This is a genomic window from Blautia massiliensis (ex Liu et al. 2021) (assembly GCF_052064225.1).
Taxonomy (GTDB): domain Bacteria; phylum Bacillota; class Clostridia; order Lachnospirales; family Lachnospiraceae; genus Blautia_A; species Blautia_A fusiformis.
The window spans coordinates 1-42,595 of sequence record NZ_JBQHWA010000028.1; the positions used below are offsets into that span (position 1 = coordinate 1).

Here is a 42,595-nt window from a genome sequence, read left to right on the forward strand (position 1 = left end):
AGCGCCAGAGATACTACGAATCTCTGGGACTGGCTGCATAGGCAGTGATATCTTTGAGATAAATGTGTCAACCAATATTGACAATATCATTAGCAATGTCAGAAGTCGCACACATTTTCATGTTCATTTGCCTTACTCCTTTCAAAAATTCTATAAACTCTCTCGTAATTAAGCACCATGCGGAATTCTGCTCCCCTTTCGGGTGGGGCAAATTTTGAACCCCTATCCGTCCTCATTACAAGGTCGGCATTCGCTTCCTCCGCAATCCTTTACCCGCATTCCCAACGGCTTCCCTTACGGTCCACTTGCCTTTGCAGGCGAGAATACGGGCTTGACACGTTCCACTTAATCAACAATCATTGATAGTTTAGGTTCCACCTCTACTCCGGCAGTCTTATGTCCGTGTATTCCTATCGTGGAGAAGAATATCCAACTGCACACCTTTTGGTTCAAGCCTGTCAGCTACTTTGGCTTGTTCAGCCTTAACGAAGCTTACGGTGATTCAGTTAATTAACCATGCTATCAGAAAGCCTGCACCCTAACCGCCTTGTAGCTGGCAGTTTTGCTTCTCCCTCACGGGATTTGCTCCAAATAGGGTTCCATTTTATATCCGCTTCCGAACAATGCCATTACTGGCAAAGCCGGGGATATTGGCTTCATCCAACGGAATGGATGGTTTGGTCGGAATTACCGCCAAACAGTTAAATTAAGCGACTTCGTGTCGCACCCACATATACGCATCAAAAGTGTTCTCCGTCACATACCGGAATATCTTTACTTTGTCATTCTGGTTTCCCTGTCTTAAGATACGTCCTTCCTGCTGTTCCAGATCAGACGGCTTCCACGGACAGTCGAGGTGATGGAGAGCAATGAGCCTGTCCTGTACGTTGGTACCAGCACCGAGTTTTGGAGTGGAACCCATGAGGATTCTCACCTGTCCGGCCCGTACCTTTGCAAACAGTTCCGCTTTCTTTGCCTCCGTGTTATATTCATGGATAAAAGCAATCTCTTCTTTCGGGATTCCTCTGGCAGCCAGTTTGTTTCGGACATCATCATATACATTGAATGTCCCGTCTCCTTTTGGTGTAGATAAATCACAGAAGATCAGCTGGGTTGTCCGGTCTGCTTTTCCTTCCTCCCATACCTGAAAAGCATTTTCCACACAGGTATTGACCTTGCTTTTTTCTGCATCCGGAAGAAGCTCATTCAATAATCTCTGGTCAAGGGCACATTTTCTTCCGTCATTGGTAATCTTGAGCATGTTATCCTCTGTCGGATTCACAAGACCGCCTCTTACACTTTCGGCACGTTCTGAAAAAGCACTGACCATTTCCTGCTGTTCTTCACTTGGCTTCAAGACCTCATTGATAAACTCTGCTTCCGGTACAGGAAGATTCAGCATATCCGAAGTCTGAATATCCGCAGCTTCCTTAAAAATGGATATCAGCTCCGGAAGATTGAAAAAACGGGCAAATCGTGTTTTCGCACGATAGCCCGTTCCTTCCGGTGATAATTCGATTGCGGTTACTGTCTCCCCGAACGTTGCCGCCCAGGAATCAAAGTGTCCCATACCCATACGCATGAGTGTGTCATACTGGAGATAACGCATGATAGTGTAAAGCTCCGTCATACTGTTCGATACGGGAGTACCTGTAGCAAAGGTGATCCCTCTGCCGCCGGTCAGTTCATCCATGTACCGGCATTTCATAAACATATCCGAACTTTTCTGTGCATCCGTCTGTGAGATACCCGCCACATTCCGCATTTTTGTATACAAAAAAAGGTTCTTAAAACTATGACTTTCATCCACAAACAGCCGGTCTACGCCCAACTGCTCAAAAGTTACTACATCATCCTTTCTGGTCTGGTCATTGAGTTTCTTCATCCTCGCCTGCAGACTCTTCTTTGTTTTTTCCAACTGCTTGATGGTATAATTCTGTCCTGCCTGATGTGCCGCTTCTTCAATGGAAAACGTAATATCTGCGATCTGATCTTCCAGCATGGCAATCTGCCGTTCCCTTGAAAGGGGGATTTTCTCAAACTGTGTATGTCCAATGATCACGGCATCATAATCTCCTGTCGCAATACGGGAACAGAAACGTTTTCGGTTTGCCGGCTCAAAGTCCTTCTTTGTTGCCACCAGGATATTTGCTCCCGGATAGAGACGTAGGAAATCACTGCCCCACTGTTCTGTCAGATGGTTTGGCACGACATAAAGATTCTTCTGTGAGAGTCCCAGCCGTTTTGATTCCATACCGGCTGCGATCATCTGGAACGTCTTCCCTGCTCCTACGCAATGAGCCAGAAGGGTGTTATTTCCATACAGCACATGAGCCACTGCGTTTTTCTGGTGCGGCATCAGGGTGATCTCCGGATTCATGCCGACAAACTGAATATGGCTTCCATCATATTCCCGTGGACGGATGCTGTTAAATCGTTCATTATAAATCTTACAGAGATCTTCCCGTCGGTGCAGGTCTTTAAATATCCACTCTTTAAATTCCTCTTTGATCAGCTCCTGCTTCTGCTGTGCCAGCATTGTTTCCTTCCGGTTTAATTCCCGGTGTTCCCCCTCGGCATCCTGTACCGTGTCATAAATCTTGGTATCTCTAAGGTTTAAGGCATCTTCCAAAAGACGGTAGGCATTGGCTCTCTGTGTTCCATAAGTGGAAGTGACAAGGGCATTTCCGTAGCTGTCCACATTCTTTCCCATAACATTCCATTGTCCGGTCACTTCGGCATACTGGACTTTGACCTTGCTCCCTACATAATATCTTGGTGTATGAAATGTCTCTGCCATGAACCTTGTAATGTAATCCTCGGAGATCCAGGTTGCCCCAAGTCTTGCCTCAATCTCTGACGCATCCAGATCTTTTGGCTGTACCTGCTCCAAATACTGCACGTTCACCTGATATTCCGGATGATCTTCTGCAAACTGTTTTGCGATCTGCAGTTTCTCCCTCACATTTCCAGAAAGATATTCGTCCGACGGCTCCCATTTTTCACTGATCGGATTCTTAAAGATCACCCCTGCCAGTTCTTCGGTAAGTTCTGCTTCTGTTTTCCCGGAAAGCTGTGCCATATAGGAAAGGTCAACGCCTGCCCTCTCACCAATGGAAACCGCAAGTGCTTCACTGGCAGTATCCACGGAAGTTACCGTTTCTGCCCTGCGGATTGTCCTTTTGGTAAAAATATCCGCTTTCCGTTTCAGTTCTCCCTTATCATCCAGAAATTCCAGAGAAGTCAAAAGACAATAGCTGCTGTCCTGGCTAAATGCCCTCTTATTGGCATTGCTGCTGATAAGACCATATTTTGCTGTAAAGGTATCGTATTCTTCATTGAGTTTTTCCTGCAGCTTTGTGATCTGCTCATCGCTTCCCTCTTCCATCTGACACTGGATCAGTTCATTCGTAACATCACGGATCTTCACCATCCCTTTGACACGTTCCGCTGTTATTGCTGGAAGCTCCATGCGGTTCATCACAGAATTTTCCCGGTAATAGACTTCCTCATTCACTACGGTAAAACTGAAATTCTTTACATCCGGGTCTGCCGGGATAGAGACAACATCCTCCTCCAGCTCTGTATCCGAAAGTTCCAGTTCCGTGATCATGCCATGGATATTCCTGATAGCTTCTTTTAACTGTTCTTCTAAGGTAACGCCTTCTTTTGGTTTTACAGTCACTTCCTGCTTTCCATACTGAGTGCTTTCTGTGGTAAATTCACCAAGCACCATTTCCGGATGCTCTGCAAAATAAGCATTGACTGAATAGCCTTCCGGCATTTCCTTTAAATTTAACCATTCCGGTTCCTCAATGGATGCCCTGTCTCTTTTCTGGAAAAACAGAATATCAGAAACAACGCTGGTATTGGCATTTCTCTGGAACGCATTATTCGGTAATCGGATGGCTCCAAGCAGTTCTGCCCGGTTTGCGATATACTGTCTCACTGCCGGATTCTGCTTATCCATCGTTCCACTGGAAGTTACCACAGCCACTACGCCACCGGGACGCACCAGATCAAGGGATTTTGCAATAAAATAATCATGGATCATAAAATGATGCCGGTCATATCTGCGGTCACTGACCTGATACGCTCCAAACGGAACATTGCCTATCACACAGTCAAAAAAGCTGTCCGGATAACTGGTTTCCTCAAATCCCTGCACGGCAATCTTGTTTTTCTGGTAAAGCTGTTTTGCGATCCTGCCCGAAACCGGGTCAAGTTCCACACCATACATATTGGCTTTGCTCATACTCTCCGGGATCAGTCCCATAAAGTTACCGACACCACAGGACGGCTCCAGGATATTTCCCTGTTTCAGTCCCATGTTTTCCAATGCTTCATACATACTTCGGATCACGATCGGGGATGTATAAAAAGCATTTAAGGTCGATGCCCTTGCTGCACTGTATTCTTCTGGCGATAAAGTATTCTTTAATTCCAGATACTCATTTGCCCAACTGCTGTTACTCTCCTCAAATGCCTGTGGGATACCACCCCAGCCAACATAACGGGATAAGATTTCCTGCTCTTCAGGTGTTGCCAGACGCTCTTCTTTCTCCAAAGTCTGTAACAAATGGATGGCTTCCATATTTGCCTTATACTTTGCTTTAGGTCCGCCTGCACCAAGGTCATTATCCCGGATATGGAAGTTGTGTGGTTTTGTTACAATCTTTTCTACTTCCGGTTTTAAATATGGCTGGAATTCTCCCTCATATCCAAACAGTTCATTTTCTCCGGGAATATAATTGCGTCCGGTTTCCAGACACCGGAACACATCGGCAGTTGGTGCATTGCTGACTGCATAAAAATCATCATAAGAATACTTTGGGAAATCTTCTGTATGATAGGTTGATAAATGCAGTTCTGTATTGGAACGGGTCTGTGCAACCAAATCTTTTCCTTCTATTCCTTCCGGCAATACCCCTACTGCTTCAAAATGATACCCCAGATATTCAAAAACACCTTCATCCCAGGACTCTGCCAGTTCTTCTGCTGTTTTAGCTGTTATCTTTTCTTCTGATTCAGTTGCTTCCCGCTCCCCAGAATCTTTCGTTGTTTCCTGTTTCTGATTTTCCAGAATATCTTCTCTGGCAGTAACCTCTTCCTCTTCTATTTCCTCCACATCTGACATATCTACTACGGTCGGTTCTGCCACTGCCTTCGTATCCAAGAAATCAAACATGGTCATCTGGTGTCCGGATGGTTCCGCAAAAGACGGTTCTGCTTCCGGTGTCGGGAAAATCGTATAGGTTCCTTCTGCATACTGGTGAAGTTCTGAAAGAAGTTCTGTTTTCTGCTGGTAATTTGTCCCATACGCTTCAAAATCCAATGGAAGAGCTGCCAATGCTGCATCCATCTTCTGTAACAGTTCTTCTGTCTGCTCTGGATTCTCTAAAACTGACACCATTTCTTTTCCTGGTTTTTCCCAGAAGAAATCATCCGTAAATGGTCTGTCTATCTCTTCCGGAAGACGGTCATAAAAGCGGAGTACCTTATTCGCCATCTGCTCCCGTTCATATTCCGGCATACGAGCATAATCTTCTGCCTGCAGGAACTGGTCATTCTTTATCAGATAATCTACTCTGTTTGCAACTTTATTCCAGGATAATAAAATTGACGTATATGGATTCCCATAAGCACCTCTTGCAAGAAACAATCCTTTTCCATCATAGTTTGCGTGTGAATCATCGGCACCAGACAGTGCGTGACTGCTTCCACCGATCCCATACTGTTCCTTGATAAAACCTGTCCTCGATCTTTCATCTTCATGCAGCAGATAAAAGGAATACGTCCTAAGCCTGCCCTGCGAATACGCTCCACCTCCTGCAAGATAAGCATCAATCTCATCCTGTGTAATGAACATCGGATGTTCTTTCCAGGCAAAGCCCTCCCTAGCCTGATAAGGAATCACCTCATCCGCAAACTTCTGAAACTGCTTTGAGATATTTATAGGATTATAATGATGGAAACGCATAATAAAATGATTTTCTTCATAGGCTTCTGCCAGTGCATCCAGTCTTTCATTCAGTTCCGAAAGCCACTGAAGATCCTCCAGCTTTTCTTCCAGATAATCCGTGATCTCCGGATAGATACTGCGAAGATGTGGTAAATCCTCCTCATCGAAAACAATCTCCGCTACTCCTTCTGCCATATCCCCTTTCATATAAGCAAGAGCCTGGGCGTGTTCTTTTACTGCATTACTTCTTGCCGCATCCAATACAGACTGCGGTGCATATTCACCCTGGTCTAAAAGCTGATGGATACGTCCGCTGACATCTTCCCATGATAAAAATGCCTTATCTAAGATATGGTCTGTAACTGTATGCCCTACTGCGATCTGCATCCCGGTTTCATCAAACCAGACCGAATATTCATTTCCATCAATCTGAAAACCTTTTCCCCCTTTGCGGTATTCACGCTTCACAAACTCCGTATATTCCTCCGGTGTCTGTTCACTCATGAAATTATAGATGATCCGGAGCTGGCTGGCTTTCCGGTTTCCTCCTGTCCGTAAAATCTCATCGACAACTTCCTCTGGAATCTGGATTTCTCCGGCATAAAGGGCAGCTGCTCTTTCCTCGATCTGCCGCCTTTGTTCATCTGCGGTGGGATATTCGGGCAAAGATAAAGCAGAGGCGATCTCTTCCTCTGCTTTACTCAATCCATCTTCTCTTGTATCTTCGACTAACTGTATACCAATTCCGTCAAGATGCTCTCTTCCGCTGTTGCCATCAGTGCGTTCATGTGTGCTGTCCATGCCATCGGATCTGCTTCCTTGTCCGGTGCCGGATTCTTCTCCAGCAGTTTCTCCATCTGGCTGTCCATTCTCTCCTGTGCTGCTTTCTCGATCTGTTCCAGATGGCTGTTCAGCTTCCCGGTCAGGAACAGGCTCTGATAAAGGCTGTTCTTGTGTTCTTTCAGAAATGTCCTCCGCAGCATCCCATATTTCCCGATCGTCACTTCTTCCTCTTCGACGGTCAGATTCGGAAACAGGTAATCTCCCTTGCGATGATATGTCAGTTCCATAATCGGTTCCTCCTTCATTTTCAATATTTTCTTCTTTTTTCGTTTCTGCATCCTGGTTTTTAATTTCGTGCATTAACGTGGTAAAGTTATTATAATTCCTTTCATTGGAATTTTCAACCTCTTTTCTCGCTTCTTCCAGAGAAATTTTATGTACGGTCTTTCCAATATCAATCAGAATACTCTCACTGAGCTGGCTTGCCGCATTTCCAAGGAAGGTGAGAACTGACAGACGGTTATAATCTGTGATATGCATGAAGTCCTCTTCTTCCAGAAGTTCCATCGGGTCAAGCCCGCATCGCCTGGAAAGCAGATAGTAAACACTGTCTGTTGCCAGCTGACGAAAATCACTGCGGATCGTCACCTCATCCAGATCTTCCAGATAAGTACCTTCTACAGCATATTCCAATCCATCCAGGTATTCCTCCAGATTGTCATTGACCATTTCCCTTGCGACCGCCATCAATGCGTCCTGCAAAGTTGCCGCATCCTTTTCTTCCAGAGCATAGACTTCTGCCAGATGGGTGAGGATCTCTTCTCTCTGGTGTTCCTGCATCTTCCAAAGATATGGGCTTCTGCCTCCGGCTACCATGTGGGTATCCGAAATATCAAACACATAACGAAGTTTGGTATTCTGCCAGGTTTCATCAAACAAGGCAATTCCTCTTGCACCACGATTTACCCAGCGTAACATCTTTTCATTCCATAGTTCCAGTGATGCACAGGCTGTTGCGTCTGGACGCTGTGCATGGATCAGAAGCTGATCTGAAAAAGAATAACGATATAACCTTGATGCTGTGTCCATATAATCCATCCAATCCCCTGGCGAACTGCTCACTGATACGGCATGTTCCTGCACCAAGTTTCGGATGTCCTGTAGTTTAGACATTAAACTTCCCTCCTATCAATAAAAAAACAGCCCACTCTTTTTTAGAATTGGCTGCATAAAATGTACTTTACTTTTCGGAGAGAAAATGCTATATTCTAATTGAAAAGAGTAACCGCCCACAAGGTGGATGCTCCTGGATTAGGTTTTAATTTATTTTGCTCTCAAAGAGAGCTGCCTATCCTGTTGGCAGACAGGGTAGGCTATTTTTTTCGCTTGTTGTCCCTATTATCCAAATAGGCAAGCAAAGCAATCAGAAACGTACCGCCTAAGAACAATAAGCTCAAGACTTCGTATGTATCCATTCGCTCCACCTCCCTTCTTCTGTATCCCTTAACGGAATCTGAAAATCCAGGAGGTTTTTACCAACCCTGTACACGGTTACTCCAGTAATATTCTAACAGGTAACTCTCCGCAAAGCAATTCCTTTTTACTTCATACGGTTTTATATTCTGTTTTTCTCTTATTCTCTGGCCAATGCAGTTTCCATTCCAGATATTCCTCTTCTGTGATTCTTCCATCGCCCAATTTCTGCTTTTTCCCCATCCATTCCTGCAGATAAGACATTGTTTTTTTATCCCTCATTGTGATTCCAACTATTTCACTTTCTGAATCATTTAGCAGGAACAGATGAAAAAGCCCTCTATTTTCTTCATCCATCCAGAATAAAGTTTCCATTAATTCGTCCATTGTCGCAATTCCAGGACTTAAAAAATTTCGGACATCAACTTCCAATATTTCTGCTATCCGGATAAGCGTTTCCTGCTTCGGTGTACGCTGTCCACTTTCATATTGGGCGATTCTCACATCCGCACTACTTTCCCCATATCCTAATCTGCGTCCCAATTCCTTTTGAGTTATGTTGCGAAACATACGGATTTTTCTTATTCTTGCTCCTAATTTCAATTTCTTCTCCTTTTCAAAATGGGGCTGTGCAGTAACCACAGCCCCAGAACACTATTTATATTATCATTTGCGTTTTCTCTTAACTGTCACTACAGTTCCCAGACATCCTGCTGATACTGCAAGTGCCAGCACAAAAATAGCAATATTTGTATTATCTCCTGTTTTTGGTGAATTGGATACAGAAGTCGCATCAGAACCATGGGAACCAGGAGTGCTGACTCCCTGGTTTTCTGATGTTTCCGGAGTGTCTTTTTCCGGAGCTTTCTTATTTGTCAGATCCAGAGTATATTCAATCACAGGAGTACGGTCATTGACATATTCAAACTGAATCTTATGCTCGGTTTCATCAAGCTGATAGCCATCCAGTGTTTTTGTTTCTTTCAGGATATATGTGATTGCTTTTTTATACTGCCCATTCTTAAAAGTCGCAATCGGATAATTCTTTGATTCTGCATGGCCAGCACTGTCTGTTACCAGAGTTTCCAGAACTTTACCTTTGCTGTCACAAAGGGCAAATTCTACACCTTTCATTGGCTTCTTGGTATCTTTATCCGTTTTATTTAAGATTACCTTGCCCATTGCCTGTTCATCTTCCATTTTGGCTCCCTGAACATCTCCGGTGTCCTTAACCTCAAATGTCACTTTATTTGCCACAATATAGCCTTTAGTCATACTCGAACCTATGAATGTTAACTGCATTACTTTATTAAACTTGTTTTGTCGACTGGCAGACAGACCAATCCTCCCACTAGAGGCTATTGCTCCACTCCCATTACAGGAGCTTCGTCGCTCGTGCCTCCGCTCTCACAACGATAAAGGTAAGTTATACAGTGTGCTTTCCTTACCAACAGGTCATAGCATGTGCAACTGCTCACTGTTCGTTGCTTTCGACGTTCCAATATGGTGCAATATACTGTACTTAGGTGCCTCCTTTGCGATTATTTTGCACATGATATAATTCTCCTGTTTTTCTACTATTTTTTATTTACATTACTTTTTTCAATTTCAGCATAAGCTCTATAATATTTGCTCGTCCCTTTATTGGAATAAAGTTCCGATAATTCCATAACTTCAATTTTAGGATGACGCTGCAGGATTTTCTGAAACCATGCAATATCATTTTTTGTTCCCATCAGTCTCACTTTCAGCATTAATCTAGATGTGCAAAATACTCCACTTCTTCACGCTTAGCAAACATATCCACGATGCTCCGGCTCTGTGTGCAACCGTTCTGTAACGATGTCATAGGGAAGTCCGGTCTGCTCGCCGGGGTAAACTGCCTCGGTCTCGGAAGTCATCTGCGGCTGTTCAAATGTTTCCTTGCCATTCAGCCTGTCGGCGTATTTCTGCGCCTCCTGCTCTGAACGAAACGTCTGATAGATGCCGCCCACATCATAATACTGGCCGTCCCGTCCCTCCGGCACGGAATTATCCCGGATGATGAACGGCTCTTCAAAAGCATCGGAAGTCAGCTCCACGGTAAAGCGAGGCTGTTCCAGTTCCTCAGGCAGCGCATCCAGCATATCCTGTACTTCCCGATAATGCTGGGAGGAAAAGCTGATGGTCCGTCTGTTGTACCCGGCATTGGCAACCAGGTAGTCAATCCCTGCCGCGTCCAGCTGCGGGCGCATCAGGGCAAGCTCTGCCTCGGTCAGTTCGGCTTCCAGATTCACCTGGGGCACCGTCGTCTTTTCCGGGAAGAGAATCCCGCGCACGGTCTCAACCGGTTCATTGCGGAAAATGGGAAAACCGGTTCCGTTCTGGAATGTAATGTCCCGCAGGGAGGCGCGGCCATCCCTGACCTCATCCACCGCAAAGCGCCTGCCGTCCAGTGTCAGTTCCGCGCCGATCAGGTCGTTATCGTCCTGAAAATGGGGTACAGACTCCATTTCCGCAGGTTCAGTTTTCTCCGGCGAAGCGATACCCGCCTGCATATCCGCCGCATCGTTTTCCTCGGTCTGCGCCTCATATTTGGATTGCTCCACATACTCCCATTCGGCAGCTTCCCGCTGGGCAATTTTCTCTTTTAGTTCGATCAGATAGTTCTCTGCCACCCACTCGGAATCGAAGTCGGCAGTCACACCTTCCTCATCCACATAGAGGCCGTCGTGCAGATCGTCCCAGATGCCGTAGCCATCGTCCGTTTCAATGACAGCGAAGCGTTCATAAGATTCGACCTCACTCTGGGCAGCAATCTGTTCCGCCTGCGCTAGCATCCGGTCGGCCTCGGTAAAGAAGCGTCCGTCATTCACCAGAATCCCCAACTGACGCTGCACTTTCGCCCACGGCAATTCCAGCATTCCATGGTTGGTAACAACGGAAAAGCTATCCGCACCGCCGAACTCATCTTTCAGCCATGCGGCAGCTCCGCGCTCCCTCCCATGCACCTGCATATAGTCGTTGACACGGGCCTTGCTTTCAAAACTGCCGTTCCAGCGGATGAGTGCATCGCTGATTTCATCGGCTGTGACAGGCTCCGGCGCAGCAGTCGGTTCAGAAACAGGCTGCTTAATCGGCTCGGACGCGGATTCTTCTATGACAGGAGGTTCCTCCTGCGCAGGTTCTTCAGGTTCAGAGATTTCCGGTTCATCGTGCATCCGCGCATAGGTATCCTTCTGCTCCTGGGTGAAGTACCTGTCCTTCCGGATGAGGGAGGAGATACGCTCGGCAACCTTCGTCCAGTTCAGCTCTACAGAGGCACATCCGCCTTTGGTCAGCCGGATGCCCTTGGCACTGTGATCTTCGGAGGAATGGTCTGCTCCGGACAGCGCGTGGGAGCGTCCGCCGATGCCGTACTCCTGTTTCAGAAAATCCGCTTTTTCCTTCATGGTGTGGTCTGCGGTAAAATAGGCGTAGATTCTGCCCTTTCCGCCCGCCACAGAGCTGCCGCCGGCAAGGACTTCGCTGATTTCATCCTCGGTGATAAAGCTTTGCGGTTCCGCAAATTCGGCAGGCCCGTCCGGATATCCCCGGCGCTCAGCGGAGATGTCCCTGACTCCCTGCCACAGCTCATCCATCCGGTGATAATGAAAGCGCAGAAGTTCTCTGTTTTCCGCATAGTCATTTAGGAATGTCAGGAATTCGCCGCGAAGCGTATCGACATAAGTGTTGTCCGCCATTTTCTCCGCAAGCGCTGCGGTGGCGTCCGGATAACCGGCAGGAAGATCGTCCATGGAGGAGAAGTAGCCCACCCGGTTTGCTTCCTCACTCAGGTCATGCTTCAGATAGAGCAGGCTCTGCGCCAGCTCGGAACGGACACGCCCACCAGCCTCGGCAAGCTCCACATTGGAAGCAAAGCTGCCTTCTTCCAGCAGTTGGCCGATTCTTTCCGCCGCAGCCTCCCATGTAATGACATGAGAATCAGCGGCGTATCTGGCCTCACGGCCTTTGTGCAGATGAATGCCGTCCCCGTCATACCACGCGGCATAATCGCCGTGTTCGCCCCGGATGCCGTAGCCACCATGGAATTCCCTTTGCAGCAGCACCGCGATTTCCTCAATCGGCTTCTGCTTCTGGAACGCATCCGCGATATGCTCTCTGGCATGGCTTGTGTTGCTGCCAAAACGGAGCATATCGTCGATTTCCGTCTGGGAAAAAGAAAAAGCGGACAGCACTTCGGTTGTGCGATCCGCTTCATCAATTTGGGATATCTGCTCCTGTTCCGAGAGGAAAAGGTTCAGGGAGAGCTGTTCAAACTCTGCCCCGGCAGTATATCCGCTATTCAGTTCTTCCGGAGGCTCCGGCTCACCGGCTGTTAATTGTACACCAGCTCGTTCAGAATGATCTCCTCGGCCTGTGCCTTCAGCGTATTCATCATGCCCGCCCATTTCATCGGGTCTCTGCGCTTCAGTTCCTCCGTCACGCCGGTCTGCTTCGCCATCTGCGGCATCAGCTCGTCCAGCCTCCGGTGCGCCGTCCCGTCGATCTCCCGAAGGTGCGGATACAGCTGCTCCGACAGCACCAGACGGTTCCAGAGAATCGGGCGATGCTCCTTCAGATACTGTTTCCGCATCTGACCGTACTTCCCGATGGGTGTCTCCTCCTGTTCGCTCAGTCTGATGTCCGGGATCAGATAATCCCCGTTCTGCCTGTACGTCATTTCCATGTTCTGTGCTCCTTTCCGCGATCTGTTCGCGTTCATAGTTTCGGATGGTCGCTCCGATTTCCCGCAGCACCTGCTGATTGATGCCGCTCACCGCCGTTCCCAGCGCGCCCGCCGTTTCCGGGGTGTTGAAATCGAAAACGCTCATAAAGTCTTCGTGTTCAAAGTAGTTTTCCGGCTCCAAACCGCAGCGCAGCATCAGGGAATAACTGATACTGACCTCGGCGGCATTCCGGAAGGCCACTCCGACGTTGAATTCATCATACTCTTCCAGAAAAGAATCCTCAAGGATGCCGAGAATGTCCCTGCGGTTGTCCTCCCAGTATTCCCGCGCCAGCTGAGAAGCCACGGTCTCCAGCTGATCGGCAAGGTTTTCGCCTGCCGGAACGCCGTAGTTTTTCTCCAGCATAGAAGACACGGCTGGAATATGCTCCTCCCGCAGTTCCCACAGGTTCAGGCTTCTGGAATTGGGCCGGGTGCCGGTATCCGAAACATCGAACACATAGCGCAGTCGCTCGCGGTCTCCGCTGGTATCGATGAGCGCGATACCCTTGGAACCGCGCCGCACATACCGGCGCATCGTATTGTTCCAGACGTCGAACTCCGCACAGGCGGTGGCGTCCGGGCGCTGGGCATGGATCATGACCTGTTCGTGATACGGGTATTTGTACAGCCTCGACGCGGTGGCGAGGAAGGACTGCCAGCGCTCCAGGCTTCCGGTCAACTGCCGCTGCGCCTCTTCCGACATTCTTCGGTACTCCTGCAATTTACTTACCATAGATCACGTCTCCTTTCAAAAGAAAAGAGCGCCCGTATCACACGAACGCTTTCTTCCTCCACATATTTTGATTTAGAACTATCCTGTTTCAGATTTCTGCGGTTTCCCGCAAAAATCTGAAATAGGAATCAAGCCGTATTCCGAAATCGGGTGCGTCTGCACCTTTTTTCGGAATAGAATCAGATATCGAAATCAGGGTAGAGCTCCAGCTGCCCGAACTCCTCATCGGTCATTGTTCCCAGTTTTGCAAGCGTCCCCTCGGTCAGCGACAACAGCTGTACCTCATCGCGCTCCAGGTACTTCTTCATTTCCGTGAGTTTCTGCATCAGGTCGGTACGGCTGCTGCCGGCGCTGTAGATGCACATCAGATTCATCTCGTCATTGGTGAAATTCGTCATATCAGATCCCTTTCTGCGCTTTTTGTCTGCGCGGTCTTTTCGCTTCTGGACGGCGCGGGTGCATGGAGCATGGCCAGAACGGAAGGCTTTTTGCCCGATTCAGAAACCTGCTTATCTTCCTGAACGACCTGTCTGGCCGCTTCAAACAGTGCCGAAAGATCGGGAGCCTTTGGCTTGACCTCCGGCTGTTCCTTTGGACCGTTGTTGATGATGCCGTCGATCATCCCGTAATCGTCCTCCATGGACATCTCCGCATTTTTCAGGTAATTGTCTGGCAGGAACGCCGGAAGCTGAACAAAGCCCACGCTGTCCACATAATGAGAGCTTACCGCACCCTGCTGCCTTAAGACAACAATGTCGCTGACGGACAGGCTGTGGCCGGTATAATCCTGCGGGTGGGCGGTGTTGAATTTCATGTACAGATCATCCAGACGGGCTTCTGTACTGCCGTCAGACGGGAGCGCCCCAGAATAGACTGCCTCGTAATGGTCAAATGCAGGCTCAAGCCCATGTTCCCGGAGATAATGAGAATTCATAAAGCGAAGCTCTGCCAGTTCCGGATCTCTGCGGAGCTGATAAATGCAGTAACTGTCTGCCGGATTCTGTTGGAAGGCTTTCTGCCATCTGTTTTCCGTGATGACGGGAAACTGCTCCTTTACCGCCTCCCAGTCTGCGCGGTCAATGCCGAAGATGCCGTCGTGGTTCAGAATCTCTGTCTGTTCAAAAGCCATTGCCTCGGTATTGTCCCCATAAAGAAGATATACCGGCACATCGCGTTCAAACAGCTCCATGGCGCGCTCTTTTGTCAGCGGGAGCATCGCATCATCCGTATAGCCGTAGGCATTCCGCGCCTCCACGGAAATCGCCGGGTCAGGCGGAATATCCGTTTCCGGCTCCGGGTTCTCCTGCACAGGCGGCTCGATGGCAATCGCTGCATCCTGCGCAGCCTGCAACTCATCCAGTATTCCGATATCCGCAACCTGAAGCGGGGCGTTCTGCCCGATTCCGTGGGAGTTGCAGATTTCCAGCGCCGATTCAGCCAGCGTGCTGATCTCCATATCCAGCTGACCGCCGTCGATTTCCTTCATGGATGCCTTATCGTAAATCGTGTAATCCACACCGGTGTCCGTGCGCTGAACGTGAAGATACCGCTCATCCACGACATAAAGGCGCTCCATCGCCATGGCAGGTTCAGCAGCAATCAGCTCCGCCTCGCGCTCTTTCAGGATTTCCGCATAGTGGCGGTCAATATCGTTGATAAGGCCGTCTGCGGTTTTGCTGATTACCTCCAGACTTTCCCGCAGCTCCGGCAGGGTTTTATCCTTTGACCAGGACGCGATATAGCCAAAGCTGTTGTCGCCGGTAGCGATGCCGTAATAAGCGCACACCGCATAGGAGATGCTTTCTGCCTGCACTTCTTCGGTACTGCGGGAAAGTTCCGGTGTTTTCTCCTCAGTATCTTTGGCTCGATTGTGAAGCAGCGCGTGCGCCATCTCATGTATGACCGCAGATACCGTCTGCACCTCGCTCATGCCTTCGCGGATGGCGATGTCCTGATGCTCCAGATCAAAGTAACCGTCCATACCGCCGCCCATCACCTCAACGGAAATGGGAACCGGAGAGGAGCGGCGCAGCGCCTCCATGAACACATCGTAATTCGCCACATTGCCCGACAGATCATGAGCCAGCTGGGGCAAAGGCTTGCCCTCGGTCTGTGAAACGTCGAACACCGTCACCGGCTTGTACATGGGAATCTGGATGGTCTTTTCCTCCGTAATGATTTTCCCGTCCGCATCCAGCATGGGAAGCTGCGTATCCGGGTCGAGCTTTTCCTGCTCGATTTTCTTCTTGAAAGGAGTCGGAGCAATGATTTTTATGCCGTGTTCTCCCTTGATGACATTTCTGCCGAACTGATTCTTCCATTTGTTGAAGCCCGCCACCAGCGTGGCGTCCGGCTTCTGCATGTGGATCAGCACCTGATTGTTTACGCTGTAATGGTGAAACCGGCTCATGGTCTGAAGATACTGCGCATAGCTCTCCGACTGGAACAGCTCCTTGATACCGTCCTCAATACTCGCCGTGATCTCCTTCAGCCTGTCCCGGCTGCTCTGTTTTTCTGCCATATACCATCCTTTCCGGGAAACAGGGCGCAGAGCCGAAGCCCCGCGCCCATCTCCCTGCATTATTCATCCGAATTGCTGCCTTTGCTTCTGTCCGGCGGGACAGTGCCGGCCTCCTTTGCGCGTCTGCTTGCCGCCTCGCGCCGCGCTCTGGAAAACGGCTCGCGGACGGAAACACAGCTTTTCGGCACAATATAGCTTTTCGCACCGGCAGAGGAGCGCTTTTTCTCCTCATACACTTCTTCCGGACATTTTCTGCAAAGGGCGTCCAGCTTTTTAATCAGCCTCCTGTCATAGGTGTAGACGCTGGCGGTATCGTCTGCATCGGAAAACAGGATAATTGTTTCGCGTTCTGCGGGGCTCAGCTTCATGCGCCGGTTTTCTCCCTGTCAAACTCCAGAGCATAGCTGGATTTCTGCCCGTCGTCCGTCAGTACGAGGTAGGCGGAATAGCTTTTTCCGGTCTTTTCGGAGTACATGCCGCTGACAAATGTTCTGCCGTCCTTCAGAAGCGCCTCCGCCATCTTTTTTGTCAGAATGATGTGCTTTGCGGACAGGTAGCGGTTGTCCTTCCAGAGCCCGAAGCGGCAGTCGCGGCGCTCACAGAAAAAGCCGGTCTTGCTCTCTGTAACCGGACCGCCGCAGCGGGGGCATTTTCCGACCACCGGTCGTCCGGACGGAAACAGCACCTCCGCACCGCTCACAGGCTCGTAATCGCACACCAATTCGGAAACCATGCGGCTGATCTGCGCCATAAACGCCTCCGAAGAGAGCTCGCCGCGCTCGATCTCCTTCAGCATGTTCTCCCATTCCGCAGTCAGAAGCGGAGACTGGAGCTGTTCCGGAAGCACCGTAATCAGGGAGATACCGATGTCCTGAGGAACCAGGCTGACCGCCTTTTTGTTCTTCTTTCTCTCCACAAAGCCGGAGGAAACCAGTTTTTCCAGAATCCCGGCGCGGGTGGCGGGTGTGCCCAGCCCCTTGCGCTCGGCATCATCCGGCATCTCTTTCGCCCCGGCAGTCTCCATAGCAGAAAGCAGCGTATCCTCGGTGTATCGGGCAGGCGGTTTTGTCTTTCCTTCTTCCAGCGAAACGGCAAAACTGTCAATGGACTGTCCTTCCGTCATCGGAGGGAGCACCTTTTCCTTCTGTTCGCCTGCCGCATAGCTTTTCCAGCCGGCGGTCAGCACGGTTTTACCCTTTGCGGTGAATACCTGTCCGCCGCATTCGACGGTTGCTACCGTTTCCAGATAGGAGTACAGGGACAGATGATCCTGATCCATCAGATAGACCGGCAGATGGGACAGATTGAAGTTTTCCAACGTCACCGTACAGATGTAATAATCGTAGGGAACCTGCACTTCATATTCGTATTCCTCGATGCTGGTCGCGCCGGTCTCCGGGTCTGTAACCGTGTAATAGCCGGTGCGGGTCTCTGTTCTGTAACGGGTTTCAACCTGCACATCCTCCGTCAGCGTGTACTGGCGGTCGAAGATGGTCTGAAGCAGACCGCCTACCTCATCAATCGTCCATTCTCCCTCCCAGAGTGCGGTCAGCATGGAAATCAGCACATAGGGGTCATGTTCGATCTCATCCAGGTCAAAATGGTATTCGTCGTAATCATGGGTGCTTTCGTAATTGTCCAGATACTCCTGAAGCTCTGCCTCAAGCGCCAGATACTGCGCCTCCGCCGCCAGCATATCCGCATCGGCGCTGGGATAGGTGGTCAGCACGCCGGAGGATGTGAGCGAGCTCATCATCACGGAACAGCTGGACATCACAGCGGAGACAAACAGAAACATCATTCCGATGACGCCGAGAATCACAAAGCCCTTTTTGTGCCGGGCGACAAACTGAACGGCTTTGGATGTTTCCTCACCGGTTTTCTTCACAGCTTTGGCCGCAGCCTCGGACGCTTTGACCGTGTTGTCCGCAGCCTTTCCGGCCTTGGCCTCGGCGTAGGCTTTCTTGATGGCGCGCTTCTGCTGGAACCGGGAGACCGGGCTTGCGCCCCATTCCGGATTCTGAAGTTCTGCCTCCTTGTACAGTGCCTTCAGATTGGCCCGGTCAGCGGCGCGTTCTGCTTTCAGCGCTCTGGCATAGGGTTTATCCTGCAATGTGCGGTGGGCGGTATCCAATGTGCGGATGCCGCCCTCGGCGCTGCTGATGGCTTCATGGGAGACCGATGCGGAAACGCTGCCGTCCGAATCCTCGTGCAGTTCCCGGTGGGATACTGCCGAAACCGCATTGAGCGGAGTGACCGCTGCGGCATGGGTGAGCTTGGACGGGCGCTTTTTCTCGGTTCCCTCAAAAACAAGGCGCGTCACGACCTGATTCTCCTTCGGGTCATAGACGCGCTGTTTCTGAACGATCTTCTTTTTGGGGATTTTCGACTCAGCTTTTGTGAGTTTTTTCTGCGCTTTCTCCGCCTTTTTAATGGGCTTCTGAAGCTCCGACGCTTCCAGCTCCTCCTCTGTAAACAGAAGACGGGGCGAGCGTTTTGCCATGTGCATCACCTCGATTCGTATGGTTGTGGTATTGTTCAGCCGATGATCTCCGCGCGTTCGGCCAGAAATACCTGTTTGCCCTTGGGCGTAACCAGCATCTGCGTGCCGCGATGCCCGTTGGGCGCGATAAATTCGCGGACAACGAACAGACCGTTGCGGTACGGAAGGGCGTGAGGATGCATGATGCCTTTGCTGTCATAGTAGGCATATTTCTTCCTGACGAGATAGGCCGTGAACATGCTCTGGGGAACACCCAGTTCCTTGGCGGTGAGCCGGATGCCGGTGCAGTCTGGGCAGTCTACCAGCGCATCGAAATACGCTGCCTTTGGAAGTGCCACGGTCAGCTGCGCCTCTGCCTGTTTCAGCTGTCCGGCCAGCTTTTTGTTGAGGTTCCGTTCCTCCGACAGCGCCCGCACGACCTGCGCCGCCACATCGGCATTGCCTGCCGCCTGTTCCAGCAGCGCATCGGTCATATAGGCTCCGTGCCTGCGGATAGAGGGAAGAACTTCGCTCGTCACCCAGTGCTTGAAGCGCTTGGCGCTTTCCAGCTTACTGGAGAGGATCAGGCTGTAAAGCCCGGATTCATTGATAAGAATGGTCTCTTTCCGTTGATTTCCGTCAAAGACCATTCCTTTTGTCCGGTCTTCCGGTGCTACATGGCGGTTAATATCTCGACTACCGTTTTGGTACCCGAGGTTGTCCGCCACATCTTTTCCAACAAACCAGGGAATTCCGTCCTCCGTGACAAAGGTACGGATACGCCCGAACTCCTCATTCTGAAATATCTGCATCCTGTTTTCCATATCTTTTCGTCCTTTCTTATCCAGCCTGCTCCTGCGGCTTGGTGGTGATGATCCGGTACAGCTCCGTATCCTTCGGGAAGTGATCTACAAACGGAAGAATCGTGCTGCCGTAAAAAAGAAGCCCTTCGCCTTCACCGCTGTGGGTGACATACGAGAGCTGATGGGGAGAAATATTCAGCTGTTTGGCGAGAATCTGCCGGTCGCCGGACGCCTGGTTCAGCATGAACACATAGTCGGAGTTTTCAAAGATGTTCTCAACCTCGCGGGAGGAAAGCAGGTCTTTGACGTTCTGTGTGATGCCGGTGGGAATGCCGCCCCATTTACGGAAGCGCTTCCAGATTTCCACCGTGTACGCCGCCGTCTGCTCCTCGCGGAGCAAAAGGTGCATCTCGTCGATGTAATAGCGGGTGGATTTGTGCGCCTCGCGGTTGATGGTGACGCGGTTCCACACCGCGTCCTGCACGATCAGCATACCGATTTTCTTCAGCTGTTTGCCCAGCTCCTTGATATCGAAGGACACGATGCGGTTTTCGATGTTGATGCTGGTGCGGTGGTTGAACACATTCAGAGAGCCGTGAACGTAGATTTCCAAAGCTGTTGCGATGTACTGTGCCTCCTTTTCCTCCTGCGTCAGCAGCGCATTGTACAGATCCTCCAGAATCGGCATGTTTTCCGGCACGGGGTCGGCCAGATAATCCCGGTAGACCATGCGGACACAGCGGTCGATGATGGTCTTTTCCACCGGCTGCAACTTAATTAATCTTCTAATATCTTTAAAATGCAGTGCTAAAATCTTTCTTCACTTTAATCATTTAACTGCATTACATGAACATCCATATCCAATATTATAGGAACATGCATAATAAAATACATTCAGTGATTTCTCCGTTATTTCGGATAAAAAATGCTGATACAGAAACCGGATGGAATGTGCAGATTCTAAGGTCAGTATGGATAATATCAGCAGAAATAAGGTATCTGCTGTCGGAACAGAAAAAGTTTCAAAATAAATCAAAAAATATTGATGAAGTCTACCAATCAGTGTTTTTTCGTTGTATAATGTTTTTGTCGTACAGGGTCACTTTCCTTTGTAATGTTTTGGGTCAAATTCATTATACATCAGAAAGTCCTGTACGATATTTTTTTATGAAAAAGTTGGAAAGTGGTGATCATTATGAAAAAAATAGAGAAAATTGGAAAAATCCCTTCAAATCCGTAAAGTTGTTGTATCCTCCAGTGCAATCGTTCAATCCTTTTGCAGAACGGACGAGAAATCCCTTAGAGTTCATCATGTCGAAATCTATGGGGTGGTTCCTGCATTCATGGAATGAAAAATATGCATACTTTTTTGTTTCGTTGTCCTTAAAATATCCGCACATATCGTAATGCCCCGTCTCAAAGGTAATAAGCCTTAATCCATATTTTGCGGCATTAATTTTCATGCTCTTTTTCATGTCATTTGCAAAATCTATAAATTCCTTGGAATTTTTCCCATAGTCATCTTTTATTGTTTTTCCCTGATATTTTCTGTATAGTTCTTCCAAAACGTTTTCCTTTCATATTCTGAACTTTTGAAATGATGTCGCCATTGATAACATTTTTATTATACAGAAATGAGGCGGTAATCGCAAACACAATCCACAATACAAAATGATATTCTTTTTTTCTGGATGTTTCTGTGATATACTTATACGCGGTCGTATCAGACCGGAAAGGAAATATTATGTTACAAAAATTATATGTTTTTTTCAGGAAAGAAACCGTTTTGTCAATTGCAGTGATCCTGGCGCTTCTTTCTATGTTCTGGGTCAGACCGGATAAGGCTTATTTTACTTATATCGATTTCAGGACTCTCGGGCTCCTCTTCTGTTTGATGGCAATTGTAGCTGGTTTGAAGGCTGTTGGTGTTTTTGATATACTTGCCCAAAAATTGCTTATGGGAACATCGGGAACTGTGGGTGTGATCAGGCTGTTGGTACTCTTATGTTTCTTCCTGTCAATGGTGATCACCAATGATGTGGCATTGATTACTTTTGTTCCTCTTGCACTGATCATTGTGCATAAACTGCCAAAGGAACTGGGCAATTACTGGCTTCTTAAAATAGTAGCCATACAGACAATCGCTGCTAATCTCGGAAGCATGCTCACACCAATCGGAAATCCGCAGAACCTTTATCTATATGCCAGAGCAGGGATGTCCGCGGCAGAATTAATAACCCTGATGCTTCCCTATTCCGCCACAGCACTTATCCTTCTTCTGATATGGATACAGGTAGCCGCTGCCAAAGCACCTCACGTATGCGGTTCCGAAAAAGATAAAACTCTTTTGGGATTCTCTGACAGAAAAGAACTTAACATGGAATACCTGGCCGCTTACCTGATCTTATTTACAATCTGCCTGCTCACTGTTGCACGTATCATTCCATACCAGATTCCTCTTGTATTGGTTCTTATATATATGCTGCTAAGAAACAGGGAAAATATAAGCAGGGTGGATTACTCCCTGCTTGCCACCTTTATCGCATTATTTATTTTTATCGGCAACCTTGGAAGGATTCCGCAATTCAGCAGTTTTCTGGAAAGAATCATGGCAGGAAGGGAAACACTTACTGCTGTTCTTGCCAGTCAGATTATGAGCAATGTTCCCGCTGCGCTTCTTTTATCCGGCTTTACAGATAATTACCGGGCTTTAATTGTCGGAACCAATATTGGAGGTCTCGGCACTCTGATTGCATCCATGGCAAGCCTGATAAGTTTCAAATATATTGCAAAAGAAAACAGGAATCTGAGAGGGAAATATTTGGGAATATTCACAGCCTCCAATATTATATTCATGATATTCATGTTAATATTGTATTTTTTTCTTAGATAAAGGTTTTCCCGGAATTACAAAAGCTATAGCAATTCTTTCTTCGCAAAAAATTCTCCGCGGCACTCTCACATCCTGGAAGAAAAGCCGCGGAGAAATAAATATATTTTCGGTGCCAATACAAAGATCATTAATCTTTACACCACTTTACAACTTTTTCATAAAAAAATATCGTACAGGGCTTTCTGATGTATAATGAGTTTGCTCCAACAGCAGATATTTTGTTTTTACTCGTTTTATCAATACTAACATTGGAATCTGTACATTCCATTCGATTTTTATATCCGCACTTTTTGTCTGGGATTACCACAAAATCCCTCAATACCTTTTACCACGCATGTTCCTATGCAAAAGTTGATTATTCCCACTTTATGAATATCACAGCTAAAGTTGCTTTGAGAATGATACCGGATTCACTGGCAACACAGCCGATATTTCTTTGTGTGGATGATACCATGGTAGCAAAGGCCGGAACTCGGTTTGAGAATGTTTCAAAACTCTTTGACCATGCCGCACATAATGGTTCCAATTATCTGAATGGACACTGCTTTGTAAGTATTATGCTTTGCATACCTGTATGGAAGAATGACAGGATATCTTATCTTTCACTTCCTCTTGGCTATCGTATGTGGCAGAAAAAAGAATCTAAACTGGAACTGGCAGCCTCCATGATCCGGCAGGTTATGCCTGAATTTCACAGCAAAGATCATATCATCATCCTTTGTGACAGCTGGTACACAAAGCAAAATCTGGTTTCAATCGTTGATGAATACCAGAATCTGGATCTTATCGGCAATGCCAGGATTGATTCTATCATGTATGATCCTGCTCCTGCACATACCGACCGCAGAGGACGTCCCGCCAAACATGGGAAGAGACTTTCTGTTGAAACAGATTTTGCTTTTTCCAATGAAAAGATCGGAGATTACTATATCGGAGCACACCGTGTGATCACCAACCTTTTTGGATGTCGGGAAATTCAGGCTTATGTGACCGCTACTGAAAAAGAACACGGTACAAAACGCCTGTTTTTCAGCACCATTTTCCCGGAAGACTTGCAGATTTTCTGTGCCTGGCAGGAAAAAGAACCATTAAACCAGACAGGAAGTGACAGGATGAAATATATTCCGCTGTTTTTGTACTCGTTCCGGTGGAATATTGAAACAAGCTACTATGAGCAGAAAACCTTCTGGTCACTTTGCAGTTATATGGTACGAAGCTGCAAGGGTATTGAAATGCTGATAAATCTGATCAATATCTGTTATTGTGCAATGAAGATCTTACCCTATCAGGATGAGCAGTTTTCCGAATACCGTACAAAAAGTGTACAGGAGAGTCTCAATTTCTCATTTTAACTTGTACTAAATCTTGACATAGGACCAGTTCCCAGAACCAGAAGTCGAACACCATTATTTTCTTTTCCGTAAATTTCAGGAATATCATCCACTTTTGGATTGACTTTATAAAAAGTATTACTTTTATCTGCACCTGTTCTCTCCTCGATCAACCTTCTCATTTTACTGATAGGCGTAATACTCTCCAGTTCTTCCTCTGAAAAACCCAGTGCAAGTCCAAGATTTGCATCTGGATCCACATCTACAGCAAATACTTTTTTCCCTTCTTCTGCATACAGCCGTGATAATACTGCAGATATCGTAGTTTTCCCTACTCCGCCTTTTCCAGTTACAGCAATTTTCATCTGTTATCTCCTTAAATGCTTCTTACTCCACTTCCTCCAGTTCTGTTCCTTCTGGAAGAATATATCCGCAGTTATCACATACTCCATCCTCTGCAAGTATCCCGTCTTTCACAAAGGCTTCAATGCCTCCCGGTTCATGACAGCGTGGACAATCTAATTCCCGTATCTTTTTCTGATTTCTTACATCCTGGCAATTGGCAAATCCAATTTTACCCATAGTGATTCCTCCATTTTCATTCCATATCAATTTGTCTTCGCAAAAAAGTTCCTACCATACGGGAAAAATTACTGATATTACGAATATAGGCAAAGTCTTTTCCATAGATTCTCTTTTCCACGGAGAGTTCTTCTTCATTCCCTACAAAAATACCAATTACGAAAATTCCCTGATTTCTGGCCCGACGCACCTCATATGCAGTATCTTTCACAGCTCCTTCTCCGTCATAGATCTTGGGCTGGCGGGTTCCTGGTCGTTGTATGCTCATATCACAGGGTTTTCCATCACTTAATACGATTAAAATCTTATTTTTTTCCGGTCGCTCCATGAGAGAGGAACAGACGGTTTTCAGTGCAAGCCCATCTCTGTTATTGGCATATGCCCGAAATTGAAAAATTCTTTCATTTGTTTCCCTTGGATCTTCATAATCCCGAAATCTCTGAAGTACTGTATATCCCCAGAAAGCACAGTATCCTGTCACCCGATGAGGAATTCCTGCCTGGCTTAATGCTTCACTGATAATATATCCCTGCGCCGCTACCTGAGCCTGTCTGCCAGCTTGAGAACCACTGGAATCAATCAGGACATCTATTACAAACTCAGAATCTTCTGATCTCTTTTTTCTATTAAATAACTTGTCATCGTCTGTTCTTCCAATTTTCCATAACCTTTCAGCAACAAGCTGCCCTGCATCAGATCTGCTGACAAAATCATCCTTTCGGATTATAAATGCCCGTTTCAGTGACTCTGCCAACTCAGAAATATTTCTTTTGATGATCCAGTGATTATTTCCATAATAGGCTTTATTTTTTTCAAACTGCAGCTGAGAAAAACGGTATTGATTATTTTTTATCACAGGGTTCTGTAAAATTCCATCTGTAAGATACAGGATACAGTTTTTGTGGATTCCTGTACAAAATTTCCGGTTGACTCTGGCCTGCTCCGATTCACTTAGATACGATTTTCCGTAATTCAGTTCCACATATTCCCGTATCCGTCGCACTGCCTGTGGATTTATATTCTCCGAGCTTTCCGGAACTTCTTCATTTTCCGGAGAGAAATAAAATCTTTTTTTCTTTTTGTTTCTGATATCCAGACTCATCATCTTTTTTTTGAGATTAGAAAGATATTTTTGAATGATGTCTTCCATCTGTTCATCCGTCATGCATTCCTGCCACGCGTCATTGGCCAATGCCATATCCGGTAAATTCAGAATCTTTTCCAGATTTCCATTCCTTTTTTCAAAAGAGGGATCCAGAACATGATTATAAATCTCATCTATCACGTTTATGACCTCTTCCGTATTTTCCGCATCCTTCAAAGAAAGAATCCTGTACAATGCAAGCTCTGCCTGTGGATCCATTCCCTCATCGTCTGTGTTCTCCAGAACATGCCTTATATACAGAAGCCTAATCCTGTGAATCAGGTCTGTTCCAGCTTTGTCTGATACCTGCTCTTCCTCGGCCTTTTCCAATTCTCTGAACGCCTGTTCTCTGATTTCCTTTGTTCCCAAACGTTCTCGAATGATAAAACGATTCACTGTAGCATCCATGCATAATCCGGCAAGAGGCAAAAGCATATCTTCTCCAGCAGAAAAATGTAATTTTTTCATCAAATACATGCCAAGTTTCTTCTGATCAAAATATCGTGCAAAGGCACCCTGCTTCACTGCCTCATACAGAACCGTTTGTTTTGAATAAACATATTTTTCTGTATCCGGTTCAAATTCCATATCATAATCACCACTGACTGTCCAAAAAAGATTTCTGATACGATTGCTGATCTCCAGACGATGTTCTTCCAGTTGTTCCGCCGGCCATCTGACATCCTCCATACAAGCTTACCCCCTTATATCTTTTCCGGTCCAGGAAGATGGGATTCTGGTAGAAACCACATCTTCTACGATCTCTTTTTCAAATACATCAAAACTTTTATTTATGATCCCCATCTGGATTGCATCAATTGGAGAAAGTCCGCTTCTTGTTGCTTTTACAGCAGAAACCAATCCTCTCAGGTCAAGAGATTTTGTTGAGATTTCTCCATGATAAGCTTTGATCTGCAAATCCAGAAACAGTCCTGCAAAGGCTTTCAGTGCACTTTTTTTCCCATCTGGAAAATGTTGTCTTAATACAAAAAGGACACTATCCTCATCCATTTCAGGCATATCAATTACCATAAACCTTGAAACCAGTGCTTCATTTAGCTCTCTGGTACCTGCGTAACCATAATTCATCGTGCCGATAAATCGTGTTGCCGGATGAAGTAAAATTCTGTTATATCCTGGAATATCGATTCTGCGCCGATGATCCAGTGTGGCATGCAATACAGAAACCGCATCATTTTTTGCCATATTGATTTCGTCCAGGATTCCAAATCCTCCAAATTCCGCGCATTGGCAGATGGGGCCTTTCCGAAGGCGAACCTCATTATTTATAAAGGTATCCGTTCCGATCAGATCGGCACTGTCTGTATTTACATGAAAAGAAATGTCGTATTCCGGTCTTCCGAATATCCATGCCAGTGTCTCGCATAGTACATTTTTTCCTGTAGCTTTCGCACCGGAAAGTAACAGGTTATCTCCCTTAAGAAGCGCTGCTATTGACATTTCCAGAATCTTTTTCCCATAAAATAGGATATCCGGTTTTTCTACCCGTTCCTTTATCTGATCCTTTACCTCATAACGCATGTGAAAATCTCTCAGTTCTCCAATCAGTTCCTGCGCTATCTTCTGGTCTTCTAAATATTTTTCTATTTCTGTCCAATGATTTCTCATGAGAATTTTCCTTTCTTTGCAATTGGTTATACCAAATCAGATAATATTTCTGTTTACTCAATCTTCAAACTTTCAATCCTCCAGCTCACAATCCTAACTTCTTTACAATTTCTCCCAGTGCACTTCTTACAGGAGAATCTTTCGGAAGCCGTATGATCGGCTTTCCAGCACAGTCATACTGATATACCTGGTCATCATGTGGTACAACCCCTAACAGTTCCAGTCCCTGATTTCGGATTTCTTCCAGAGTTCCGGCATCCAGTTTTCCATCTGGAACACGATTCACGATCAATCCGGTTTTCTGTGGTTTAAAGTTTAACTCCTTCATCAGCTTTGCAATACGTCCGGCCGCCTGAACACCTCTTCTGGAACAGTCACTTACAAGAATCGCAACTTCCATCATTGGCAGGATTCCTCTGCTGATATGTTCCATACCTGCTTCGTTATCAACCACAATATATGGATAATGGCTTTGCAGTTTCTGAACCTGGGTCTGCACAAGACCATTTACAAAACAATAGCAGCCCTGTCCCTGGGTTCGCCCCATTACCATCAAATCATAATCATCTTCTTCTGCAATTGCATCGGAGAGACGCATTTCCAGATAAGCCTGTTTTGTTATTCCTGTCGGAATCTGATACCGTGGATCAACTCCTGCACGTTCAATCTCTTCTCTCAGTTCTCCGAGTGTAATCTCCGGTTCAACGCCGAGCACTTCATTCAAATTCGCATTTGCATCTGCATCTACAGCTAAAACCGGATGTTTTCCATTTTCACATAAATATTGAATCAACAATCCACAAAGAGTTGTTTTCCCTACACCGCCTTTTCCTGATACAGCAATTACATGTCCCATGTTTTTCCTCCTAAAATTCTGAACAATCTGTTGACTTTTCTTTAAATCTCATTATAGTTGTTACTATATAAATTACAATAATCAATCTGTGAGATTTGTATGGCTACTCAACACATCAGAAAAATTGTTGAGGAATCATATGATAACAAATAATACAGGAGTATATAATGTCAGAAAAAACGAGAAAACAAGATCGCCGTACCCGCTATACCAGGCAAACCATAAAAGATACGTTCTTAGAATTGTTAAAGCAGAAGGGTTTTACGAAAATTACAGTTACAGAGATCTGCAAAAATGCTGAAATCAACCGTGGCACTTTTTATCTTCATTACTACGATATCCATGATGTATTATCAGATATTTTTAATGATATGACTCAGGATATGTTAACAACTGTAGATCATTTATTCTGTCTAAATCAAAAAAGCTGTTCCTATCCGTTCTGTCAGAAAATACAGATGGAATCACAATACAGGGCACTGTTTCTGGATGATGCAATTGCCCCCATTCTTCTGGAAAAATTAGCCGAAAATACAAAAGAAGGCTATGTGACCTGGCTTATGTCACACAGCCTCCTGACCTTTGAGCAGGCAGAATCGGTTTTTTATTTTCAAATGAATGGCTGCCTTTCCATCAACAGACTGATGCTACGCAATCACTGTAATGACTGGAAACAGATTCAGACAACAATTGACAAATTTATCAAGGCCGGACTGGAAAGTTTTCTGATCCATGATCAGAGGGAAGAAAATGCTTCCGATAATTTTTGCAGCAAAATTTCTCCAACTGTTACCGCATCTTCTACACTCAGATAATGATCGGCATGATCCTGAAGAAATATTTTGCCAGATGCAGGAAATTCTTCATCTGCAAACCATATCTTTAAAGTTACCGGATATCTTGGCAGAACTGGAAAAACAGCACACAAATCCGCCTTTGTCTCTGTGAATTCTGCACCCAGGTTTTTACATGCTTTCTGAATTTTCTCAGGATCTTTATCCTGCAAAAGCTTTTCCAGTTTCTGCTCTGCAGTCCGGTCAAACTTGGTTCCTCGAATCAATCCATCTTTCAGGTTACCAAAAGTAATGAGCTTCTGTGAACCTTCTGTTCCATCGGCCATATCCAGATAATGCAGCAATGTCAGATAATGCCATTCGTCCATGTTTGAGTTAATACGAAACTCAGGGAATTGAATTTCAATCGTTTCATAAAAACTCAGTACTTCAAGCACATTTCGACTGCTATGAAAAACGGCCCCACTTTTTGCAGCAAGATCCTCTCCGGAACGATTTTGCAGCCGTTTTACTGCTGCCTGCAACATTTCCTGAAATGCACGATTTTCTGTTTGATTTTTGTATTCCATAAGCTCTCCTTTGTGAACATTTATAGTATCATGTAATAATCAATGTTTATACAAGGATTTTAGTATTCTCATAAATCTAACTTTGTCCGGATTCTCTTTTATCCATTCCTGGACAAAACTCATTACCTCAGTCATAGTTTCATAGATTTGTCTACGATCAGCATATTATACACTCCTCCGTAAGTTTCATTACTGTGTTGACTTTTCCTTTAAATTTCATTATAGTTGTAATTATATTATTTACAAGCATCAAAATAATAAATATGCACAGTTTCTCAACACATAAAAAAGAACTGTTGAGAACTTGAAATGTTTTAGACAAACCAGAAATATTTTTGTCTCAAAATTGTAAAAAAAATCATTATATCATACTATAAGGAGTTTCTTATCATGAAATATTCAACAAAATTAAGCGATACTGTTCATGTGATGGTTCTGATTGCTATCAACCAGGAAAAATCTCTCTCCAGTGCCTCAATTGCAGAAAGTGTCCATACAAATCCCGGCTTTGTACGCCAGCTTATGTTAAAACTAAAAAAAGCCGGACTTATGACCAGTGTAGCCGGACATGCCCGTCCTTCTCTTTCAAAACCAGCAGATCAGATTACATTGCTGGATATTTATAAAGCAGTTGAAGGTGAGAAGCCGCTGCTTCATTTAGATACTCATACCAACCCTGATTGCGGCGTTGGCATTAATATTCAGTTGTCTTTACAGGAATTCTATAATGAAATCCAAAAAACTGCTGAAGAAAAAATGAATATGATTACTTTACAGGATATCATAGATACCTATTATCAGCGAACATCAATCCTCAATATCTCCCCGGTTAGCCATCACGGTTAAATTTTCATCCCGATTTACGGAAAATGTTCCTACTACATCCGGTTCACCTTCCTTATGACCGGATTCAGGTTTCCCATAAATACTTCCTGCACAGCCGGATCAGGATTATCAAATCCTGCATCTATGGCTATCTGCATTTCTCTGCGTACCTCTTCTGGTGTTGTGTTGTACTTTTCTGCAATCTTTTCATTTATTATGAGTGTAGACATGCACAGTTTACGCTTTCATCTCGGTAATTGAATTGCCGAGGATTCCTGCTTTTTATCCTAAAAAATTATACGGGACAGACTTTTTCTTCTCTTATCCAGAATATCCGTCTGTCCAGAGTGGCGAAAATGTTAAAGCAGCCTGATCGTTCTGTTACTGCTGTCATGGAAGAGATCGGTTATTCCAACATTACGCATTTTTATAAAATTTTTGAGAAAAAGTTCCATATGACACCAGCGGAATACTGAAATACTTTATAAGTCCTGTATGTGTCTTATCTGTATACAGTAGAAAAGAAAAAGCCTTATAATATTACTGCAAATGATATGTCCCTCAAATATGATTTTTAGATTGACTGTTCCTTAAGGGGCTATATCATTTACGACAAATATTATAAGGCTTTATATATTTTTACAGTTTCATAGCACTGCGGATGCAGTTCTCAATATATTCTTCTCCCAAATCTGTATTCAGGCTGAGATCAAAGTTTCCGGCTGCACCCCACATACGGCGGGTGTAATAACGGTAGTTATCTGCACGGAGTTTTTCATTTTTCTGAACCGTAGCTTTGGCTTCTCCCTCGGAGATATTCTGTCTCTGTGCCACTCTTCTAATTCTGCTCACAAGAGGCGCTGAAAAAAATACTTTCAGACAGTTTCCGGAATTTCTGAGAACGTAATCTGCACAACGGCCTACTATCACGCAGTTGCCTTTTTTCGCAAGATTACGTACAACCTGACATTCTGCCTCGAAAATTTTATCCTTCGGCGCTTCATCCTGCCTGTCTGTATTCAGGTACATCTGATTGACCAGATCATAGAGAAGGCTGTTTGTCATGATCTCCTCTTTTTTCTTAACGAATTCCGGTGTGTATCCGGTGGTTCCTGCTGTCATCTGGATAATCTCCGCATCATAAAAATCATATCCCAACTTTTCTGCAAGAATCTTGCCAATATCGTGGCCGCCACTTCCAAACTGTCTTCCAATGGCGATAACATTTTTTCCATAGGTTCCTGCTGTCTGTTCTTTTGCTTCGTTCTCGTTTTCTGCAGATACGCTTTCCGGGAAAATCATATCTTTCAGGAATACAAGTTTCTTACCGATGAGTCTGGCGATAAAGCCTACCAGAAGGGCAGCAATAACGGTACCTTCTCTTACACCAGCCAGTCTTCCTGCAAATACAAAAGAAAGTACAGCAGCGATCACTGACATGGATACATCAAAACAGATCTTGGTTGTTCCGAAATTTGTTTTCCATGTAAGAACAATAGCACGGACAAAAGATTCTCCCGGAAGCATGACAACGTCTGCCAAGACCTCCATATATACACCTACGCCAAGAATCAGACATCCGATGAGAAGATATACAATCTTCATGATGTACGCTTCCGGATTGACCCAGGAAAAAAGAATCATGGTAAGATCAATAAAATATCCAAATATGATGGATACCGGAATCTGAAGGATATGCTCCAATTTAAAGTTCTTTCTCAGGATGATCAACTGCAGTACGATCAGAAAGATACTGAAAAAGATGGTAAAGTTTCCAAGTGTAAATGGAAAATTAAGACTTAATACGTAAGGAATTGATGAAATCGGGGATGTTCCTAGGTTTGCCTTTGTGATCAGACTGACTCCCAGGGAGTTTACAAATAATCCCACCAGAAATATTAAATATCGTTTTAGTTTCTCCATTTTTTATTTCCTCCTCATTTCATATCTGCAAGATTTCGATAGATCCGGCAAAAAATATCCATAAACAACTTCTGCTCTTCTTCGGAAATACCATTTAATGCAGTTTTTTCTATTTTCTTAAAAGCCTCCTCCACAAGCTTCTGATTTTTCTTTCCGGATTCTGTCATAAAAATATGAAAAGTACGACGGTTTCCATTGAGCATTTTTCTTTCGATCAGACCTTTTTCTTCCATACGGTTCAAAATGGACGTTAAAGATCCTGCCTCGATGAGGCATCCTGCCGCAATCTCTTTCTGGCTGGCACCATCGTGATCTTTCAGGTAATCCAATACTTTGGGCTGTCCCAAGGTAAGGCCTGTGTCTGCCAGCTGTTCCATTAGTTTTTTCTGGACAGTCATATGGTTTATCATAGACAGGTAGTGAAATGAATCATCCATTTATTATTTAGCTCCTTCTTTTATTATATAAATAGTTATAATTCAAACTTTTAGAATTATAACTATATTTATGGTGTATGTCAATAACTTTTTTAGTATATTGGAATCTTGTACAATGTATTACCCTCTTGAGAATATATAGTCAGTGTCTTTGTTTCAGGGTAATACCATGATATTAGCTCAGATTAAATCGTAATTGATACCTCATCAGCATTTTTCTTTTTTATTATTGTAAAATATTTTTTTACATTTTAGCACTATTTTCCTCTTCTATTTGTTTGCAAAAAAAGCCATAAGATTTTCTTTTCAAAACCTTACAGCTCTTCTATCATGTTGCATCCCAAACATCATCTATATTTACATGTAATCCTGAGCGAGAGACACCTAAAAATTTCAACATCCCGGAGACGGAAATCCGGCGTCCAGCCTTTTTGGCAGCTTCCGTCTTCTCAGACACTTCAAAATAAATGACTTCCGTCATTTTCCCAGAATGTTGATTGCTTTTTTTAACACATCAAGTACATCTTGGGCATGACGTAATTCACGTCTGAGACGGGCAATTTCCTTCTGCTCATCAGATGCATAATTACCAGAACCACGAACAGGAATATCACCTGATTCCCGGAAGTCTTTCAGCCATTTTGTTAATGTGCTGTATCCGATGCCAAGATTTTCTGCACATCCACGTACTCCGAGATCTTTGTGATCCTGATAGTACTGGACTGCATCAAGTTTAAATTGTTTGTCATGTTGCTTTACCATATGAGATTCTCCTTCAGCATGCCTCTATTGTATCATGCTTATGTGTATTTGGAATTTCTCATTTTGGCTTGTACTATTTATATTCTAGCACCACTATCTGAATGGTTTACATAAGGGGATGTTTTATTACCTGTACCTTTTTTCAGATCTTTATGATCGAAGCATAGTCGGCCACGGAAGCATCCAGTGCCTGTCCCCGGAAAAAAATGAGGAGAAGGTACTGTAAGAAATAATTGACTCCCTTAGGAGTAAATATGTAGTAGCAATAATTCATACCTTTTTAGCTGTATTTTGTATCGTAAACAGAAAGAAACTGCACTATAATCCAAGGCAATGAAAGTACTTAAAAAAGTAGTTTCGTTGCCTTGGTTCCATTTTTAGAAAGAATAATACTTAGGTGGGAAAATTCCCAGGCGCTGTGTGGAGTTTTCTGTAAGAAACCGGGGACAGACCGCACTGTTTCTTGAAAAAGGAAGAAAAGTGATGAGGGTCTAAGAACCCAAGCTGTGTGGAGATGGCAGAAACAGGAAGAGTGGTGCGGCTTAGCATGGACTGGGCCAGCTTGCACTTCTGGGACAGGTAATACTGGTAGGGAGCAACATGATATACCTCCTGGAACAGGTGGATGAGCCTGGAGCGGGACAGGGAAACGGTATCTGCCAGATGATCCAAGGACAGACTTTCTGTTAAGTGCATATCGATATAATTGCGGATCGCCAGTGCAGTAGGATTGATGGGAACTTTGTTTGCCAGAAAATCCGCAAGCTCCTGAATATATTGATGGAGCAGTACAGCCAGCTTGTCAGCAGAGTGTACAGGGTCGGCGGTAAAGGCATCAAGGATCCGGGTCAGAGGTGTTTCGTTATGGAAGCGGGGGATCAGGGTGACACCGTCTAAGCCGTAATCGGAGAGAAGATGCTGTACCAGACTGCCGCTGACATTGAACCAGATCTTGGTCCAGGGATCAACTTTATCTGAATAGTAGTGGTGGTAGGTGCCGGCAGTAAGGATATAGGCATCTCCGGCATTTACAGTGAGGATACTGCCGTTTCGCTCGATATGTCCACGGCCGCTTAAAACGTATTCAAACACACACAGGGGTCTGCGATAAACCAGGATCTCATAGGCAGGATCCGGGTAAGTGATACCGGCCATGGTGGGAGAAAAGCTTTCCGCGGTAGGGCCGGTGTAGACAACGTATTTTTCAATCTGTGTGCGTGTAATTTCCTGAGGCATGGTGGTTCCTCCATTTTTTGAAAGCAAATTGCAATAATGTAATAACAGCATTGTAGTAAAAAGGAGCAAGCCTGTCAACTATGGCTTTCACCATATAAAATAAAAATGAAATCAACCCAAATAAATGATCACAGGAGGACAAAATTATGACACAAATACCCAGACCGGAGCATCCCCAGCCCCAGATGAAGAGGGAGCATTGGAAAAACCTGAATGGAGAATGGGATTTTTCCTTTGACTTTGGATGCAGCGGCATAGATCAGAAATGGCAGGAAGGAAAGACAGATTGGGAGAAGAAGATCCTGGTGCCCTTCTGCCCGGAAAGTGATCTGAGCGGAATCGGCTATAAGGACTTTATCCCCGGCGTATGGTATCACCGCACCATCACATTGACAGGGGAGGAGCTGAAGGGAGATCTTCTCTTACACTTCGGCGCAGTGGACTATGATGCAAGAGTATGGATCAATGGAGTAGAGGCAGGCAGACACCAGGGTGGTTATGTTTCCTTTACGTTTAATATTACAAAGCTTGTAAAGGAAGGAGAAAATGACATTACGCTTTTTGCAGCAGATGATGTGAGAAGCGGAAAGCAGCCCAAGGGAAAGCAGAGTCATTTCTTCTACTCCTTAGGCTGTGATTATACCAGAACGACAGGTATCTGGCAGACGGTATGGCTTGAGTGGGTACCGGAAAGCTACATTGAAAAAGTGCAATATTATCCAAACCTGGCAGAAGCAACTCTGGGAATTAAGGCGGTAGTAAAGGGGCAGGGCACACTGGAAGCAAAGGCCTTTTATGGGGGAGAGCCCTGTGGCAGCGTAAGCGCAAAGTCAGAGGGCGGCACCGTTACCATGACACTTCCTTTGTCCCGTCTGGAAAAGTGGGAGCCGGGTCAGGGCAGACTGTATGACCTTACATTAACCTATGGAGAAGATAAGGTAGAAAGCTACTTTGGTATGCGTGAGATAAGGCTGGATGGAGAGAAATTCCTCATCAACGATAAGAGCGTGTTCCAAAGACTGGTGCTGGATCAGGGCTTCTATCCGGATGGCATTTACACAGCGCCTACAGAGGAAGCACTTGGCAAGGATGTGGAACTGTCCATGGCTGCAGGCTTCAACGGCGCAAGACTCCATCAGAAGGTATTTGAGCCTCTGTTCTTGTATCACTGCGATAAAGCAGGCTATCTGGTATGGGGCGAGCAGGGCTGTTGGGGACTGGATTACAGCAATCCCGCAGCATTAAAATATTTCCTGCCTGAGTGGATGGAAGCCTTGGAGAGAGACTTCAACCATCCCGCCATCATCGGCTGGTGTCCGTTTAATGAGACATGGGATTATGAGGGAAGAAGGCAGGATGACAGCTTACTGGCCAATGTGTATAAGATGACAAAGCTGTATGACACCACCAGACCCTGCATTGATACCAGCGGACATTATCATGTGGTGACGGACATCTATGACTTACACGATTATGAGCAGGATCCGGCAAAGTTTGCAGCAACCTACGAGTCCTTTAAACAGGGAGGTGATTTGGAAGATAATCATGGCTACAGGCAGACACCTGTAAAGGGTATCCCTACCTTCATCAGTGAGTATGGCGGTATCAAGTGGGACGAGGAAGGTGTTGAAAAGGATGGCTGGGGCTATGGTGAAGTTCCTGCTACCAAGGAGGAATTCCTGAACCGATATAAGGGACTGACCGATGCCCTTTTGGACAATCCCCATATGTTTGCCTTCTGCTATACTCAGCTGTATGATGTGGAGCAGGAGTTAAACGGTCTGTATACCTATGAACGTAAACCCAAGTTTGATATGGATGTGATAAAGGCAATCAATGCCCGTAAGGCAGCAATCGAGGATTAAAAGCATCCCGCAGAGTATAAAAGAAAGCGTGTGAGAGACATTGGGGTCTGACCCTCTTACAATTTTCTTGGTGAGATAAAAAACAAGTGCAAAACTTTTAAACGTATAGCTATAAATGAGCAAATTTGAAAAACTGTACAAACAATCTGCTATACACGGACATTAAGAGGATTAAACAATTTATTGTCCGCATAATGTATTCCCGCAAAAGAAAAATCCGGGTATCCAGGCAACCCTCAGAAGGTTGTCCAAATACCCGGAAATGCTTTACTTTAAGGCTATTTACACTATTTACTTCTGTACCTTTGACATCAATACTACCGTCTCGACGGTACTTTCATTGTCCCAACTAAGTTCTTCTATTTCCGAATCATTGAAATACACCGGAAAACGAAACTTAATGTGCTTCAGGAATCTGCCATCCGGCTGCTCCTGCTCATAAATGTCTACCTGTTCTACAAAGCTGTTTAAAAATTCTTTTTTCTCCAGATCCGTGAACTTATCATATAGTTTATCAAAATACAGCAAGAATTGATAGACGTTATCTTCTGATATTCTCTTCTGTTTGATATTCAGCAGACGGTTCTTAACCTCACTGATGCTGTTCTCCACACCCTCGATTTCATCATAAAGGCGATACAATCTTGTCTCCATATCCTGATATTTTTTCTCATAAAAACGGTCTGTAATATCCAGACTGTCCATCTGCTGTCCAAGCCGGTTCTTTGCTCTGGTCAGCTGCCGGTGCTGTTTTTCCAATTCATCAATTTCCTTTTCTACTTCCGACGTATCAATTCTTGCACCGATTTTCTTCAAAATGGCTTCTTCAAATTTGGGATTCCGTACCAGCTTCCGGATTACTTCTTCTACCGCATCGTTCACCTTATCTTCGCTCCACTGTTTGCGGTAGCTGCAATTATGACCATCCACCAATCTCCGATGCTTGCAGGCATAATAAAAATAATCCTTATATAACGTACCGTCCTTTCGTTTTTTCCGATTGACATTCCCATACATTCCACTGCCACACAGAGGGCATTTTAAAATGCCGGATAAGATATGTTCATGTTCCAGGCTGTGTGTCTTTTCATAGGATACCCCTGTTTTCTGGCGTTTCTGGTGTGCCAGTTCCCAATCCTCTTCGGAAATGATTCCTTCATGAATACCATCGTTCAGCATATATTTTTCCTGCTTCACAATCCGGTATTCATTTCTTGTTCCGGGAACTTTCTCATTCTTTCTGCGGCCAAATGCCAGCTTTCCACAGTAGACCGGATTATCCAGAACACCTTTGATGAATGAAGTTGCAAAAGCATCCAACGTATTATTCTGTCTCTTTTTCTTTTTATATCCATGCTGGTTCAGCCATGATGCAATTGCACTCATTCCCATATTGGTATGGATAAATTTATCATAGATCAGCCGGATTACCTCTGCCTCATCTTCTGCAATCTGAAGTTCTCCATTCACCAGTTTATAACCATATGGGGCAAATCCACCGTTCCATTTTCCTTCTCTTGCTTTCTGTTTCCGTCCTTCCATCGTCTGCACCAGAATATTCTCACGTTCAATTTCTGCCACCGCTGACAAAACGGAAATCATCAGTTTTCCACTGTCTTTAGAACTGTCAATGCCATCCTCTACACAGATCAGATTCACTCCAAAATCCTGCATCCTCTGCAATGAATTCAAAACGTCCGCAGCATTACGCCCAAAACGGGAAAGCTTAAATACCAGCACAAACTGTACATCGTCCGTACCATCTTCAATATTGTCCAACATCCGCTGAAATTCCGGTCTGCCTTCTACGCTTTTACCGGATTTACCTTCATCTGCAAATTCTTTTACAATCTCCATGTTCTGATACTCGGCATATTTTCTCAGTTTATCTCTCTGTGCATCCAGACTGTAGCCATCCACCTGCATGGTGGTGGATACACGGATATAGATATAGCATTTTGTCTTTTTTTTCATAAGTATCTCCTTATTTTTCTGATAAATATCCCAGTGCAATTTCCAACAATTCCGCTGCAACCTGATGATTCCTGATACGCATTAAATTATCCCAAACATCTACTTTTCCAAGAAGATTCATGCCCCCATGCCATACTAATTCATCATCAATGACAGCAAACCGTTCTTCTACTTCTGTTTTTGTTACTACATTCATTCCTACCAGCTGCATTGTTCTGATTAACTCATGGCATACATCCGAACTTCCATAAACAATCTCTTCCGGATCTGTTGTGATGATAGTTACCTTTACGCCTGCTTCCTGTCTTCCCTTCATCAGGAATAAGAATCGTTCAATCTTGTCCTGTCTGATATCCGGGCTGGAAATTACCACCATTTTTTCTGCCTCCACTATATCCTGTTCAAACTTTTCGGTATAATTTCCGGAATTGAATATTGCATTTATCATCTGTTTCGACTGCAACTCTCCCGTCCATATTGAAAATCCTGTCTTCTTGTATGTTCTTAATCTTTTTGCATACATCTTATCAAAGAAGCGAACATGAGAATCAATATAATCATACACATAAACAGCTTCTTTTCCGGGATAATCTCTATTCAGTCTTCCCACATACTGTTCAAGACGCCCTTCAAAAGACACAGGAGCTGCAAGCATTAGTACATCCAGTCTTGGAAAGTCAAACCCTTCTCCTATCTTCTGACCGGTTGCAACTAAAATAAGTGATTCATTTTCAGGAACCTGCTTTAACCTTACTCGTATTTCTGCATTTTCCTTATCGGAGTTATCACCATATAGAAGAAATACATGATCTGCTTTCTCTTTCAAAGCATCAAATAAAAATTTTGCATGCTCCTTAAACTTTGTCAAAATTACCGGGGTCTGTTTTCTTGCAACACAAGCTATCACATCGTTTACAATCATCTCATTACGTACCCGACTGGTACTAATCAGACTATATGCCTTATTGATATCATCCTTGCTTTCTGCATTATCGACTACTCTTGTATATCTCGGGACAAAATAATGTCCGATTCCCTGCTCTTGCGCCCTCTCCAACGCAGTAAACCTGTGTCTCAGTGGACCCAGCAACATATAAATGATCCTGTCAAGGCTGTCACCACGTTTTGGTGTAGCTGAAACACCATACACATACTTTGCATTAATTTTCTGTAATAATTCCATGGATGTATTGGAAGCTGCGTGATGGCATTCATCCATGATTACCATTCCATAAGAATTAATCCGTTCATTAAACTTTCCCCTGCTATACATAGAACCAACCATTGCAACATCTATGATACCTGTTAATGTATTTTTACTGCCGTGCAAAATTCCTATCACACTGTCTCTCTTTTTCTTTCTTCCTGTTTTTGTTTCATAGTCCGGTGGTTCTTCTTTTATTTCCAAAAACTTATTCAGTTCATCGACCCACTGATTCAGTAAGTCTTTGCTTTGTAACAGGATAAGCGTATTTACTTTTCGCTCAGCAATAAGATAACTACATACTACCGTCTTACCAAATGCAGTTGCCGCACTCAGAACACCATCCGAATGTGACAGTAATTTTTCTGCCGCCAGCTCCTGCTGCGTTCGCAAATCTCCCTTAAAAGATACTCGGATTGGATGTCCTGTTTCTCTCTGCTCAGAAACATCAACAGAAATCCCTGCCTTTTCACATTCTTCTATTAATTTCTCTCTCAGTCCCCTCGGAACCTGTATGTACCCATCTATATCTTTTCCTAAATACACAGCACTAAAATTGTAGTAATTTGAATATCCAAGCCTTTTATTTTTATAAAATTCCGGATTATCAAATGCTGCCAGACTACGAATCTGATTTTGTATTCTTGGCATAAGGTTCAAAGTATCAATATAAACTCCATTACCCAATACCATATGCAGCTTGCCCACAACATCAGTTTTAGAAAACTCGCACTTCTTTTTCCATGGTTTTGGTCTGGAGTTTTTATCAATTTTAGCAAGCATTCCTCTGGCTTCTGCTAATTCTCCCTGCCATTTTGCCATGTATTGTTCAACATCTTCTATGCTCAGCTTCTCCGTTTTATTAAATAGAATATCCCATTGATCAGGATATGCATTCCAATTTTCATCTACAAAAGCACTATTTCCCTTCTTAAGTGCCTGTCCCTGTAACGGTAATGCAATCAAATTACCTATACTACTTGTCACATCCTGTGAAGGATACATTCTGTCATAATAATGAAACGATTTCAGATTAATGGAAGTTGAACCTTTATCCAATAAGAGAAATCCGAAATTTCTTGCCGTTGCCGCCGGTATTGCCTTTTTAAAGAAAATCCATACATGTGCCCCTTTCCCGGAGCGGGATCTCTCAACTAAAGGTCTGATACCATTAAGCTCACACATTTTTCTAAGAGCATCCACTTCTTTATGCCACTCATTATCCGTATTGGCAAAATCGGTAGCTTCCGCTCCTTTTTCATGGTTATCAAAATCAAATACAATAAATCTGCATGTACCATTTGGCAATAGAGGATATACACCAATTACATCTGAACCATCCTCTTTAAATCCCAACAAATGAGCAATTATTTTTTTAACATCCAGCCTTGTCCATTTGGTATTTTCACACTCATCACAAAATACCTTCTCTTTACGTTGCTTAGGGCAAAGCCTGTCATTCCAACGATTATCACATTGGGGAAAATAACCACCGTTCTTACCTCGTCTGGCATATACATCTTCTCTTCCCCAAAACATCGAAAAGAAACGGATTGCCATCTCTTCTGAAATAAACGAAGGATTCACAATACGTTCCCCCTGATCCGGGTCATACTCTTCTGCATTTTCTATTTTTTCTTCGAAAGGATTTACCTCATCATATGGAATACTTGCTTTCTTCAATTTATCTTTTAATAATCTGTTCTCATATTCAAGTATCCTAACCATCTTTCTCAACGAATCCACATCGTATGCTTCTACGTTCACCTCTGTCACCTGCAATTCTTATTTCTTCACAGTATTATCTCGCATTCATTGTCCCAACTTTATTCTATCATTTGTTCCAACTATCTTCAATATTTGTTTCCGAATATTTAACGCTTATATGAATAAACTAATACTACCACTAAAAACAGATTGACTTTCTGAAATCAATCCTGTATAGTATTTTTAGTGGTTGTGCTACGGATGCTTGAGGGGCCCGTAGCCGGAGGAGCTCATGCGTGGGCTCCTTTTTTACTATACAGGAGTGATATATTATGGAGAAAAAATTTCTTACATACGATCAGCAAATTGAAAAATTACAGAGTGAAAAACAATTAACCATTTCAGATGTTCCAACTGCCATCCATACGCTAGAGCATATCAGCTACTATTCTTTGATTGGCGGATACAAAAATCTGTTCAAACATAAACCTTCTGGAAAATACTTATATGGTGTTACATTTGAAGAAATTGTTGCATTTTATTATTTTGATGAAGAGTTACGGACTTTATTTTTAAAGTATATTCTTCATGTAGAACGGCATCTGAAATCTTTGATTTCCTATCACTTCTGTGAAAAATTTGGTGAAAGTCAGGCAGAATATCTAAACCCTGTAAATTTTAATTCTGCAAAGAAAAACCAAAAAGCTGTCAATCGCCTGATTCATTCTATGCAAAACTATATTTCGATGCCTTCCCATTATAATTACATTTCCCATTATTCCAAGGTATATGGTAATGTTCCACTCTGGGTTGCAATGAATGCTGTTACATTTGGACAGCTTTCTGCCTTTTATCAATATATGCCAAACGATGTCCAGGTAAAAGTCAGTAAACATTTCCCAGGCTATACAGAAAAACAATTGCATCAATTTATCACTATTATTGCAAAGTGCCGGAATGTATGTGCTCATGGAGAACGATTATATGATTTTCGAACTCAAGATACAATCCCTGATACACTCCTACACCAAAAGCTTTCTATTCCATTGAAAAAGGGGAGTTATACTCTTGGTAAACACGATTTATTTGCTGTAGTTCTTTCACTAAGATATCTCATCAACAATGATGATTTTAAATCATTCAAACGCTCTCTTATCCAGTTAATCAAGCGAGTACTTAAGCAGTGCCCACATTTAACACAGGCACAACTATTAAAACAAATGGGATTCCCTGAAAATTGGGAGAAGATTTGCAGATATAAAATATATTACTCAAACTTCCCACACCAATAAGGTGTGCTGAACCTTGAAAATCCAATATTTCAGCCAATAAAAAAGGCATAAATACAATCCTTTGG

The 42,595-nt window shown here is 44.5% G+C and carries 32 protein-coding genes and 1 pseudogene; 8 read left to right on the forward strand and 25 right to left on the reverse strand.

The genetic code is table 11. The features are described 5' to 3' along the window. Positions 1 to 706: 706 nt before the first annotated feature. The 6 genes from ACTNDQ_RS11520 to ACTNDQ_RS11545 all read right to left on the reverse strand — a co-directional run bounded on the left by ACTNDQ_RS11520 (position 707) and on the right by ACTNDQ_RS11545 (position 12,920). Positions 707 to 7,918 (reverse strand): DEAD/DEAH box helicase family protein, encoded by a 7,212-nt coding sequence (locus ACTNDQ_RS11520; protein WP_441064648.1) that lies wholly within the window; start codon positions 7,916 to 7,918, stop codon positions 707 to 709. A 200-nt stretch (positions 7,919 to 8,118) separates the two neighbouring features. Beyond that, positions 8,119 to 8,220 (reverse strand): putative holin-like toxin, encoded by a 102-nt coding sequence (locus ACTNDQ_RS11525; protein ID WP_015524590.1) that lies wholly within the window; start codon positions 8,218 to 8,220, stop codon positions 8,119 to 8,121. 130 nt (positions 8,221 to 8,350) lie between these two features. Then, entirely contained in the window at positions 8,351 to 8,821 is a 471-nt protein-coding gene (locus ACTNDQ_RS11530) for a helix-turn-helix domain-containing protein (protein WP_114002924.1), read from the reverse strand. A 63-nt stretch (positions 8,822 to 8,884) separates the two neighbouring features. Continuing rightward, complete coding sequence (locus ACTNDQ_RS11535) at positions 8,885 to 9,475, reverse strand: SpaA isopeptide-forming pilin-related protein (RefSeq protein WP_441064649.1); 591 nt, start codon at positions 9,473 to 9,475, stop codon at positions 8,885 to 8,887. Positions 9,476 to 10,008: 533 nt separating this feature from the next. Further along, a complete protein-coding gene (locus ACTNDQ_RS11540; RefSeq protein ID WP_441064650.1) occupies positions 10,009 to 12,648 on the reverse strand; it encodes a hypothetical protein in 2,640 nt (879 codons plus the stop codon). Continuing rightward, on the reverse strand, positions 12,576 to 12,920 hold the full coding sequence (locus tag ACTNDQ_RS11545; RefSeq protein WP_441064670.1) for a TnpV protein: 345 nt from the start codon (positions 12,918 to 12,920) through the stop codon (positions 12,576 to 12,578). Before ACTNDQ_RS11545 ends, ACTNDQ_RS11540 begins: the two co-directional genes overlap by 73 nt. A 4-nt stretch (positions 12,921 to 12,924) precedes the next feature. Here ACTNDQ_RS11545 and ACTNDQ_RS11550 point away from each other — a divergent pair, with 4 nt between their 5' ends. Beyond that, positions 12,925 to 13,821: a hypothetical protein gene (locus ACTNDQ_RS11550; protein ID WP_441064651.1), complete on the forward strand. Its 897-nt coding sequence runs from the start codon at positions 12,925 to 12,927 to the stop codon at positions 13,819 to 13,821. Positions 13,822 to 13,880: 59 nt separating this feature from the next. Here the strand turns inward: ACTNDQ_RS11550 and ACTNDQ_RS11555 are convergent, their stop codons facing one another. From ACTNDQ_RS11555 to ACTNDQ_RS11585, 7 genes and pseudogenes are all read right to left on the reverse strand, one after another. Beyond that, complete coding sequence (locus tag ACTNDQ_RS11555; RefSeq protein ID WP_427796881.1) at positions 13,881 to 14,099, reverse strand: transposon-transfer assisting family protein; 219 nt, start codon at positions 14,097 to 14,099, stop codon at positions 13,881 to 13,883. Beyond that, complete coding sequence (locus tag ACTNDQ_RS11560) at positions 14,096 to 16,222, reverse strand: YodL domain-containing protein (RefSeq protein ID WP_441064652.1); 2,127 nt, start codon at positions 16,220 to 16,222, stop codon at positions 14,096 to 14,098. Before ACTNDQ_RS11560 ends, ACTNDQ_RS11555 begins: the two co-directional genes overlap by 4 nt. 59 nt (positions 16,223 to 16,281) lie before the next feature. Further along, complete coding sequence (locus ACTNDQ_RS11565) at positions 16,282 to 16,590, reverse strand: immunoglobulin (protein ID WP_427796879.1); 309 nt, start codon at positions 16,588 to 16,590, stop codon at positions 16,282 to 16,284. Next, positions 16,587 to 18,725, reverse strand: a complete 2,139-nt coding sequence (locus tag ACTNDQ_RS11570) for a CD1108 family mobile element protein (protein WP_441064653.1) — start codon at positions 18,723 to 18,725, stop codon at positions 16,587 to 16,589. Before ACTNDQ_RS11570 ends, ACTNDQ_RS11565 begins: the two co-directional genes overlap by 4 nt. Positions 18,726 to 18,760: 35 nt before the next feature. Further along, positions 18,761 to 19,528 carry a BRO family protein gene (locus ACTNDQ_RS11575; protein ID WP_441064654.1) on the reverse strand — a complete coding sequence of 256 codons (768 nt, stop codon included), beginning with the start codon at positions 19,526 to 19,528 and terminating at the stop codon, positions 18,761 to 18,763. 16 nt (positions 19,529 to 19,544) lie between these two features. Next, positions 19,545 to 20,279, reverse strand: a pseudogene (locus ACTNDQ_RS11580) (VirB4-like conjugal transfer ATPase, CD1110 family); the annotation flags it as partial. Positions 20,280 to 20,700: 421 nt separating this feature from the next. Beyond that, positions 20,701 to 21,072 (reverse strand): hypothetical protein, encoded by a 372-nt coding sequence (locus tag ACTNDQ_RS11585; protein ID WP_441064655.1) that lies wholly within the window; start codon positions 21,070 to 21,072, stop codon positions 20,701 to 20,703. Positions 21,073 to 21,251: 179 nt separating this feature from the next. Between ACTNDQ_RS11585 and ACTNDQ_RS11590 the strand changes: the two genes are divergently transcribed. Both ACTNDQ_RS11590 and ACTNDQ_RS11595 read left to right on the forward strand, forming a co-directional pair. Next, a complete protein-coding gene (locus ACTNDQ_RS11590; RefSeq protein ID WP_441064656.1) occupies positions 21,252 to 22,400 on the forward strand; it encodes an SLC13 family permease in 1,149 nt (382 codons plus the stop codon). A gap of 185 nt (positions 22,401 to 22,585) precedes the next feature. Continuing rightward, complete coding sequence (locus ACTNDQ_RS11595) at positions 22,586 to 23,752, forward strand: IS701 family transposase (RefSeq protein WP_441064657.1); 1,167 nt, start codon at positions 22,586 to 22,588, stop codon at positions 23,750 to 23,752. Here the strand turns inward: ACTNDQ_RS11595 and ACTNDQ_RS11600 are convergent. From ACTNDQ_RS11600 to ACTNDQ_RS11620, 5 genes are all read right to left on the reverse strand, one after another. Then, the gene (locus ACTNDQ_RS11600; RefSeq protein WP_441064658.1) at positions 23,749 to 24,096 is read right to left on the reverse strand and encodes a nucleotide-binding protein; all 348 of its coding nucleotides are present in this window, start codon (positions 24,094 to 24,096) and stop codon (positions 23,749 to 23,751) included. The two genes, ACTNDQ_RS11595 and ACTNDQ_RS11600, sit on opposite strands and share 4 nt — an antisense overlap. Positions 24,097 to 24,118: 22 nt before the next feature. Then, the gene (locus ACTNDQ_RS11605) at positions 24,119 to 24,313 is read right to left on the reverse strand and encodes a hypothetical protein (RefSeq protein ID WP_059085501.1); all 195 of its coding nucleotides are present in this window, start codon (positions 24,311 to 24,313) and stop codon (positions 24,119 to 24,121) included. A gap of 16 nt (positions 24,314 to 24,329) precedes the next feature. After that, a complete protein-coding gene (locus tag ACTNDQ_RS11610; RefSeq protein ID WP_441064659.1) occupies positions 24,330 to 26,147 on the reverse strand; it encodes a cobaltochelatase CobT-related protein in 1,818 nt (605 codons plus the stop codon). 6 nt (positions 26,148 to 26,153) lie between these two features. After that, complete coding sequence (locus ACTNDQ_RS11615) at positions 26,154 to 27,086, reverse strand: AAA family ATPase (RefSeq protein WP_441064660.1); 933 nt, start codon at positions 27,084 to 27,086, stop codon at positions 26,154 to 26,156. Positions 27,087 to 27,171: 85 nt separating this feature from the next. Next, positions 27,172 to 27,942: a nucleotide-binding protein gene (locus ACTNDQ_RS11620; protein ID WP_092070354.1), complete on the reverse strand. Its 771-nt coding sequence runs from the start codon at positions 27,940 to 27,942 to the stop codon at positions 27,172 to 27,174. A gap of 167 nt (positions 27,943 to 28,109) precedes the next feature. On the opposite strand from ACTNDQ_RS11620, the gene ACTNDQ_RS11625 reads away from it, so the two are divergent. Further along, on the forward strand, positions 28,110 to 28,757 hold the full coding sequence (locus ACTNDQ_RS11625) for a TetR/AcrR family transcriptional regulator (RefSeq protein WP_441064661.1): 648 nt from the start codon (positions 28,110 to 28,112) through the stop codon (positions 28,755 to 28,757). On the opposite strand, the gene ACTNDQ_RS11630 is transcribed toward ACTNDQ_RS11625, so the two are convergent. Then, positions 28,679 to 29,305, reverse strand: a complete 627-nt coding sequence (locus ACTNDQ_RS11630) for a DUF3786 domain-containing protein (RefSeq protein ID WP_441064662.1) — start codon at positions 29,303 to 29,305, stop codon at positions 28,679 to 28,681. The two genes, ACTNDQ_RS11625 and ACTNDQ_RS11630, sit on opposite strands and share 79 nt — an antisense overlap. Before the next feature lie 390 nt (positions 29,306 to 29,695). Here ACTNDQ_RS11630 and ACTNDQ_RS11635 point away from each other — a divergent pair, with 390 nt between their 5' ends. Together ACTNDQ_RS11635 and ACTNDQ_RS11640 are read left to right on the forward strand one after the other, a co-directional pair. Further along, positions 29,696 to 30,151, forward strand: a complete 456-nt coding sequence (locus ACTNDQ_RS11635) for an Rrf2 family transcriptional regulator (RefSeq protein WP_110102406.1) — start codon at positions 29,696 to 29,698, stop codon at positions 30,149 to 30,151. A 236-nt stretch (positions 30,152 to 30,387) separates the two neighbouring features. Beyond that, complete coding sequence (locus tag ACTNDQ_RS11640; protein WP_441064663.1) at positions 30,388 to 30,606, forward strand: helix-turn-helix transcriptional regulator; 219 nt, start codon at positions 30,388 to 30,390, stop codon at positions 30,604 to 30,606. A 163-nt stretch (positions 30,607 to 30,769) separates the two neighbouring features. Here ACTNDQ_RS11640 and ACTNDQ_RS11645 read toward each other — a convergent pair whose 3' ends face one another. From ACTNDQ_RS11645 to ACTNDQ_RS11660, 4 genes are all read right to left on the reverse strand, one after another. Further along, the gene (locus ACTNDQ_RS11645; protein ID WP_279199048.1) at positions 30,770 to 32,053 is read right to left on the reverse strand and encodes a cytidylate kinase family protein; all 1,284 of its coding nucleotides are present in this window, start codon (positions 32,051 to 32,053) and stop codon (positions 30,770 to 30,772) included. 14 nt (positions 32,054 to 32,067) lie between these two features. Further along, on the reverse strand, positions 32,068 to 32,490 hold the full coding sequence (locus tag ACTNDQ_RS11650) for a MarR family winged helix-turn-helix transcriptional regulator (protein WP_015524496.1): 423 nt from the start codon (positions 32,488 to 32,490) through the stop codon (positions 32,068 to 32,070). Between the two features lie 477 nt (positions 32,491 to 32,967). After that, positions 32,968 to 33,252: a transposase gene (locus ACTNDQ_RS11655; protein ID WP_441064664.1), complete on the reverse strand. Its 285-nt coding sequence runs from the start codon at positions 33,250 to 33,252 to the stop codon at positions 32,968 to 32,970. A gap of 393 nt (positions 33,253 to 33,645) precedes the next feature. Next, positions 33,646 to 34,488, reverse strand: coding sequence for a helix-turn-helix domain-containing protein (locus tag ACTNDQ_RS11660; RefSeq protein WP_441064665.1), 843 nt, complete (start codon positions 34,486 to 34,488; stop codon positions 33,646 to 33,648). Between the two features lie 146 nt (positions 34,489 to 34,634). On the opposite strand from ACTNDQ_RS11660, the gene ACTNDQ_RS11665 reads away from it, so the two are divergent. Beyond that, entirely contained in the window at positions 34,635 to 36,353 is a 1,719-nt protein-coding gene (locus tag ACTNDQ_RS11665) for a glycoside hydrolase family 2 protein (RefSeq protein ID WP_441064666.1), read from the forward strand. Between the two features lie 291 nt (positions 36,354 to 36,644). On the opposite strand, the gene ACTNDQ_RS11670 is transcribed toward ACTNDQ_RS11665, so the two are convergent. Further along, the gene (locus tag ACTNDQ_RS11670; protein ID WP_441064667.1) at positions 36,645 to 38,327 is read right to left on the reverse strand and encodes a recombinase family protein; all 1,683 of its coding nucleotides are present in this window, start codon (positions 38,325 to 38,327) and stop codon (positions 36,645 to 36,647) included. 10 nt (positions 38,328 to 38,337) lie between these two features. Next, on the reverse strand, positions 38,338 to 41,298 hold the full coding sequence (locus ACTNDQ_RS11675) for a TOTE conflict system archaeo-eukaryotic primase domain-containing protein (RefSeq protein WP_441064668.1): 2,961 nt from the start codon (positions 41,296 to 41,298) through the stop codon (positions 38,338 to 38,340). A gap of 272 nt (positions 41,299 to 41,570) precedes the next feature. On the opposite strand from ACTNDQ_RS11675, the gene ACTNDQ_RS11680 reads away from it, so the two are divergent. Beyond that, a complete protein-coding gene (locus ACTNDQ_RS11680) occupies positions 41,571 to 42,530 on the forward strand; it encodes an Abi family protein (protein WP_441064669.1) in 960 nt (319 codons plus the stop codon). Positions 42,531 to 42,595: the final 65 nt, after the last annotated feature.

Bases quoted from the DNA above. Each gene is read 5' to 3' on its own strand.
- ACTNDQ_RS11520 (WP_441064648.1), bottom strand. From the start codon at position 7,918: ATGTCTAAACTACAGGACATCCGAAACTTGGTGCAGGAACATGCCGTA.
- ACTNDQ_RS11525 (WP_015524590.1), bottom strand. From the start codon at position 8,220: ATGGATACATACGAAGTCTTGAGCTTATTGTTCTTAGGCGGTACGTTT.
- ACTNDQ_RS11540 (WP_441064650.1), bottom strand. From the start codon at position 12,648: ATGGGCGGGCATGATGAATACGCTGAAGGCACAGGCCGAGGAGATCAT.
- ACTNDQ_RS11545 (WP_441064670.1), bottom strand. From the start codon at position 12,920: ATGACGTACAGGCAGAACGGGGATTATCTGATCCCGGACATCAGACTG.
- ACTNDQ_RS11550 (WP_441064651.1), top strand. From the start codon at position 12,925: ATGTTCTGTGCTCCTTTCCGCGATCTGTTCGCGTTCATAGTTTCGGAT.
- ACTNDQ_RS11555 (WP_427796881.1), bottom strand. From the start codon at position 14,099: ATGACGAATTTCACCAATGACGAGATGAATCTGATGTGCATCTACAGC.
- ACTNDQ_RS11560 (WP_441064652.1), bottom strand. From the start codon at position 16,222: ATGGCAGAAAAACAGAGCAGCCGGGACAGGCTGAAGGAGATCACGGCG.
- ACTNDQ_RS11565 (WP_427796879.1), bottom strand. From the start codon at position 16,590: ATGAAGCTGAGCCCCGCAGAACGCGAAACAATTATCCTGTTTTCCGAT.
- ACTNDQ_RS11570 (WP_441064653.1), bottom strand. From the start codon at position 18,725: ATGGCAAAACGCTCGCCCCGTCTTCTGTTTACAGAGGAGGAGCTGGAA.
- ACTNDQ_RS11575 (WP_441064654.1), bottom strand. From the start codon at position 19,528: ATGGAAAACAGGATGCAGATATTTCAGAATGAGGAGTTCGGGCGTATC.
- ACTNDQ_RS11590 (WP_441064656.1), top strand. From the start codon at position 21,252: ATGTTACAAAAATTATATGTTTTTTTCAGGAAAGAAACCGTTTTGTCA.
- ACTNDQ_RS11595 (WP_441064657.1), top strand. From the start codon at position 22,586: ATGTATAATGAGTTTGCTCCAACAGCAGATATTTTGTTTTTACTCGTT.
- ACTNDQ_RS11600 (WP_441064658.1), bottom strand. From the start codon at position 24,096: ATGAAAATTGCTGTAACTGGAAAAGGCGGAGTAGGGAAAACTACGATA.
- ACTNDQ_RS11605 (WP_059085501.1), bottom strand. From the start codon at position 24,313: ATGGGTAAAATTGGATTTGCCAATTGCCAGGATGTAAGAAATCAGAAA.
- ACTNDQ_RS11610 (WP_441064659.1), bottom strand. From the start codon at position 26,147: ATGGAGGATGTCAGATGGCCGGCGGAACAACTGGAAGAACATCGTCTG.
- ACTNDQ_RS11615 (WP_441064660.1), bottom strand. From the start codon at position 27,086: ATGAGAAATCATTGGACAGAAATAGAAAAATATTTAGAAGACCAGAAG.
- ACTNDQ_RS11620 (WP_092070354.1), bottom strand. From the start codon at position 27,942: ATGGGACATGTAATTGCTGTATCAGGAAAAGGCGGTGTAGGGAAAACA.
- ACTNDQ_RS11625 (WP_441064661.1), top strand. From the start codon at position 28,110: ATGTCAGAAAAAACGAGAAAACAAGATCGCCGTACCCGCTATACCAGG.
- ACTNDQ_RS11630 (WP_441064662.1), bottom strand. From the start codon at position 29,305: ATGGAATACAAAAATCAAACAGAAAATCGTGCATTTCAGGAAATGTTG.
- ACTNDQ_RS11635 (WP_110102406.1), top strand. From the start codon at position 29,696: ATGAAATATTCAACAAAATTAAGCGATACTGTTCATGTGATGGTTCTG.
- ACTNDQ_RS11645 (WP_279199048.1), bottom strand. From the start codon at position 32,053: ATGGAGAAACTAAAACGATATTTAATATTTCTGGTGGGATTATTTGTA.
- ACTNDQ_RS11650 (WP_015524496.1), bottom strand. From the start codon at position 32,490: ATGGATGATTCATTTCACTACCTGTCTATGATAAACCATATGACTGTC.
- ACTNDQ_RS11655 (WP_441064664.1), bottom strand. From the start codon at position 33,252: ATGGTAAAGCAACATGACAAACAATTTAAACTTGATGCAGTCCAGTAC.
- ACTNDQ_RS11660 (WP_441064665.1), bottom strand. From the start codon at position 34,488: ATGCCTCAGGAAATTACACGCACACAGATTGAAAAATACGTTGTCTAC.
- ACTNDQ_RS11665 (WP_441064666.1), top strand. From the start codon at position 34,635: ATGACACAAATACCCAGACCGGAGCATCCCCAGCCCCAGATGAAGAGG.
- ACTNDQ_RS11670 (WP_441064667.1), bottom strand. From the start codon at position 38,327: ATGAAAAAAAAGACAAAATGCTATATCTATATCCGTGTATCCACCACC.
- ACTNDQ_RS11680 (WP_441064669.1), top strand. From the start codon at position 41,571: ATGGAGAAAAAATTTCTTACATACGATCAGCAAATTGAAAAATTACAG.